Source organism: Ktedonobacterales bacterium, assembly GCA_036557285.1.
Classification (GTDB): domain Bacteria; phylum Chloroflexota; class Ktedonobacteria; order Ktedonobacterales; family DATBGS01; genus DATBHW01.
Genome location: DATBHW010000025.1, coordinates 1 through 49,187 on the forward strand (window position 1 = coordinate 1; position 49,187 = coordinate 49,187).

47 protein-coding genes and 4 tRNA genes are annotated in these 49,187 nt (G+C 59.3%); 32 read left to right on the forward strand and 19 right to left on the reverse strand.

Annotated features, from left to right (window positions below):
- Nucleotides 1–36: 36 nt before the first annotated feature.
- The 3 genes from VH599_08215 to VH599_08225 form a co-directional block, all read right to left on the reverse strand.
- Nucleotides 37–834: a DUF6081 family protein gene (locus VH599_08215; GenBank protein HEY7348290.1), complete on the reverse strand. Its 798-nt coding sequence runs from the start codon at nucleotides 832–834 to the stop codon at nucleotides 37–39.
- A gap of 104 nt (nucleotides 835–938) precedes the next feature.
- Nucleotides 939–1,889: a prenyltransferase gene (locus VH599_08220; GenBank protein ID HEY7348291.1), complete on the reverse strand. Its 951-nt coding sequence runs from the start codon at nucleotides 1,887–1,889 to the stop codon at nucleotides 939–941.
- On the reverse strand, nucleotides 1,886–2,350 hold the full coding sequence (locus VH599_08225; protein HEY7348292.1) for a pyridoxamine 5'-phosphate oxidase family protein: 465 nt from the start codon (nucleotides 2,348–2,350) through the stop codon (nucleotides 1,886–1,888). Before VH599_08225 ends, VH599_08220 begins: the two co-directional genes overlap by 4 nt.
- A gap of 489 nt (nucleotides 2,351–2,839) precedes the next feature.
- Here VH599_08225 and VH599_08230 point away from each other — a divergent pair, with 489 nt between their 5' ends.
- From VH599_08230 to VH599_08255, 6 genes are all read left to right on the forward strand, one after another.
- The gene (locus VH599_08230; GenBank protein ID HEY7348293.1) at nucleotides 2,840–4,039 is read left to right on the forward strand and encodes a transposase; all 1,200 of its coding nucleotides are present in this window, start codon (nucleotides 2,840–2,842) and stop codon (nucleotides 4,037–4,039) included.
- Between the two features lie 213 nt (nucleotides 4,040–4,252).
- The gene (locus VH599_08235; GenBank protein HEY7348294.1) at nucleotides 4,253–5,374 is read left to right on the forward strand and encodes a Gfo/Idh/MocA family oxidoreductase; all 1,122 of its coding nucleotides are present in this window, start codon (nucleotides 4,253–4,255) and stop codon (nucleotides 5,372–5,374) included.
- Nucleotides 5,349–6,068 (forward strand): hypothetical protein, encoded by a 720-nt coding sequence (locus tag VH599_08240; GenBank protein ID HEY7348295.1) that lies wholly within the window; start codon nucleotides 5,349–5,351, stop codon nucleotides 6,066–6,068. The genes VH599_08235 and VH599_08240 overlap by 26 nt, the downstream gene beginning before the upstream one ends.
- Before the next feature lie 114 nt (nucleotides 6,069–6,182).
- On the forward strand, nucleotides 6,183–7,319 hold the full coding sequence (locus VH599_08245) for a DegT/DnrJ/EryC1/StrS family aminotransferase (GenBank protein HEY7348296.1): 1,137 nt from the start codon (nucleotides 6,183–6,185) through the stop codon (nucleotides 7,317–7,319).
- Between the two features lie 46 nt (nucleotides 7,320–7,365).
- Nucleotides 7,366–8,166, forward strand: coding sequence for a glycosyltransferase family 2 protein (locus VH599_08250; protein ID HEY7348297.1), 801 nt, complete (start codon nucleotides 7,366–7,368; stop codon nucleotides 8,164–8,166).
- Nucleotides 8,167–8,313: 147 nt separating this feature from the next.
- Nucleotides 8,314–9,453 (forward strand): lysylphosphatidylglycerol synthase transmembrane domain-containing protein, encoded by a 1,140-nt coding sequence (locus VH599_08255; GenBank protein ID HEY7348298.1) that lies wholly within the window; start codon nucleotides 8,314–8,316, stop codon nucleotides 9,451–9,453.
- A 30-nt stretch (nucleotides 9,454–9,483) separates the two neighbouring features.
- Here the strand turns inward: VH599_08255 and VH599_08260 are convergent, their stop codons facing one another.
- On the reverse strand, nucleotides 9,484–10,596 hold the full coding sequence (locus tag VH599_08260; GenBank protein ID HEY7348299.1) for a hypothetical protein: 1,113 nt from the start codon (nucleotides 10,594–10,596) through the stop codon (nucleotides 9,484–9,486).
- A gap of 105 nt (nucleotides 10,597–10,701) precedes the next feature.
- Between VH599_08260 and VH599_08265 the strand changes: the two genes are divergently transcribed.
- Entirely contained in the window at nucleotides 10,702–11,037 is a 336-nt protein-coding gene (locus tag VH599_08265; protein HEY7348300.1) for a BrnT family toxin, read from the forward strand.
- The gene (locus tag VH599_08270) at nucleotides 11,018–11,311 is read left to right on the forward strand and encodes a BrnA antitoxin family protein (GenBank protein HEY7348301.1); all 294 of its coding nucleotides are present in this window, start codon (nucleotides 11,018–11,020) and stop codon (nucleotides 11,309–11,311) included. The genes VH599_08265 and VH599_08270 overlap by 20 nt, the downstream gene beginning before the upstream one ends.
- Nucleotides 11,312–11,317: 6 nt before the next feature.
- Here VH599_08270 and VH599_08275 read toward each other — a convergent pair whose 3' ends face one another.
- A complete protein-coding gene (locus VH599_08275; protein ID HEY7348302.1) occupies nucleotides 11,318–12,466 on the reverse strand; it encodes a hypothetical protein in 1,149 nt (382 codons plus the stop codon).
- 298 nt (nucleotides 12,467–12,764) lie between these two features.
- Here VH599_08275 and VH599_08280 point away from each other — a divergent pair, with 298 nt between their 5' ends.
- The 7 genes from VH599_08280 (at nucleotide 12,765) to VH599_08310 (ending at nucleotide 19,504) form a co-directional block, all read left to right on the forward strand.
- Nucleotides 12,765–12,980, forward strand: a complete 216-nt coding sequence (locus VH599_08280) for a hypothetical protein (GenBank protein ID HEY7348303.1) — start codon at nucleotides 12,765–12,767, stop codon at nucleotides 12,978–12,980.
- Between the two features lie 117 nt (nucleotides 12,981–13,097).
- A complete protein-coding gene (locus VH599_08285) occupies nucleotides 13,098–13,268 on the forward strand; it encodes a hypothetical protein (GenBank protein ID HEY7348304.1) in 171 nt (56 codons plus the stop codon).
- Nucleotides 13,258–14,433, forward strand: coding sequence for a transposase (locus VH599_08290; GenBank protein HEY7348305.1), 1,176 nt, complete (start codon nucleotides 13,258–13,260; stop codon nucleotides 14,431–14,433). The genes VH599_08285 and VH599_08290 overlap by 11 nt, the downstream gene beginning before the upstream one ends.
- A gap of 129 nt (nucleotides 14,434–14,562) precedes the next feature.
- Nucleotides 14,563–15,435 carry a pantoate--beta-alanine ligase gene (panC, locus tag VH599_08295; GenBank protein HEY7348306.1) on the forward strand — a complete coding sequence of 291 codons (873 nt, stop codon included), beginning with the start codon at nucleotides 14,563–14,565 and terminating at the stop codon, nucleotides 15,433–15,435.
- Nucleotides 15,420–15,920, forward strand: coding sequence for an HIT family protein (locus VH599_08300; protein HEY7348307.1), 501 nt, complete (start codon nucleotides 15,420–15,422; stop codon nucleotides 15,918–15,920). Before panC ends, VH599_08300 begins: the two co-directional genes overlap by 16 nt.
- Before the next feature lie 273 nt (nucleotides 15,921–16,193).
- Nucleotides 16,194–18,596 carry a UvrD-helicase domain-containing protein gene (locus VH599_08305; GenBank protein ID HEY7348308.1) on the forward strand — a complete coding sequence of 801 codons (2,403 nt, stop codon included), beginning with the start codon at nucleotides 16,194–16,196 and terminating at the stop codon, nucleotides 18,594–18,596.
- Nucleotides 18,596–19,504, forward strand: coding sequence for an alpha/beta hydrolase (locus tag VH599_08310; GenBank protein HEY7348309.1), 909 nt, complete (start codon nucleotides 18,596–18,598; stop codon nucleotides 19,502–19,504). The genes VH599_08305 and VH599_08310 overlap by 1 nt, the downstream gene beginning before the upstream one ends.
- 190 nt (nucleotides 19,505–19,694) lie before the next feature.
- On the opposite strand, the gene VH599_08315 is transcribed toward VH599_08310, so the two are convergent.
- Entirely contained in the window at nucleotides 19,695–20,834 is a 1,140-nt protein-coding gene (locus VH599_08315) for a glycosyltransferase (GenBank protein ID HEY7348310.1), read from the reverse strand.
- Between the two features lie 300 nt (nucleotides 20,835–21,134).
- Between VH599_08315 and VH599_08320 the strand changes: the two genes are divergently transcribed.
- Nucleotides 21,135–21,935, forward strand: a complete 801-nt coding sequence (locus VH599_08320; protein HEY7348311.1) for a hypothetical protein — start codon at nucleotides 21,135–21,137, stop codon at nucleotides 21,933–21,935.
- A gap of 70 nt (nucleotides 21,936–22,005) precedes the next feature.
- Here VH599_08320 and VH599_08325 read toward each other — a convergent pair whose 3' ends face one another.
- The 8 genes from VH599_08325 to VH599_08360 form a co-directional block, all read right to left on the reverse strand.
- Complete coding sequence (locus tag VH599_08325; protein ID HEY7348312.1) at nucleotides 22,006–22,728, reverse strand: SDR family oxidoreductase; 723 nt, start codon at nucleotides 22,726–22,728, stop codon at nucleotides 22,006–22,008.
- Between the two features lie 111 nt (nucleotides 22,729–22,839).
- Nucleotides 22,840–23,436, reverse strand: a complete 597-nt coding sequence (locus VH599_08330) for a DUF4870 domain-containing protein (GenBank protein ID HEY7348313.1) — start codon at nucleotides 23,434–23,436, stop codon at nucleotides 22,840–22,842.
- Nucleotides 23,437–23,538: 102 nt separating this feature from the next.
- Nucleotides 23,539–24,174 (reverse strand): DUF4870 domain-containing protein, encoded by a 636-nt coding sequence (locus tag VH599_08335; GenBank protein ID HEY7348314.1) that lies wholly within the window; start codon nucleotides 24,172–24,174, stop codon nucleotides 23,539–23,541.
- A 197-nt stretch (nucleotides 24,175–24,371) separates the two neighbouring features.
- A complete protein-coding gene (gene lon / locus VH599_08340) occupies nucleotides 24,372–27,041 on the reverse strand; it encodes an endopeptidase La (protein ID HEY7348315.1) in 2,670 nt (889 codons plus the stop codon).
- Nucleotides 27,042–27,345: 304 nt separating this feature from the next.
- The gene (gene clpX / locus VH599_08345; protein ID HEY7348316.1) at nucleotides 27,346–28,605 is read right to left on the reverse strand and encodes an ATP-dependent Clp protease ATP-binding subunit ClpX; all 1,260 of its coding nucleotides are present in this window, start codon (nucleotides 28,603–28,605) and stop codon (nucleotides 27,346–27,348) included.
- A 40-nt stretch (nucleotides 28,606–28,645) separates the two neighbouring features.
- Entirely contained in the window at nucleotides 28,646–30,028 is a 1,383-nt protein-coding gene (tig, locus tag VH599_08350) for a trigger factor (GenBank protein HEY7348317.1), read from the reverse strand.
- Between the two features lie 253 nt (nucleotides 30,029–30,281).
- Nucleotides 30,282–30,353, reverse strand: a tRNA-Gly gene (locus tag VH599_08355).
- A gap of 61 nt (nucleotides 30,354–30,414) precedes the next feature.
- Nucleotides 30,415–30,496 (reverse strand) — tRNA-Leu (locus tag VH599_08360).
- Between the two features lie 271 nt (nucleotides 30,497–30,767).
- On the opposite strand from VH599_08360, the gene VH599_08365 reads away from it, so the two are divergent.
- Entirely contained in the window at nucleotides 30,768–31,163 is a 396-nt protein-coding gene (locus VH599_08365; protein HEY7348318.1) for a hypothetical protein, read from the forward strand.
- A 112-nt stretch (nucleotides 31,164–31,275) separates the two neighbouring features.
- Here VH599_08365 and VH599_08370 read toward each other — a convergent pair whose 3' ends face one another.
- Nucleotides 31,276–32,325 (reverse strand): M42 family metallopeptidase, encoded by a 1,050-nt coding sequence (locus VH599_08370; GenBank protein HEY7348319.1) that lies wholly within the window; start codon nucleotides 32,323–32,325, stop codon nucleotides 31,276–31,278.
- A gap of 267 nt (nucleotides 32,326–32,592) precedes the next feature.
- Here VH599_08370 and VH599_08375 point away from each other — a divergent pair, with 267 nt between their 5' ends.
- The 3 genes from VH599_08375 to VH599_08385 all read left to right on the forward strand — a co-directional run bounded on the left by VH599_08375 (nucleotide 32,593) and on the right by VH599_08385 (nucleotide 34,253).
- A complete protein-coding gene (locus tag VH599_08375) occupies nucleotides 32,593–33,060 on the forward strand; it encodes a cupredoxin domain-containing protein (GenBank protein ID HEY7348320.1) in 468 nt (155 codons plus the stop codon).
- Nucleotides 33,061–33,170: 110 nt separating this feature from the next.
- Entirely contained in the window at nucleotides 33,171–33,485 is a 315-nt protein-coding gene (locus tag VH599_08380; protein HEY7348321.1) for a hypothetical protein, read from the forward strand.
- A gap of 327 nt (nucleotides 33,486–33,812) precedes the next feature.
- The gene (locus VH599_08385; protein HEY7348322.1) at nucleotides 33,813–34,253 is read left to right on the forward strand and encodes a hypothetical protein; all 441 of its coding nucleotides are present in this window, start codon (nucleotides 33,813–33,815) and stop codon (nucleotides 34,251–34,253) included.
- Nucleotides 34,254–34,318: 65 nt separating this feature from the next.
- Here the strand turns inward: VH599_08385 and VH599_08390 are convergent, their stop codons facing one another.
- Nucleotides 34,319–34,834, reverse strand: a complete 516-nt coding sequence (locus tag VH599_08390) for a spore germination protein GerW family protein (protein ID HEY7348323.1) — start codon at nucleotides 34,832–34,834, stop codon at nucleotides 34,319–34,321.
- Complete coding sequence (locus VH599_08395; protein HEY7348324.1) at nucleotides 34,834–35,244, reverse strand: hypothetical protein; 411 nt, start codon at nucleotides 35,242–35,244, stop codon at nucleotides 34,834–34,836. Before VH599_08395 ends, VH599_08390 begins: the two co-directional genes overlap by 1 nt.
- A 446-nt stretch (nucleotides 35,245–35,690) precedes the next feature.
- Between VH599_08395 and VH599_08400 the strand changes: the two genes are divergently transcribed.
- The 6 genes from VH599_08400 (at nucleotide 35,691) to VH599_08425 (ending at nucleotide 42,285) form a co-directional block, all read left to right on the forward strand.
- Nucleotides 35,691–35,764, forward strand: a tRNA-Val gene (locus VH599_08400).
- Between the two features lie 41 nt (nucleotides 35,765–35,805).
- Nucleotides 35,806–35,882 (forward strand) — tRNA-Pro (locus VH599_08405).
- Nucleotides 35,883–36,136: 254 nt separating this feature from the next.
- Nucleotides 36,137–36,967 (forward strand): hypothetical protein, encoded by an 831-nt coding sequence (locus tag VH599_08410; GenBank protein ID HEY7348325.1) that lies wholly within the window; start codon nucleotides 36,137–36,139, stop codon nucleotides 36,965–36,967.
- A 309-nt stretch (nucleotides 36,968–37,276) separates the two neighbouring features.
- Nucleotides 37,277–39,928: a Mu transposase C-terminal domain-containing protein gene (locus VH599_08415; GenBank protein HEY7348326.1), complete on the forward strand. Its 2,652-nt coding sequence runs from the start codon at nucleotides 37,277–37,279 to the stop codon at nucleotides 39,926–39,928.
- Nucleotides 39,921–40,919 carry an ATP-binding protein gene (locus tag VH599_08420; GenBank protein HEY7348327.1) on the forward strand — a complete coding sequence of 333 codons (999 nt, stop codon included), beginning with the start codon at nucleotides 39,921–39,923 and terminating at the stop codon, nucleotides 40,917–40,919. Before VH599_08415 ends, VH599_08420 begins: the two co-directional genes overlap by 8 nt.
- Nucleotides 40,894–42,285, forward strand: coding sequence for a TniQ family protein (locus VH599_08425; protein HEY7348328.1), 1,392 nt, complete (start codon nucleotides 40,894–40,896; stop codon nucleotides 42,283–42,285). Before VH599_08420 ends, VH599_08425 begins: the two co-directional genes overlap by 26 nt.
- 33 nt (nucleotides 42,286–42,318) lie before the next feature.
- On the opposite strand, the gene VH599_08430 is transcribed toward VH599_08425, so the two are convergent.
- A complete protein-coding gene (locus tag VH599_08430) occupies nucleotides 42,319–42,606 on the reverse strand; it encodes a helix-turn-helix transcriptional regulator (protein HEY7348329.1) in 288 nt (95 codons plus the stop codon).
- Between the two features lie 1,122 nt (nucleotides 42,607–43,728).
- Between VH599_08430 and VH599_08435 the strand changes: the two genes are divergently transcribed.
- The 6 genes from VH599_08435 (at nucleotide 43,729) to VH599_08460 (ending at nucleotide 48,329) form a co-directional block, all read left to right on the forward strand.
- Complete coding sequence (locus tag VH599_08435; GenBank protein ID HEY7348330.1) at nucleotides 43,729–45,183, forward strand: ParB/RepB/Spo0J family partition protein; 1,455 nt, start codon at nucleotides 43,729–43,731, stop codon at nucleotides 45,181–45,183.
- Nucleotides 45,184–45,321: 138 nt separating this feature from the next.
- Nucleotides 45,322–45,936, forward strand: a complete 615-nt coding sequence (locus VH599_08440; protein ID HEY7348331.1) for a type IV toxin-antitoxin system AbiEi family antitoxin domain-containing protein — start codon at nucleotides 45,322–45,324, stop codon at nucleotides 45,934–45,936.
- Between the two features lie 197 nt (nucleotides 45,937–46,133).
- Nucleotides 46,134–46,727: a hypothetical protein gene (locus VH599_08445; GenBank protein HEY7348332.1), complete on the forward strand. Its 594-nt coding sequence runs from the start codon at nucleotides 46,134–46,136 to the stop codon at nucleotides 46,725–46,727.
- 280 nt (nucleotides 46,728–47,007) lie between these two features.
- Nucleotides 47,008–47,151, forward strand: coding sequence for a hypothetical protein (locus VH599_08450; protein ID HEY7348333.1), 144 nt, complete (start codon nucleotides 47,008–47,010; stop codon nucleotides 47,149–47,151).
- Nucleotides 47,152–47,196: 45 nt separating this feature from the next.
- Complete coding sequence (locus tag VH599_08455; protein ID HEY7348334.1) at nucleotides 47,197–47,715, forward strand: helix-turn-helix domain-containing protein; 519 nt, start codon at nucleotides 47,197–47,199, stop codon at nucleotides 47,713–47,715.
- On the forward strand, nucleotides 47,712–48,329 hold the full coding sequence (locus VH599_08460) for a transposase (GenBank protein HEY7348335.1): 618 nt from the start codon (nucleotides 47,712–47,714) through the stop codon (nucleotides 48,327–48,329). The genes VH599_08455 and VH599_08460 overlap by 4 nt, the downstream gene beginning before the upstream one ends.
- A 330-nt stretch (nucleotides 48,330–48,659) precedes the next feature.
- Here VH599_08460 and VH599_08465 read toward each other — a convergent pair whose 3' ends face one another.
- Nucleotides 48,660–48,890, reverse strand: coding sequence for a helix-turn-helix domain-containing protein (locus VH599_08465; protein HEY7348336.1), 231 nt, complete (start codon nucleotides 48,888–48,890; stop codon nucleotides 48,660–48,662).
- Nucleotides 48,891–49,187: the final 297 nt, after the last annotated feature.

The following is a 49,187-nucleotide window of genomic DNA, read 5'->3' on the forward strand; positions in this document are numbered from 1 at the left end:
CTCCACTCGGTCAGGAGCGCGCTTCTTGAAGGAGCTTTAACGGTTCTTTGTGATGGTAAACGGTCCCCACTCGCCAATCAGCCCCTGTCCATGCAGCGAGATGCTCTTGCCCTGATGCTGAGCCTTCTCGGTCATCAGACCCAGCGCGATCAGGAACGAGTTCATCTTGGCCGGAACTTCGGTATAGTGGCTGGCTTCCACGCCGTCAATCCAGAAGATCAACTCGTTTGCGCTTTTCGTATAGGCAATCTTGCAATCGTGTCTCGTTCCTGGCTTCGTCGCGGTGTCTAATTCGTGGAAATAACAGAAATATTTGGGCCGATCAGTCTGGCTCTCTTCCGGCACAGGCACGCCCGGAAAGGGCAGCCGGGCGTAGACGGTGGCGATCACGTCGTTGGACATGAACACATCCAGCGCCAGGCCGGTAGCGAAGTCCAGCAGATTGATCGAGACAAACCCGTCATAGAGGTCGTGGGGCGCGGTATCTATGCCGCGCGCGCTCATCCACCATTCCAGGGTAATCGTCCCTTGCTCCGGCGGCTCGAACATCTGCGTGGAGAAATACATGTTCTTGGCGTTGTCGAGAATCTGCACCTGATCATTGCTGCGCGTCAGAGGTACAGCAGCTACGCGCAGCCGATCACCTTCGACGACGACCACCGCGTTTGGCTCACGATACTGCCAGAACGAGCCATCTGGCAGCGGGAAGCCGCCATATTGCCAGGTCGGGTTCTTCCCGGTAATGATCGAGCCATAGTTTCCGTAGATAATCCGCGAGTCTTTCTCTTTGGCAGGCGAAATCTCGGTTGCCTGCTCAGTCTGGGCCTTGCTCATTGCTCCCCCTTTTTTTCGCCGCCAGGGACGGCGGCGCTACACGCGGGTTGCCGCCAGGGACGGCGGCGCTACACGCGGCAGCCGCCCTGGCGAGCGTTCCCAATTTAGCGCAGAATGCCCTGGACGATGCTGGCCGCCAGCATGATCAGGGCCGCCAGCAGGTTGCCATTCATCAGATTCGCCATCACGCGCAGATAGCCCGGCAGCGAGCCATCGGCCTGCCGCAGCGCGTTGAGCGGCAGCAGAATGGTCAGCGCCGCGAACGCCGCGTACCAGGGCAGCGCGCCGATAAAGCTATCGGCCAGAATCACCAGCCCCACCAGCGCCAGCAGCGCGTAGCCGACGATACGCCCGCGCGCTTCGCCCAGCGCGGCTACGGGCGACATTTTGCCTACGGCTCGATCAGCCCGCCAGTGCAGGAAGTGATGGAAGTATAACACGGTCATGGTGTACAGGCCCACTGCCAGCGATACGGCCACTGCCTGCCAGGTCACTGTTCCGGCCTGGACATAGAACGCCCCTACCAGCGGCAAGACACCAAAGGCCAGCACAATATCTATTTCGCCCGCGCCGCGCCCCACGTAGGCCAGGCGCACCGGCGGCGCAACATAGAAGAAGGCCAGCAAGAAGCCGCCAACAGCAAACGCCAGCGTCCAGGGCCGCCAGATGGTCAGGACCAGCCCGCAGGCCAGGGCCACACCAAAGAGCGCGCCCGCCAGCGTCCAGTATTGGCGCAGCGTTAGCTTGCCCGTCAGCAAGTTGACCGAGCCGGTGGGGATCGTCTGCTTCGTGTCGCCGGTATCCAGCGTCGCCGCCTTCTGGTCCGCGCCGCTGCGAAAATCGAAAACATCGTTGATGACGTTTGCCCCCAGGTGAGCCACCAGCGCGCCCACAAAGGCCAGTAAGAAGAAGCCGATGTTGAAGACCTGGAGTTGATCCCAGGCCAGTGCTGTGCCGAGCAGCACCGGGGCCATCATCACCGGCAGCACCTGGGCGCGCGTCGTCTGCGCAAAAAAGGCTATGCGCCCTGGTTGGGCGCTTACCGCCGCGTTCATGCGATCATTTCCTTTTCGGATTGCACTTCAGTGACTTTGTAGCCCGCGCGCAGGTCGGTGATGCGCGCCCAGGTGACGGCCACGCGCACCGGCACAATCGGTACCTGCGCCATGAACTTGCCCGCCAGTTCGGATTTGTTCATCACCAGGCTCTTGACGCGCTCGGCTTCCTGCGCCTCCTCCACCACCTGCGCCGCGCCTGTTCCTTCCAGCCATTCGGTTGGCTGGCGCGGCCCGATGAAAATGCCGACTTTGGGGTTGTCGCGCAGGTTCGCCAGCTTGCGCGAGGTGACAATGAAGGTAAAATAGAGGGTGATGTCGCCGTTTTCGCTGATCTCTTCGGCGAAGAAAGCGCCCGTTGTAAAGGGCTGGTGATCGCGCTCGGTGGCAATCAACAAGGTATCGTACTGCGCCAGAAAGGTTTGCATGGTCTGGCGGGTTTCAGCGTCCATTTTTAGCATGCTTTTGCTCTCCTGCATCCGGCCAGGATCGCTTCGAGTGCGCCACTGGCCTCTGCTCACTCGTATCAAAGCTGTTCGCGCTGCGCACAAACCGACGCGCCGGTCTGTTCTCTTCCATTAGTAGTTATAGGCCGCCTGGGAGCGGAAAATCAAGGGTGGGCCGGGCAGCGCGCTGGCCCTGGGCTGTCGAATGTCGCGTTACCCCGTCAACTGCCTTGCGTTCTACTTCTAGATGTTCTTTTAGATGTTCTTTACCGAGGGCGAGCGCGAAAGCTCCTGACTTTAGTCATGGGGAGGAAGCGCCGCCGTCTCGCTGTTTGACAACGTTTCGCGTTTTGTGCTACAATATTGATATGAAGCAATCAACAGGATTCCGCTTAACACCAGAGGCCAGAGCGTTGCTGGACGCCATGAGTAAGGCCACAGGCATCTCACATACGGCCATGCTCGAAATCCTGATCCGTGAAGGGGCCAAGAAGCGAGGCGTGCGTGCTGATTCTGGAGTACAAACTTAGGACCAATCAACGCCAGCAAAGCGCGATTGAGGCAGCCATCCGTACCACGCAGTTTGTGCGCAACAAGGCGCTCCGGTTGTGGATGGATACGCGGGGTACGGGCAAAAATGACCTGCAAGCCTACTGCGCGCAACTGGCGAAAGACTACCCGTTTGCCGCGCGGCTCAATGCGATGGCCCGCCAGGCGGCGGCTGATCGTGCCTGGTTTGCAATTGCACGCTTCTACGAGAACTGCCGGAACCACAAGCCAGGGAAGAAGGGCTATCCCCGCTTCCAGAAAGAGAACCGGTCTGTCGAGTACAAGACCTCTGGCTGGCGGTTGGAACCGGATGGGCGTTCGCTCACCTTCACGGACGGACACAGCATTGGGACGCTGCGCCTCATTGGCACACGCTCCATTGAAACGTTTCCCATGCAGCAGATCAAGCGGGTCCGTCTCCTCAAGCGCGCCGACGGGTACTATGTGCAGTTGGCCGTCCAGGCAGATCGACAGATAGACCACTCGCCGACGGGGAAACAGGTGGGCATTGATGTCGGCTTGAAAGCCTTCTACACCGATTCTGCGGGCCAACAGGTAGACAATCCTCGCTATCTCAGGAAGGCCGAGGCCAAACTGAAACGCTTGCATCGGCGCGTCTCCCGCAAGCAGAAACGCGGGAAGAACCGCAAGAAAGCCAGCAAACGCCTGGCAAAAGGCTATCTGAAAGTCAGTAGGCAGCGTAAAGACTTCGCCGCGAAGGCGGCAAGTGCGCTCGTCTCGTCTCACGACCTGATCGCCTACGAAGACCTCAAGATAGCCAGCCTGGTCAAGAATCATCATCTTGCCAAGAGTATCAGCGATGCCAGTTGGGGGCTGTTCCTGGGCTGGCTCAGATACTATGGCTCCCTGCATGGCATTTCCGTGGTGGCCGTCTCCCCACGCTTCACCACGCAGGATTGCTCTGGCTGTGGGTTCCGGGTCAAGAAGACGCTCAGCATGCGGACGCACGTTTGCCCGGAATGCGGTTTGGTGCTTGATCGAGATCATAATGCGGCTCTCAACATCTTAGAACTGGCCCTCAACCGTACCGCCGGGCAGGCGGGAACGGGTGCTGCCTCGGCAGTACGTAACGCTTCTGGACAGGGAACCTCTGGTAGCCGCAAGCGATTGCGGTCTGCTAAGCTCGCTGGATGAAGGAAGAATCCCCTGGCTTGAGCCATGGGGAGTGTCAATAATCCTCTACTAAGAATGCCTCACACAACCGACGGTTGGCCCCACCCCTGCCGCCTGGGAGGACGGCGCTACACCCCCGCCCCTGCTGTGCGGAGGTTGTGTGAGGCGCTCTAAGCCTCCAGAAACAATCGGGCGACATTAGAAGGCGCTGCCAGCCCTGGAGTAATCGCATTGGTGACTCAAAGCAACGTGAACCAGCAAGCGCACATTGATGAGCATGCGCCCCAGGAACGCTCTGATGGGTCGTCCGGTCATCTGCGCGTGGGTGTGATCGGGTGTGGGCAGTGGGGGCAGAATTACCTGCGCGTCTTATCGGAATTGGAGCAGACAAAACTTGTTGTCGCGTGTGACACGCGGCCCGACATACGGCAGCGTGTGGCCGCGCGCTATCCGGGTGTGCGTGTGGTGGCCTCGGTGGATGAACTCTTGAGCGCCGAGGACATCCAGGCGGTCGTCGTAGCGACTGATGCTCGCTCCCATTTTGCCCTTGCCTCAGCCGCCTTGCGCGCGGGCAAGCATACCCTCTGTGAGAAGCCGCTGACTACGCAGGTAGAGGAGGCGGTTGCCCTGGCGCAGTGCGCCGATGCGTGTCAGCGGACGTTGATGGTCGGCCATATTTTCCGCTATAACGCGGGCGTGAACGCGCTCCGGCAGGAAATACTCGATCCTGGCTTTGGAGAGGTGTGTTACCTTTGTCTGGTGCGCACCAACCTTGGGCCAATTCGCCCGGATGTGAATGCCGCCTGGGATCTTGCCCCGCATGATATATCTATTGTGTTGCATCTGCTTGATCATATGCCGCTCCGCGTCACCGCGCAGGGCTTTTCGTACCTGCAAGCGGGGCGCGAGGATGTTGTCTTCATCACCCTCGAAATGCCAGGCGGCGTGGCGGCGCACCTGCGGGTGAGCTGGCTTGATCCCCGCAAAGTACGTGAGGTCACGGTGGTTGGTCGGCAGAGAATGGCGGTGCTGGATGATGTGCAGCCGATGGAAGGGCTGCGCATTTACGATAAAGGCGCGAGGGAGGAGCCTTCGCCTTACGCTTCTTACGGCGAGTTTCAGTATGTGGTACGCAGCGGCGAGGTGCGTATCCCTCCGGTGCGCGGCGATGAGCCGCTGCGCGAGCAGGCGCGCCATTTTGTTCAGGCGGCGCTGGCTGGCCGCCGCCCGTTGAGCGATGGATGGGATGGAGTGCGCGTTGTCGCTATCATGGATGCGATCCAGCGATCTCTCAAGGCGGGCGGCGTGCCGGTGGAAATGGAACAACGTTATGTCCTCTTTTCCTCTGGAGCATGATCCGGTTGTCCAGATTGGCGAAGGGCTTGAGGCCGATGCGTGGGTGATGATTGGCGCCCGGACGGGCCGAGCCGGTGTGGAACTGGCAGGGTCGCTTGGCCCCCATGCCCGCCTGCGGAGCGGAACCGTTCTGTACGCGGGCAGCCGGATAGGCGCGCATTTTGAGACCGGGCATTTTGTCATCGTGCGGGAAGAGTGCGCCATTGGGGATCATGTGTCTATCAACAGCCACAGTGTCGTTGATTATGGGGTCACGATTGGCAACGCTGTCCATATTCATACGGGGGTCTATATTGCCCAGTACAGTACAATTGAGGATGAGGTGTTTCTGGCCCCCGGCGTCAAGTTTGCCAATGACCCGCATCCGGTGTGTACCAAGTGTATGCAGGGGCCGGTGATTCAACGCGGCGCGCGCCTGGGGGTCGGGGTGGTGGTTGGGGCGGGAGTGGTGATCGGCGCGGGCGCGCTGGTTGGTTCAGGGAGCGTGATCACGCGGGATGTGCCTGCCGGAATGGTGGTTGCTGGCAACCCCGCGCGCATCTTGCGCCCGGTGACGAGTCTGGAATGCCCCTATGGACTGACCCCTTATGATGTGGTGGATGGCCGCTATCGGGATGTGCTTGCCCAGGGATTGGGCCGGGAGCGCATTGATCAGGGAGGGGGGCCGCCCCGGCGGGCCGCCAAGAATCCCTAACAAAACCGGCGTTTGGCCCCGCCCCGGCCAGCGGGACGCTGGCGCTACGGTCCGGCCCCGGCCCGGCCAGCGGGGCGCTGGCGCTACGGCCCCGCCCTATGAGGGAGGAAAGGTATGTCTGTTCCGTTTGTGGACCTCAAAGCGCAGCTCGCTCCGATTCGATCTGATATTGACGCTGCCGTTGCGCGGGTGCTGGATAGCTGCCACTTCATCCTGGGAGAAGAGGTGGCGGCCTTCGAGGAGGAGTTTGCCGCGTTTTGCGGGACGCGCGCCTGTGTGGGCATGGACTCAGGTATCAGCGCGCTTGAATTGGGGCTGCGCGCGGCGGGGGTTGGTCCGGGCGACGAGGTGATTACGGTCAGCCATACGTTTATCGCCACCGTCTCGGCGATTTCGTTCACAGGGGCCACGCCTGTTCTGGTGGAAGTGCGGCCCGATACCTATCTGATGGACCCGGCTTCGATAGAAGCGGCGATTACGCCGCGCACCAGAGCGATTGTGCCGGTGCATCTCTATGGTCAGACGGTGGATATGGACCCGCTGATGGAGCTTGCGGCGCGTCATCAGTTGTTTGTGTTGGAGGACGCCTGCCAGGCACATGGCGCGCGCTATAAGGGCCGCCGCGCGGGGAGCCTGGGCCACGCCGCCGCCTTCAGTTTCTATCCGGGGAAAAACCTGGGGGCGGCTGGCGACGCCGGGGCGCTGACGACGAATGATCCGGCATTGGCGCAGCGGGTGCGGATGCTGCGCAACTATGGGCAGAAGGTCAAATATCATCATGAGATGCTGGCCTTCAATCGGCGGCTCGATAGCATGCAGGCGGCGATACTGCGGGTGAAGCTGCGCGCTCTCGACGCCTGGAACGCTGCCCGTCGCCAGGTTGCGCACGCCTACACGACACGGCTGGCCGGGCTGCCCATCGGGCTGCCGCAGGCGGCGGAAGCCAATGAGCCGGTCTGGCATCTGTATGTCATTCGCGCAGCGGATCGAGCGGCGTTGCAGAACAGCCTGGCGGCGGCTGGCATTGAGACGGGGCTGCATTATCCGGTTCCTATCCATCACCAGAGGGCGTACCCTGAACTGGCGGGCCTGCGCTTCCCGGTCAGCGAGTGGATTGCCGCGCAGTGCCTTTCGCTTCCGGTGTTTGCGGAGATGACCGAAACACAGATTACGGCTGTCCTGGAAGCTGTGGCCCAGGCGACCAGGAGCGCGGAAGCGCCTGCGGGCGCGCCGATCACCGTAACGCGGTGAAAATCTGATTGGCCCGGGGAGATGAGCTAACGAGAGGATGCCAGGCATGAGTAGGGATGAAAAGATGCGGGCGGCGCTGGATACTGTGCCTGAAACCGCTGCGATGGGCGCTCAGGCAGCGGCGGCTCCCAAACGGACCAGGATTCAGCGGGTGCTGCTGGTGCTGCCCGCCTTGAACGAGGCGGGCAAAATAGGGGCAACCATCTCCAAGACGCCTGCGGGGGTGGTGCATACGATTCTGGTCGTTGATGACTGTTCGACGGACGGCACCGGGGCAGAAGCCGCCGCGTTGGGCGCGGTGGTGATCCGCCACGCGCAGAATATGGGCGTCGGCGCGGCCATACGCACAGGCATCTATTATGCGCGCGATCATGGCTATGATGTCGTGGTCGTGGCGGCCAGCGACGACCAGGATATTCCCGCTGAGATCCCGCGCCTGCTGGAGCCAATCGAACAGGGGCGAGCCGAGTTTGTGCAGGGTTCCCGCTATCTGCGCGGCGGCAGGCGCGTGCATCATCCCTTGAGCCGTACTTTCATGACCTGGGGGTATTCGGCGCTGTTCACGCTGATCGCTTTTCGCCGCGTGACCGATGGGACCAACGGCTTTCGCGCCTTCCTGACCGACACTGCGCTCTCGTTTCCGCTGGGTCAGGAGTGGCTGAATCGCTACGAACTGGAGCCATATCTGTATTTTCGCTGCCTCCAGAAAGGCGTTGCCGTTGAGGTACCGGCAACCAAAGTGTATCCCCTTGATCGTAAGATAGGCTATACCAAGATGCGGCCATTCCGCGATTGGTGGCGGATCTTCCGCCCGCTGCTGCTGGTGCGGCTTGGTATTCGCCGGTAAGAGTCCCTGACAAAACCGGCGCTACGGCCCTGCCCCGGCCAGCGAGGACGCTGGCGCTATGGCCCCGCCCCGGCCAGCGGGGACGCTGGCGCTACGGCCCCGCCCCTTGATGGCACGTAGGTTTTGTGAGGCGTTCTAAGTTCTGTTATGCCGCCTATGAAGAAACAAGAAGAACTAGAGCAGCTTTCGCTCCGCAAGAAGCTTGTAAGCTGGCGCACTATCGTTCCGCTCATCGCGGTTATCGTCATCTTTGCGCTGCTGGCGCAGCACTTGAGCCTGGAGTTGAATCCCCAAAGCATCGGCGCTGCGCTGGTCCAGGCCAACATCTGGCTCTTTCTGGCGGCCCTGATAGCTTTTTACGCCTCGCTCATGCTGCGGGTCGTTCGCTGGAAGCTGCTGCTGGAGAATGCTGGCTATCGCAAAGAGTCAGGGGCGCGCCTGCCCGGTTTTATTACCCTGACGAAGATTCTCTATCTCTCCTGGTTTGCCAACGTCGTCGTTCCGGCCAAGCTGGGCGATCTCTACCGCGCCTATCTGCTGCGGCAAGAGGCCAATGTCTCCACGACGCGCTCGTTTGGCACAGTCTTCGCCGAGCGCATCATTGATCTGATCGCGCTGCCCCTGTTCTTTATTGTGGCGATTCTGGTGAGCCTGCATGAGCAATTGCCCGCGCAGGTGGAGCTTGCGTTGCAGGTGTGTTTGGCGCTGGTGGTTGCTCTGGTCGGTGGGCTGGTGGCGCTGCGCCTGTGGCGTCAGCAGATTGGGCGGCTGGTTCCGGCGCGCTTGCGCCCCCACTACGTTCATTTTCAAGAGGGAACCCTTGGTTCGTTCAAGCGGCTTCACCTGCTGGCCCCCCTGACGGCCAGCATCTGGCTGGTGGAATCGCTGCGTTTTCTGCTGGTGGCTCTGGCTACCGGACTTCTCAGCGGCGATCCGGCGCATGTTTTCGCAGCGGCGTTTTTGATCGCGCTGGGAGAATCGCTGCTGACCACTGTACCGCTGACAAGCGGCGGGGTGGGATTTGTCGAAGCAGGGATGTTTGCCATGATCTTGCTCTTTGTGCCGCATACCGGCGCGGCGCAAAACCTGGCGGGCGCAACCATCCTGCTGGATCGGCTGATCAGTCTGGTCAGCATCCTGGTGTTTGGGGGTCTGCTTTTCTTCTTTGTGGTGACGCTTGGCAAGCGCGCCCGCAGCGGCGCAGCGTTTTGGGGGCTGGCTCGCGTCTGGCAGGGCAGAAAGGCGCGGCGCGTGGCCTGGCAAGAGACAGAAGTGCGCACGAATTGAGGGGCGCTGACCAGGCGGCCTGAATGGGGATCAGTGCAGGCCCAGCAGCGCGACCACCAGTTCCACCGCGATCAGGACGATAATCATAATCTCCAGCAGCGTACCCCAGGCGGCCTGCGTTTCTTCATGCAGGAGAGAAGCCGTTTGCCGGAGAACGCTCAGGGCTTCGTCAATGCCGGTTTGCCAGACCTGGACGCGCAGGATGGTCAGCGCCGCTGCATAGACGCGGTTCCAATAGACATCTTCGGTGACTTTAAGAGCGTTTTCGATGCGCGCGCGGGTTTCGGTGATGTCGGCGATCAGGCTATGAATCTCACGCAGAAAGCCGCCAGTTGAACGCAGCGCCGCCCACTGCGGGCGTCGGGGGCGGGCGATGCGCGGCGTCAGGCGCTGCATATCGCGTTCCACCTCGGCGTCATAGGAGCGTAGAGAGAGTAGCTGCGCGTTGGCAAACTCCAGCAGCAGTTCGGCGTCCTCGCGCGCGGCAGCGTCTGGCTCGATGACTACCGCCGCGCTCCAGGTGAGAAAGATCAGGTCGTCTTCGTAGTAGCTCAGGCTGGTCGCCAGCGAAGACGCGGCGGCGCTCAGCGTTTTGCGCTCGCCCAACGCGACCTGAAGCAGCATGGGATGACGGCCCAATGTCGCGGCTGGTGGGCCTGCGTCGAGCCGTTCGATGAAGAAGATGGTATAGTCTTCGCCGCGCACGTTCTTGTTGGGGCGTTCGATGGCCGGTTCCAGGCGTTTGCGCAGACCCTCCAGATTTTCAGCAAAGATGGCGGCGACCTGGGCGGGGAACGCCTGGGCATCGGCGAGCAGTTCGATGGCCTCGTTCCAGCGGAGCGGCATCGGCAGGGCGATGACCAGGGAGAGCGCCACAATGCCCAGGTCATAGACGCGCGCCTGCATGTGGCCGAGCAGTTGTCTGCCGCCGAGCGTCACGGGGTAATCGTTCAGGCGCGTTTCCAGGGGAAGCTGGGGAATATCAATCCGCGCGCCCCGGCTCACCACCGGACGGGCGCGGGCGCTTGGTGTCAGCAAGAAGCGGCGCGCGTGCTCCAGATCAATACTGTAGCTGATGTCATAGAGTTGATAGAGGCGCAGGTGCGCGCTGGTGATCGTCGGTAAGCCATCGGGGGATGTCACAATGGAACAGCCTTCTCTCTGGTGAGCCTCGGTTTGCCCCTATTATGCGCCGTTACCAGCATGCGTCGCAAACTGATGAACACGACTTGCAGCGCCCCTCTCTACATGCTAAAATGTAGTTACAATTGTGTAGTTACTGTGGGGCAAACCGTGCGCTGGATCTGGGATGAGCAGAAGAATGTGAGCAATAAGCGGAAGCATCATCTGAGCTTTGAGACAGCAGCCCTTGTGTTCGATGACCCGCTCGCGCTCAGCCGCCGTGACCCGTATCCCGATGAGGAACGCTGGCAAACGATTGGCAGGATCGGGCCAGTGACGGTATTCGTGGTGCATACCCCTCCCAAGTTGGACCCTGCGACCAGCCAGGAAACCGGGCGTATCATCAGCGCGAGACGTGCGACTGCCCACGAAAGGAAAGCTTATGAAGAAGGGAACTTCTAACCAACTCACCCCAGAGCAGCAAGCGGAACTAGAAGCGCTGGCTGCCATGTCTGAGGAAGAGATTGATACGTCAGACGCCCCGGAGGTACTCGACTGGAGCGAGGCCAGGCGCGGCGTCTTTTACCGCCCGGTGAAGCAGCAGATCACGCTGCGCCTTGACGCTGACCTTATTGCCTGGTTCAAGGCCAGGGCGAGTCGGGGCAAGGGGTATCAAACGCAGATGAATCGCGCTCTCCGCGAGTATGTCACGCGGCATCGGGCGGTAAAAAGTTGAACTGGTTCAGGCCGCGCCAGTCCATGTGCCGTCGAAGCGCCTGACGGGGATAGACCCCAGCGCGGCTTCGACGTGGCTGCGGATGCCCTCTAGCTCCGAGGGTGGCAGGGCGGTGACGTAGCTTTCCGCAGGAGGCCGTGAGACACTGTAGACCTGCACCAGTTTGATGCGCGCGCCCTGCTCCAGAAAATCACGAAGCCGCCCGATATACGCGGCAATCTCTTCATCGCTCGGTCCGACGCCATGCACGCGCATAAAGCAGCTCTGAATGACCAGCGGCTGTGCGCGCCCCAGGTCACGAATGTTGCGCAGGATGCGTTCATAGGGAATGGTCGTATCGTCAATCAGCTTGAAGTAGTCAGCCGTACCCGCGTCCAGCTTGGCCCATACCTCGCCGCCAGCGCGGTCCACCAGCGCCAGCGCCTCGCGCACCTGGGGCCGGTGAAAAAGCGAGGCATTGGTAATCACGACGATCTTGATGTTGGGCAGCCCGGCCTCCGGCCCGGAGTGCTGGACGGCTCCGGGCGCCGCCCCTCTCGCTCCCGCTGGTCGCTCGCGCGCTCCGGCCTCCGGCCCGGAGTGCTGGACGGCCCCTCCGGGGGGCAGCCCTTGCGGGAACTGGGTTCCCGCACTCTCGCCTGCGGCTCGCGGGCTGCCACCGGGCGCCGCCCCTCTCGCTCCCGTTGGTCGCTCGCGCGCTCCGGCCTCATCACGCAGGGCAATCGTGCGCTCCACGACAGCCTTGAAGTTGCGGAACGAGGTTGGTTCGCCATCGCCCGAAAAGGCAATGTCGGTGACGCGCAGCGCCCCGCCGTCCGGCGCGGCCCGCCCGGCAAAGCGGGCATCGAGCAGCAGTTCGCCGCTCTGCGCCATTGCCAGCGCCGCGCGCATTTCGGTGGTCAGCGCCTCCAGGTCCACATCCTTGATGAGCGGGGCCATGCGGCGATTGACTTCGCAGTAGATGCAGCCGAAGTTGCAAATCTTATCAACGTTGAGGTTGACGCCAATCGAGACGCCGCCGGTGCGCCGCGCCAGTACCGGATAGATATAGCGATTCTGTCGCCAGAGCCGCGACGAATCCATGACCACTACCGGACCCTGCGGCGCACTTTTGGCCTGATCCGATGATGGTTGCTTTCCACGCTGGCTGTCCATGCGTAATTGGCCCTCTTTCTGCTAGATGCCTGGAAGCACCTGGAAGTACCTGGAAGCGCCTGTCGCTTTCATCATACCATGCGCGACAAGGCAGCGTCAGAAGGGCTGCGTGATGGTCTGCGGCGGCTTCGCGCGCGGCGGCGATTTTGGCGAACGCCCAGGCATGTTACTTACCACAGAGATTGCTCGTTTTCTATCTCAGACCGATTGTATGACAGCATCGAGAGAGGCTATTGTCCGGGGTCGTCAGAGCATGGTCGCAGGCTAATCGGCCCAGACAGATGAAAAGGGGCCAGCTATGGATCCGACAATCGAAGGGTTTGAGCAGATCGCCAACGCGCTGCTGGAGATGCGCCAGCGGATGCAGGCGCTCGTTGCGGAAAACCGCCAGCTTCAAGAAGAATTGGCGGCGCTCCGGCGGGGCGTCGGCGTCCTGGTGGTGGTGGAGGGCCAGTCGTTTCCACTCCTCACCGGGACGCCAACGCCAGCCGACCCTATTCGCACGCCCTTCTAGCGCCCTGTCCTTTTCTTCTTTCTTCTTGATGAAAGGGCCGCCGCATACCCCCGTCTTCAGGCGGGGTCAGGAGGCCCACCGCTTGGCAAGATTACAAAGCGATGATATACTATCATCATGAACAACGATGCCAAACTGAAACGCACGACCATCTATATCTCACCGGAACTTCAAGCAGCCTTACGAGCCTTGGGCAAGGCCCATAAGCGCTCCTTTACCGGCGAAGTGTTGTGGGCGTTAGAGCAGTATGTGCTGGCCCACCAGAAGGGACCAGCGCGTGCCGAGTAGGAAGACGTTCAAATACCGTATCTCCCCAACAGCCAGGCAAGAACAGACGCTGCTGTTCTTTCTGCGGCGCTGTCGTGACCTGTACAACGCGGGGCTGGAACAACGCCGCACCTACTATCAGATGCGCCACGCCTCGCTTTCCTGCTATGCCCAAATCAACGAGTTGCCCGACCTGAAGCAGACGTACCCCGCCTATCAAGACGTTCCCTCGCATGTCCTGCAAGACGTGCTGCGCCGCCTGGACAAAGCCTTTGCCGCCTTCTTCCGCCGCATCAGGAATGGGGACACCCCTGGCTACCCGCGTTTCAAGAGTGCCACCCGCTATCAGAGTTTCACCTATCCTGACGTGGCTGGCTGGAAGCTGCACGGGGACCGCCTGGCGCTGGCTGGTGTGGGCGACGTGAAAGTCAGGCTGCATCGGGAGATGCAGCGTACAATCAAAACTGTCACCATCCGGCGCGATATAGACCAATGGTACGTCACGTTCTCCTGTGAGGTGGCCGAGGAACCTCCCTTGCCGCCCACTACTGCCGCCGTTGGGCTGGACCTGGGTGTGCTGCATTTTGCCACGTTGTCTACAGGCGAGCAGATCGAGAACCCCCGGCAGTATCGCAAAGGCTTGAAGCGTCTCAAGCGGCTGAGCCAGGTCAAGGACCGGCGGAAATATGGCAGTCATCGCAGAAAACGAGCGGCTATCGCGCTGGCAAAGGCACATCGCAAGGTCCGCAACCAACGGCACAACTTTCATCATCAGCTTTCCCGCCGCCTGGTGGATGAGTACGGGCTACTGGCGATGGAAGACCTGTCTATCCTCAATATGACCGCCACGCCGGAAGCCAAACCGGACCCAGACCACGAGGGCGCGTATCTGCCCAATGGGGCGGCGGCCAAGGCGGGCTTAAATCAATCCATCCTAGATGCTGGTTGGGGTCAGTTCCAACAGTTCTGCATCGTCAAGGCTGAGAGGGCCGGGCGGCGCGTGGTGTTGGTAGACCCCAAGTACACCAGCCAGCTTTGCAGCGGGTGTGGAACCATCGTGAAAAAGGAACTCTCCGAACGCTGGCACTCCTGCGCATGCGGCGCAGAGCTAGACCGGGACCACAACGCGGCACTCAACATGTTGTTCCGGGGCCAGGAAGTGGCCCACGATGCTACGGCGTCGTAGAAGCCCACTGCTTTAACTGTGGGTACTTCACATGATGGGCATCGAGTTGCTGGCGTCGTTTGCCACCGCCCGCGAAAAGGGCTTGCAGCGCCGGGAAGCGGCCACCTGGAAGAAGAGAAGGAGGCGCGGATGCAGATCATCAACACGGTTGCCGAGATGCAGGCTCTGGCGCGGCGCTGGGCGACGGACGAAAGCGTTGGCCTTGTCCCGACGATGGGCTATCTCCACGATGGGCATCTCTCTCTGGCACGCGCTGCCCGCCAGGAATGCGCGCGGGTCGTCGTCAGCATTTTCGTCAATCCCACGCAGTTTGGCCCACGCGAAGACCTTTCGCGCTACCCGCGCGACCTGCCGCGCGATCTGGCGCTGCTGGAACAGGCGGGCGCTGACTACATCTTCACGCCTGCCGCTGATGATGTCTACGCGCCTGGGTTCGCGTGCTATGTAGACCCCGTTGGGCCGCTGGTTGAGCGCCTGGAGGGCGCGAGCCGCCCCGGCCACTTTCGCGGTGTTGCCACTGTCGTTGCCAAGCTCTTTCAGGTTGTCTGCCCTCAGCGCGCCTATTTCGGCCAGAAAGACGCCCAGCAGGTGGCGGTGATCCGTCAGCTTATTGTCGATCTGCATTTTGCCCTGACGCTGCGTGTCCTGCCGACGGTGCGCGAAGCTGATGGCCTTGCTATGAGCAGCCGCAACGCGTATCTCTCGCCTGAAGAACGCCAGGCCGCCACGATTCTCTACCAGGCTCTTCAAGAGGCGCGGCGGCTGGTTGACGCTGGCGAACAGAATACCGACATCCTGCGCGCCGCGCTTGCCCGCGTCATCGCCCGCGAGCCGCGCGCCCACCTGGATTACGCCGATGTGTGCGACCCCAACACGATGCTGGCCTTGCCACGCATCGCGCCAGACCAGCCAGTCTTGCTGGCGCTGGCGGCGAGGGTTGGCCCGGCGCGGCTGATTGATAACTTCCTGCGCCACTCTGATGGGGCGTGGGATGGCGATTGAGGGCTGTTACTGCTAGCGCCGCCAGAGACGGTGGCGCTAGCAGTAATTGGAAAAGAGAAAGGAACCCTATGGACGATTGTGTCTTTTGCAAAATTATTGCGGGCCAGATTCCTGCTGCGGTAGTCTATCGAGACGAGACGGTCATGGCTTTTATGAGCCTGCAACAATTGACAGAGGGGCATACGCTGGTAATCCCCATTCGGCATTTCAGAAACATTTATGAATTGCCTGATGACCTGGCCGGGCCGCTGCTCAGCGCGGCGGCGCGCATTGCGCGGGCGATCAAGCGCGAGTTTAAGCCAGATGGGATGTGGGTGTCGCAGTTCAACGAGCCAGCCGCAGGCCAGAGCGTCTTTCACTTCCATATTCATGTCATCCCGCGCTACCTCAACGACGCGGCGCTGAAGGGCTTCAGATTGCCTGAGCCGTCTGATATGGCGACGCTGCAAGCTCTCGCGGCGCGTGTACAGGCGGGGCTGGCCTGATCGAGACCGGATCAGAGCAGCAGGGGCGCGGACCTGTTCGATGGGGCTGTGCCCCTGCTGCTATCCGGCGGTGAAACGTGTTTACACGCTTTGAAACCCTCGACGCTCTGCAACGCGCATGTTACAATACCTATATTGGGCTGTTTCTCTCCTTCTCCGAGAGGGAGTATTGCTGTGCTGACGCGCGTGTGACGCCCTGGGGCGCGCAGACCCAAAAAACGCTGGAATGCCTGTTGTGAAGAGCATGGACCTTGCTTGCTAAGGAGTTGGCTTATGACCATACCAAGGGAGGGAACGAAGTTGGACCTGCTGACGGGATTGAACGCGCCGCAGCAGGAAGCAGTGACACACGGCGAAGGGCCGCTGCTGATTCTGGCGGGGCCGGGCAGCGGGAAGACGCGGGTGATTACGCATCGAATCGCCTATCTCTTGCGCGAGCAGGACGTGCCGCCCTGGGGCTTGCTGGCCGTGACTTTTACCAACAAGGCCGCCCGCGAGATGCGCGAGCGATTGGATAAGCTGGTGGGCGCGCGGGCGCGCGATCTGACGATTGGCACCTTCCACGCCATCTGTGCGCGTATCTTACGGCGCGAGGGCAACCAGACCGGAGTCATCCCCTCCAACTTTGCGATCTTCGATGATGACGACCAGACCACGCTGGCAAAGCAGGCGGTTCTGAATCTCGATCTGAATGATAAACAATATCAGCCCCGCAGCATGCTCAGCGCCATTTCGCGGGCGAAAAATGAACTGATGGGGCCGCTGCAATTCGCCGAGCAAGCGCGCAAATACTATGATGAAATCGTGGCGCGCGTCTATAAAGAATACCAACGCTTGCTGCAACACAATAACGCCGTTGATTTCGATGATCTGATCCTGCTGACCCATACCCTCTGGCGGCAGCATCCCGATGTGCTGGAGCGTTATCAGGCGCGCTATCGCTTTTTGCATATTGATGAGTTTCAAGATACGAATATCGCGCAGTATAAGCTGGTAATGCTGCTGGGCAAAGGCACGCCGGAGAACCCCGGCCATCGCAATGTCTGTGTCGTGGGCGATGAGGACCAGGGCATCTATTCCTGGCGCGGCGCAGATGTGCGCAATATCCTGGCTTTCGAGCAAGACTTCCCTGAAGCGCGGGTCATTCTGCTGGAGCAGAACTATCGCTCCACCCAGCCGATCCTCGACGCGGCGCGCCAGGTGGTGCAGCATAACCTTTCGCGCAAGGATAAGCGGCTCTGGACCGAGACCAGGGGCGGCGAACGCATATTGGTCCACGAGGCATATAACGAGGAGGAAGAGGGCCAGTGGGTGGCGAACGAAATCCGCCGCCTGGTGGCGCGGGGTGAGGTGAAGCTGAAGGATTGCGCGGTGATGTACCGGACCAACGCGCAATCGCGGGCCTTGGAAGAGCAGTTTATCCGGGCGGGCGTCCCCTATAAGGTGATCGGATCCAAACGCTTCTATGAGCGCAAAGAAATCAAAGACGTGCTTTCCTATCTGCGGCTGCTGTTGAATCCGTCAGATACCTTTAGCCTGAAGCGCATCATCAACGTTCCCAACCGCAAAATTGGCCCAAAGACGCTGGATGAACTGCTCAAGTGGGCCGATATGCAAAAGCTGCCGGTCTGCGAGGCGCTGCGCACGATTCAAGATCATCCGACGCTGAACACGGCGGGGAAGCGGGCGCTTGTCAATTTCTGCGCGATTCTGGATAATCTGCTGGCTGCGGCAGCCACGGAGCGCCTGCCCGATCTGATCGAGCAGATTCTCAATCAGACCGGCTATCGCTCGGAGTTGAGCGGGGGCAGCGAAGAGGGCGAAGAGCGTCTGCGCAATGTGCGCGAATTGCAGCGGGTGGCAATGGATTATTCCGAGATTGAGCCGGGGACGGCGCTGCAACTGTTTCTGGAGCAGGTGGCGCTGGTCGGCGGGGCCGATGTGGTTCAGACCAGCGGCGATGAGCGGGCCAGACTGGCCCAGGAAGACGCCGACGCCGCCACACTGATTACGCTGCACGCGGCCAAGGGGCTGGAGTTTCCGGCGGTGTTTATCGTCGGGATGGAAGAGGGGTTGCTGCCGCATGGGCGCTCGTTGATGGACATCAAGCAGCTTGAAGAGGAGCGGCGCCTGGCCTATGTGGGCATCACCCGCGCTATGAAGCGGCTCTATCTGGTGCGCGCCTTCCGGCGCACGTTCTATGGCAGCTTTGGCGAGGCGGGCGGTAGTGTGATGGAACCCTCGCGCTTCCTGATGGATATTCCTGAGCATCTGGTGGATGGCCGCCAGAGCATGCCGCGCAGCAGAGCCTCTGGCAGCGTGAGCCTGCCGCGCAGCGTGCCAGGGGGCGCGACGATGGACGCCCCCCCCAGCAATCGCAGCCGGGGCGGCTGGGCTGCCCGCGCCTCTGGCCCAGGTGGCTGGGGCTATTCCAGCCAGATCGCGCGCGAGCTAGCAGAGGATGAGACGCCTTCGGCCACACCAGACCGCCCGCCCGCCGAGCCAAGCGGGCCACAATTTCACGCGGGGGACCGCGTGAAGCATCGCGTCTATGGCGTTGGGACCGTCGTCAGCAGTATGCAGGAACACGATAACGAACTGGTCGAAGTTGATTTTGGCGAGCGTTTTGGCAAAAAGACGCTGGATGTCAGCTTTGCGCGTCTGGAGAAGATGTAATGCAGGAACAGGCAGCAGATGTGACTCTGGAGGATGCGACGGTTGAGGCGCGCGGGCTGCGCTTTCATTATCGGGCATGGCAGCCAGCGGCGGGAGCGGCTTCGGGCCTCCCGCCGCTCTTATTGATTCACGGGCTGGCTTCGGCGGCGCGCATCTGGGACTTGACCGCCCCTCTGCTGGCGCGGCGCGGCTTCCGTGTGGTGGCGCTCGATCAGCGCGGTCATGGCGAGAGCGACAAGCCAGATCACGGCTACACCTTTGAGGAGATTCTGGCCGACGATCACGCCGTTGCTGCCGCTCTGGGGCTGGAGCGCCCTGTCGTCGTGGGGCATTCCTGGGGTGGAGGCGTCGTGCTGAACTACGCGGCGACCTATCCGCAGGACACCCACGCGATTGTGCTGGTGGATGGCGGCTTTACGCAGATGGGCCAGCGGGCAGGCTGGACTAAAGAGCGCATGCTGAAAGAACTGGCCCCGCCGCAGTTTGCCGGAACGCCCGCCGGAACGTTCCTGACGTTTCCGCAGCGCGGGCCGCTGGCGGAGGTCTGGAGTCCACAGCTTGAAGACATCTTCTTGCATATCGTCGAACTGCGCGCCGATGGGACGGTTGCCCCGCGCCTTTCGCTGGCAAACCATCTCCAGATTCTGGAAGCGATGTGGGAGCAGCCCACGCTGGCGCTGTATGACCACGTGACCTGTCCGATTCTGCTGGTCTGCCCGGAGCAGCAGGCGGCAGATGATCGTCAGCGCCAGTTTCAGGCCGCCAAGCGCGAGGGCATTGCGCGCATCCTGGCGGCGCATCCTGCGGTTCGCGTCGAGTATCTGGCCGATACCGTCCATGACGCGCCACTTCAGCGGCCAGCGGTTCTCGCGGGATTGATCGCGCAGATGGCCGGGGCGCCGCAGTAGGCTTGCCGCCTGTAGCGCCGCCGTCCTGTAGCGCCGCCTTCCAGGCGGCAGGAGGGGCTGCGGGGCGCCTGTAGCGCCGCCGTCCCGGCGGCCACCGCTGCGCCAGGGCGAACGCTCGCCTTCAGGGGCGGCGGACCAGCAAGCCAGCGTCTAGCCGCCGGGACGGCGGCGGTACACGGGAAGCGTTCTGCTAACCGCCTGCGTGTCCATGCAGTAATTGCTGGTAGAACCGCTCATAGTCGTCGAGCATGCGGGTCAGGCTGAAATATCGCTGGGCGCGGGCGCGGCAGGCGGAGCGTGAAAGCGAAGAGGCCGAGACGACGGCGCGCGCGGCAGCGTCAATGTCACCAGGGGAAATAAGGAAACCCGTTTCGCCATCCTTGATGATCTCTGGCAGCGCGCCGCGCGCGTAGGCGATGACGGGGCAGCCAGCCGCCATTGCTTCGGCGGCAACCAGGCCGAAGGGTTCTTCCCAGTCAATAGGCAGCAGCACCGCGGTGGCATGGCCCATCAACGCCCAGAGGTCGGGGCGCGGAAGCTGCCCCACATATTCCAGGTCGTGCTTGTGCGCGTGAAGCTGGGGCTGAATGGCTTGCTCGAAATAGGTTGAGTCGTAGATGCCACCGGCCAGGCTCAGACGGCGGCCCGCCCGGCGGGCGATCTTGATGGCGTCGGCGACGCCTTTCTCTGGCGAGAGGCGTCCGGCAAATAAAACGCAGCCATCCGCGTCGGGTTCCGGGCCAAAGGGGATAGCATCGGTATCAATGCCGTTAGGAATGATGGTATCCAGCGGGACAAAGGGGCGATACGTCTCCGCGCACGCCTGGGAAACGGTGATAAATCTGGTCGGGTTGCCTGTTTCGTGCAGTTCGCGCAGGAGCGCGTTGATTTCTGGATTGACGGCGGGCAGATGCAGCGTGTGGACAACGGGGCGCTGCCGCGCCAGCAGCGCGCCAAAAGCAAAAGAGGGCCAGTCGAAGGCATGGGCGTGAATCAGATCATACGCGCTTAGCTCCTGCTGAAGCAGGGTGAAGACGCGCAGAAAGCCATCGGCGCTGCGAAAGAAGGCGCCGTCGGGCGGCTCGCTTTCGCCTTCAGCGTCGGCGGCAGTTTCATGGAAGCTGGCCGGGCGTAACTGGCGCCAGTCAATTCCTGGGTCGCGCACCGTGACGCCGGGGTCTGGAATGGACGAGCCAGAGGCGGCAAAAAGGGTGATCTGATGGCCGCGCGCGGCCATGCCGGCGGCCAGATCGGCCAGCAGCGCCTGCGCTCCCCCCATAAACGGCGGCGCGATGGGTGAGATGAGCGGGGCTACAAGAGCGATACGCAACGTTCTTCTCTCCTCTCCCTTCCCTGGCTGAACCTTCGCGGGCCAGCCTGCTGAACGAAAGTCCTACTGCTTACAAACCCTACACAAATCCTACTCCTTACCATATGCTTGAAACATTGAACGTTATTTGACGATGTGCTTGATGCGGTGAGAGCTATGGGCCTTCTCTATCAGAAGACGCCTGCTGCCCCCGGACTTGTTGTGCCTGCCAATGGCTGTGTTATAATCTGCCTGGCCTTTTTAATAGGTAGTCTAGGAAACCAGTGAGTCACGGTGTATCGTAGCAGAAAGGATTCCTGTATGGCAATGGCAGCATGTTGGAAATGTGGCGCGCAGGTGGCCGGGCCGACGTGCCAGACGTGCGGCGCGGCACAGCAGGCGAGCGGAACGCAAGCCCCGCCTGCTTACGCCCCTGGAGGGCAGCCAGTGGTGAGCCAGGCTTCAGTGTCGGTCCGTTCGCACCAGCCGATGGCGGGCGCCCCCGGCGGCCCATATCCGCCAGCCGGTCAGGCGAGTGGCTGGCAGGGCTATCAGCCGCCAGGCTATCAGCAGCAGGGGTATCAACAGCCAGGGTATCAGCCGCCGTCGGCCTACCAGCAGCAGCAGGCGTATCTTGGAACGCCGCCTGCTTCGCCAGCCATCGGCCAGCAAGGCGGCCTGGACCCAATGGGCCTGGTCCTGGGGTTGGCTGGTGGCCTGGTCGGAGGTATTGTTGGCGCAATCATCTGGGCTTTTTTCTTGCAGCTCACGAAGACCAATTTCACCTTTCTCGCGCTGGGGCTTGGCTTTCTGGTGGGGCTTGGCGTGCTGCTGGGCGCGCGCGGGCAGCGACATATTGTGCTGGCGGTCCTGGCGGGCGTGCTGGGTCTGCTGTCGTTCTTCCTGGCGCTGTATTTCCGCTTGAGCCTGGCGCTGGCTGATATTCTCGGCGAGGGGAACAGCCTGTTTGCGCTCCCTTTTGGTGATTTCTTCGATGTACTCAAACTCTACCTGCAAGATAACGCTATTAACTATCTCTATTTCGTCCTGGTGCCTTTGATCGCGGCGGGGACTGCGTTCGGGGGCCTTAATCAGCGACGTTCGGCTCGCCGCCGCCGCTAGCCCTTGATAAGCTGGCAGAACAGGCCGCAGGCCAGGTGAGTATCGCCTGGCCTGCGGCCTGTTCTATCCATCAGGCGTTGCTGAAGATGGGCAGGTTGATGCCGCTGAGGTGGCGGGCGTCGTCGCTGGCAAGGAAAAAGAGGATGCGCGCCAGATCGTCGGGGGTCATGCCAGCTTTCAGGCCCGGCGCGGCCTGGCGCAGCATCTCGGTATCCACCGCGCCGGGGCTGACGGCCAGCACGCGGATATGATGGGGCTGGCCTTCTACTGCCAGAATCTCGCTCAGCCCGGCCACCGCGTATTTCGAGACGTTATAGGCGCTCAGGCCGGGGAACTTCTCGACGTTGGGGAAGCCGGAGAGCGAGGAGATGTTGATGATAACGCCGCTACCCTGCGGAATCATGACATCGAAGGCGCGCCGACAGCAGAGGACCGCGCCGCGCAGATTGACTTCCATGACCTTATCCCAGGTTTTTATCGTCATTTCGGCGAAGGGCTGCTTCACCAGCATGGCCGCCGCGTTGATGAGGACATCAATCCGGCCAAAGTGTTCCAGGGCGGCAGCGAAGAGCGCGCCGACATCCGAGGCGCTGCTGACATCGCAGCGCATGCCCAGGACGCTGCCGCCCGCCGCGCTGATGCTCTGAGCCGTTGCTTGAATCTGGCTGATGGTGCGGGCGCAGATAACGACGTGATAGCCCTGCGCGGCAAAATGCTGGGCGGTGGCGCGCCCAACGCCGCGCCCGGCTCCGGTGATGAGCGCAACAGGCTGGGGAGTCTTTGCTGTATTCATAGCGGATATTATAGCACGCGGCGCTTGCTAGCAAGCGCCCACCAGACACCAACGGGTCTGTATCGCGCAAACAGGCGATACAGACCCGTTGTCTGGCAGCGGTTTAAGGTGTTACTGCTGCGGCCACTGGCCCGGAGGCTGCTGGCCTGGGCCGGACTGTGGGTAATTGCCGGGCTGCTGCGGTGGGTAGCCCTGCGGCGGGTACTGGGTGTTTTGCGGGCCGCCCATCGGGCCAGGCATGCCCGGGTTCCAGTTCATGGCGTTGTTGTAGGCCATGTCGCCAACCACCGGCAGCTTGAACCATTTGCCATTGTACGCCTGAACGGCAGCGTAGATCGCGCCGATGATCCAGGCGATCCAGAACAGGTCGCCCAAAACCCACACGTAAGGGAGATAACCCAGGATGAAGGCAAGGATAGCAAAACCGACCCCATAGAGCAATCCTTGCAGCGCGTGGAAGCGCACGAACTTGTTCTGCTTCTCGATCAGGAAAAAGATCAGGCCGATGATCCAGAAGTAGCTGAGCGCGCCCGCAATGTTGGCGTCAATGCCAATCGAACTGGGGCCGAGCTGCTGCGCGATCATGCTCTTGACGACGGGCTGCTGGTAGCCTGGAGGGGGATAGCCGGAAGACTGATCATAGTTCTGCGGTCCCGGCGGCGGATATTGGGGTGGCTGCTGATATTGCTGGTTGGGATCGTAAGCCATGTGATTCTTCCTCTCATTCTTCAAGGGCTGCTGCCCCTGATAGTAGTATCCCCGCGTTAAGAGCGATGCAGATTCTAGACGCTCTCTCGCGGGGAATACCCCTTACTGCTGCGGCCACTGGCCCGGAGGCTGCTGGGGAGGATACTGACCGGGGCCGGACTGTGGATAGTTGCCGGGCTGCTGCGGCGGGTAGCCGCCCTGCGGCGGGTACTGGGTGTTTGCCATTGGTGGAACGCCCGCCATCCCGCCATCCGGCGGAACCCAGGCCATAGCGTTGTTGTAGGCCATGTCGCCAACCACCGGCAGCTTGAACCATTTGCCGTTGTATGCCTGAACGGCAGCGTAGATCGCGCCGACCAGCCAGGCAACATGGATCAGCCCGCCAAGGCAGCTAAAGCCAAAGAAGAAATAGGAGCCAAGGTAGTCGAAGATGACCCCGACGATGACAAGGCCCACGCCATAGAAGAGCGACTGGAGCGCGTGGAAGCGCACAAACCGATTCTTCTTCTCGATCAGGAAAAAGATCAGGCCGATGATCCAGAAGTAGCTCAGCGCGGCGGCAATATTGGCGTCAATGCCAATCGAACTGGGGCCGAGCTGCTGCGCAACCGGATTCTGTACTACCATTGGCTGCTGGTAGCCCGGTGGGGGATAGCCTCCGGGCTGCTGATAGCCCTGCTGGCCGGGCGGCGGATATTGGGGTGGCTGCTGATATTGTTGGTTGGGATCGTAAGCCATGTAATTGTTCCTCTCACTCTTCTTAAAAATGGTAGCGTCCCGACGTGCCAGATTTGCCCTTCTTCAGCATACATGAATAGAAACGTTCTGTCCAGCCTGGATTTGTGTTATTATAGTACATCACAGTATGAGCCACACTTCTTTCAGTACGAAAGTGGTGTGGCTCACGTTGCAACCGTTCTGGCGCCTGGCCTTACCTACCCTTGCAGCGAAGAGTATGGGTCGGGAGGCTCCTGCCCCTGGAACTTGACCGCCGATTCCTCCGGGAGAATATTGACCTCATTGGGCAGGGGCAGGTTCTCCTCTTCTCGTTCTATTTCCGTCAGGTCGGGGCCACGCGGCGCTTCCGGCTGCGGAGGCTGTAGAGCGCGGTCCGTCGGGGCATGGGCCGCCGGGACTGGCGGCTTTTCGGTGTCTTTGGGCGCGCCGCCTTCGGGCGTCTCCGCCTGGGGCAGCAGTGCTTCGCGTACTACTTCATCCATTGATTTGACGAAGGTGAAGCGCAGGTCGTTGCGAATCTTGGCCGGAATCTCTGGAACGTCCTTGCGGTTCTCCTCCGGCACCAGGATGTCGTGGATGCCCACGCGGTGCGCCGCCAATACCTTCTCTTTCAGCCCGCCAATCGGCAGGACGCGCCCGCGTAGGGTGATCTCGCCGGTCATCGCCACATCGTTGCGCACAGGTCTGCGGGTGAGCGCCGAGATGATCGCTGTCGCAATAGTGATGCCCGCCGATGGCCCATCTTTGGGGATGGCTCCTTCGGGCAGGTGGATGTGCAGGTCCATTTGCTCGGCAAAATCGTATGGCAGGCTCAGTTCTTCGGCCCGCGAGCGAATGTAGGAGAGCGCGGCGCGCGCCGATTCCTGCATGACCTCGCCAAGCTGCCCCGTGACCTGGAGCGCGCCCTTGCCAGGCATCGTCACGACCTCAACGGGCAGGAGCGTGCCGCCATGCTCTGTCCAGGCCAGGCCCGTTGCCACGCCCACCTGGCCGCGATCAACGGCGTGGTCGGGCGTGTAGCGCGGGATGCCCAGGTATTGCTCGATGTTCTGCGTCGTCAGGCGCAGGTGACTCTCCGGCTTGAGCAGGATGCGCCGCGCCGCCTTGCGGCTGATCGTCGCAAGCTGGCGCTCCAGGCTGCGCACGCCGGCCTCGCGGGTGTAGCGCGAGAGGATATAGCGCATGACTTTGGGGCTGATCTGCACCTGATCTTCGGCCAGCCCATGCTCGCGCAAGACCTTGGGCAGCAGGAAGGTGCGGCCAATTGACGCTTTTTCCTCTTCGGTGTAGCCGGGAATCTCGACAATATCCATGCGGTCGGCCAGCGGGCGCGGAATCTGATAGCGCAGGTTGCCGGTACAGATAAAGAAGACCTCCGAGAGATCATAGGCCAATTCAAGATAATGATCGGTGAAGCTGTTGTTTTGTTCGGGGTCCAGCACTTCCAGCAGCGCCGCCGCCGGATCGCCGCGATAGTCTGCGGCCATCTTGTCGATCTCGTCGAGCAAGAAGACCGGATTGCGCACGCCAACCGTCTTCATGGCCTGGATGATGCGTCCGGGGAGCGCGCCAACATAGGTGCGGCGGTGGCCGCGAATCTCGGCCTCATCATGCACGCCGCCCAGCGAGATGCGGGCGAACTTGCGGCCCAGCGCGCGGGCAATCGAATGGCCCAGCGAGGTCTTGCCGACGCCTGGCGGGCCAATCAGGCACAGGATCGGGCCTTTATGCCCGTTGGCTTTCGCAGCGGAGCCGTTTTCGCGCTTTTCGCGCATCATGCGTAGCTGGCGCACTGCCAGAAACTCGATGATGCGCTCTTTAACTTTATCCAGACCGTAATGGTCTTCATCCAGCACCACCTGGGCATAGGCAATATCCAGCCGGTCCTCGGTGCGTTCGTTCCAGGGGAGAGCTAAGACCCAATCAATATAATTGCGTAAGACGACGAGTTCGGCGGAATGCTGGGGCATGCGCTCCAGCCGATCAATTTCTTTGCGCACCTTGGTTTCGGCTTCAGGCGGCAGGCCCTTCTGCGCCATGCGGTCGCGCAGTTCCTGCACTTCGCTGGCGGTGTCGTGGCCCAGTTCTTCCTGAATGGCCCGTAGCTGCTCTTTGAGATAGTACTCTTTCTGATTCTTGTCAACTTGCTGGCGCACCCGCTGGCGAATCTTGGCTTCCAGTTCCAGCACTTCAATTTCGTTGCCCAGCACAACACAGATTTTTTCCAGCCGGTCCAGCGGGTCCAGCGTTTCGAGCAAGTCCAGTTGGGTGGTATGCTCGCTGACGACATGGGCCGAAAGCACATCGGCCAGGCGGGCCGGGCTTTTCAGGCTGATGACCGAGGTGATGTCTTCGTTGGAGAAACGCCGGTTCAACTGGGCATATTTCTCGAAGAGGCTGATAGCGTGGCGCACCAGCGCCTCTGCCTGCGCTCCGGTGGGCGCTGGCTCGACGGGCTTGTGAACCTCTGCCTTGAGGAATGGATCGGTTTCGCCATACTGCACGATCTTGACCCGTCGAGCGCCTTCGACGACAAGCTGAATGGTGTTTTCCTGGGCCTGACGCTGGAAGCTGATGATGTCAACCAGTGTCGCGCTGGAATAGATGTCGTCAGGCTGCGGGTCGTCCAGTTCCGCCTTTGTTTGGGTGGCGGCGATGAACTGGCGATCATTGGCAAGCGCTTCTTCGACGGCGCGTATTGACTTCTCCCGCCCGATGGTCAGGGTGACACGGGTGCGGGGGAAAACGACCGTGTTTTTGAGCGGCACCAGCGGATAGCTCCGTGAGTTCCTGGGTTCTTCTGCTGGTTCTGGCTTCCGTGGTTCCTCAGCCGCTTCTGGCTGAGGAAGCTGCTCTTGTTCGGCCATTATGGCATCCTCGCTAGCCTGTGGATAAGGTCATGGTCGCTGAAGTCTCCGTCTGCGGCTGCGCAAAGGGGTCTCCTCTGCTGGCTTAGACGGCTGGCTCCACGGTTCTTCACTCCTCGCTCACTTCATCGGACTGGTGGTCCGGTGAAGCACTGTTATTCTTTGTAACGAGCATATCGGCAATCGGAATCTTCGGTAGCCCAAAAAGATGAACCCAGGTTCTCAGGTAGCATATATCCCCCTTTACCGAGCGCCTGAGTCCTGGCGCCATCGCCATAGACGCCTTGCCTTGCCCCGCGCCAGCTTATGCCGATTCGTCTTCTAACAATTCGGCCTGACGCTGTTCGCTGCGCGTGAGCATCGCTGGTTTGTGGCTCTGGTTGATGACATCCCCGTTGATGACGACTTTTTTCACGTCGGAGCGCGAAGGAATCTCATACATTACATCAAGCAAGACTTCTTCGATGATGCTGCGTAGACCACGCGCCCCGGTTTTGTGCTTCAGCGCACTTTCGGCAGCGGCGTCGAGCGCGTCGGCAGTGAAGACCAATTCCACGCGATCAAGCTGGAAGGATTTCTGATACTGCTTGATCACGGCGTTTTTCGGCTCGGTCAGAATACGGATAAGCGCCGATTTGTCCAGGTTCTCCAGGTTCACGACCACCGGCAGGCGGCCTACAAACTCCGGTATCAGTCCGAACTTCAGCAAGTCCTCTGGAATGAGCCGTGCAAGGGCGGCGTTGGCGGCGGCAGGCGATTCGTCGAGGGTGGCCTTGAAGCCCATCGTTTTGTTACTGCCCAGGCGCTGCTCGACAATCTTGTCCAGCCCCTCAAAGGCGCCGCCACAAATAAAGAGGATGTTCGCGGTATTAATCTGTATGAAGTCCTGATGCGGGTGCTTGCGTCCGCCCTGCGGCGGAACGTTGGCAACGGTCCCCTCGATAATCTTGAGGAGCGCCTGCTGTACGCCTTCGCCGGAGACATCGCGTGTGATTGATGGATTATCGGCTTTGCGCGCGATCTTGTCAATCTCGTCAATATAGACGATGCCGCGCTCGGCGCGCGCAATATCGAAGTCGGCCATCTGAATCAGGCGCAGCAAAATGTTTTCCACGTCTTCGCCCACGTAGCCCGCTTCGGTGAGGGCGGTGGCGTCGGCAATGCAGAAGGGGACATCCAGAATCTTGGCGAGCGTCTGAGCCAGCAGGGTCTTGCCGCAGCCGGTGGGGCCGATCAAGAGGATGTTGCTCTTGCCTAACTCCACGTCGTCAATCTGCATCCCCGCGTTGATGCGCTTGTAATGGTTGTAGACCGCGACGGCCAGCGTCTTTTTGGCTTTCTCCTGCCCGATGACATAGCTGTTGAGCTGCTCGTAAATCTTCTTGGGGGTGGGTACTTTGCCAACGGGGGTGCGCGTCTTCGTCGGGATGCTGGTATGCTCTTCTTCGATGATCTCACGACAGAGGTCAATGCACTCGTCGCAGATGTACACGCCCCCCGGCCCCGCAATCAGGCGCTGCACCTGATCCTGGCTTTTGCCACAAAACGAGCAGCGATAAGTCATGCGGCTTCCTTTAGTAGTACTTGGCATATGCTCCTCTGCTTTAGATACTGGCTCCGCTCTCCTCAGCCGCTTGAGCCGGACTTTCGCTGGCCGACTCGGTCGCTGCTTCAGGAGCAGTGGCGGAGGCTTCCCCGGTTTCCGTTTGTGGCGTCGTGGCGTGTTCGATCAAGAAATTACGCGCTTTGTCCCGCTTGATGCTGGCTTCCAATCGCCGCCGCGCTGTGGCCGAAAGCTGGCCTGCCCGCTGCGGGCGCGTGGCCCCCAACCGGGCATAGAGATCAAGCAGGGATTGCAGTTCGCGTTCACTGACGGTCAGACCCTCTTTGTCGGCGATGGCCTCCAATACCAGGTCCGTCTTGGCGTTCTTTTGTGCTTCTGGCTCCAGTTCCTTCTTGTATTCATCAACCGTTTTCTGACTGAGCATCAGAAACTGGTCCATGCTCATCTGCTGCTGTTGCAGCAGGTGTTCCATCTGGTGATAGAGCGAGTCGGCCTCTTCTTCAATCAGAAGATGGTGCATCTCGACGCTCGCCTGATCGGTAGCGGCCTCCAGAATCTTCGACTCCAGATCGCGCTGCGCCTGCGTGGTGCGGTTCTGGAGTAATTGCTGGCGGACGGACTGGCGCAGTTCGTCGAGCGTCTGATACTTTCCGGCGCTTCTGGCGAGTTCATCGTCCAGCGGTGGCAGGTCTTTCTCTTTGACGGCTTTAATGGTGACGCTGTAGAGGGCTTCTTTGCCCGCGATGTCTTTATTCGTATAGTCTTCAGCGATGGTGGTCGTGAACTCTTTGCTTTCGCCCTCCGACATCCCCGCGACGTGGGCGTCCATTCCGGCAAATAATCCAGGGCGCTCGTCGGTCAGCTCGAATTCGTTATCTTTCAGATCGCTGATGGTGCGATCCTCCACCTTCAGGTGGAGGTTGACGGTCACATGGTCGCCGATCTGCGCCGGGCGCTCGACTGGCGCCCAGATGGCCTGCTGGTTCTGGTAGTCGGCCAGCACCTTGTCAACATCCTCATCGGCCACGCTGACCTCGGCCTTGTCGAAGTGAATGGAGTGGTAATCACCAAGTTCGACGGGGGAAAGGATGGGGACGGTGGCTTTGAAGCGGTAGGGCTGCCCTGGTTCCAGCGGTTCGGCATCTACATCAGCCTGGCCGATGGGTGTCAGTTGATGGTCGGCCACCGCCTGCTTATAACTCTGGTTAATCAGGTCATCCAGCCCCTCTTGATAAATGGCGTCTTTGCCGATCATGCGCTCCAGCATGGTGCGTGGCGCGTGGCCGCGCCTGAAGCCGGGGACCGTATATTTTTGCGCCAGTTTGCGATAGGCTCGGTCGGAGGCTTTTTCTACTTCGTCCCAGTCGAGTTCAACGTCCAGAACGGCCTCGCTTTGGGGAGTCTTTTCGACGGTGATCTTCACTCGTTTCTCCAGCCGTGAGGGCTATCTTCCACAACAACCAACAATGGTATCCATATCCTGTATTATAACATTGAACTGATACTACCCAACGCAAAACAGCGGTTTCCTGGTATAAGGCGCGCGACGTGCGTGTCTCCTGCGTGGCCTGGACATCTTGGGAACACAGGACACACGCCAGACATTCCGCCCGGCGCGGGCATACTGAGGAAAGGCACACCCAAACGACGCCTGAGCACCCGTCCAGGTGGACCGGAGCGGGAGACGGGATTTGAACCCGCGACCTTCTCCTTGGCAAGGAGACGCTCTACCCCTGAGCTACTCCCGCGAGATACGCTTCCAAAACTCTCTGGGGGGTCGGACCTCCCAAAGCCACGCCGACCGCCAGGTGGGCGGTGAGGGACTCGAACCCTCACGTCTCTCGACAGCAGATCCTAAGTCTGCCCTGTCTGCCAATTTCAGCAACCGCCCTCGATGGGCCGCCAGAAACATGAAGGTTGCTCGGAGGCCCACTAAAAATGATACATCGCTCTGAGGGCAGGTGTCAAGCCTTGTGGAACAGAACTGGATGAATGCCGATTGCCAGGCTGTGCCAGGAGCATAGCTATGCTACAATAAACGAGAACGCTTGAGGTCTGGCAGGCGGATGACCGGCCCAGGCGCAAGGCACACAAACTGATCTGGACTTCTTTCCTATATCTGGCAGGGCGCGGGCGCATGCTGCACCGAGGAGGATGTTACGATGGCTGATAGCTCCTATGGCGAGGGTCTTGGCTTTGAGGTGGTGGCGTCTTCGCTGCGCGCGGACGTGGGCGACAACAAAACGTTTCTGGAGGTGTTGGCGGGCAAACTTGGCGGCGCGCTCCCCACGCGCACGATGATTGAGCGCGAGTCGCACCTGTTTTCACGGGAAAAGCCGGTGAAAGCCATCAGCATTGAGCTTGGGGAGTTTCGCTATCAGATCGGCCACGCGTATGGGACGCTGGCGGCCCAGCGCACGCGCGTGGTGCGCGGCATCGCGCTCAAGACGGAGGCGCTGGGGGTGGATGACTGGCTGGACGCGCTCTCCCAGGGTCTGATGGAACTGGCGCAGCAGAGCGCCCAGGACCGCGCCGCGCTTCAGCGCATGCTGATGTAGCGCCTCAGCCGACGGCGCGCCCAGTCACGGAAAAAGAGGGAGATTACCGCCCTACCCTGATGCCTGCTCAGGCGTCGGGGTAGGGCTGTCGTGTGCGCGAGAAGGCCGCTGTTTACAGGCTGTAGTCGCCGTTGTGCGCGTCTTCAAGATAGCGCGCCAGCAGGGTGATGCCTGCTTCCAGGTCGGCCTGGTGGATCATTTCGTTGACGGTATGGACGTAGCGCGAAGGGGTTGAGAGGGTGATGGAGGGCGAGCCTTCGCGCGACCGCTGCATCGCGCCGCCATCGGTGCCGCCGCGCGGCAGTACCTCAAGCTGATATTTGATGCTGTGCCGCTCGGCCAGATCGCGGAAGTGGCGCACCAGCCTGGGGTTGGAGATTTGCGACGAATCCATAATTTTGATGGCTGTGCCGTTGCCCAGGCGCGTCACGGCGTCCTGGTCAGCGCCGCCGGGGATGTCCACTGCCAGCGTCGTATCCAGCGCCACGCTGACATCGGGCTGGACATGATAGGCCGCTGTGGTCGCGCCGCGCAGCCCCACCTCTTCCTGCACCGTTGCGACGGCCAGAATGTTGACCTCGTGATGCTTCAGGGCGCGTAACGCTTCGATCATCAGGAAGAGGCTGGCGCGGTCATCCAGCGACTTGCTGATGACGGTATCGCCGATCACTTCCAGCGTGCGGTCCATCGTCACCATGTCACCGACCTCGGCTTTGGCGCGCACCTGTTCGCCGGGCATGCCCAGATCAATAAAGAGGTCATCGAGCTTGGGCGCGGCAGGCTTTTCGTCGCCCAGGAGGTGAATGGGCTTGCTGGATGGCATCAGGACGCCGCGCAGGCTTTCGCCCGCGAAGCCATGCACCCAGACGCGCTGGGCAAAGAGGACGCGCGCATCAAAGCCGCCGACGGGCTGAATGCGTATGAAGCCGTCTTTGTCAATGTGCTTGACGATGAAGCCAATCTCGTCCATGTGCGCCGCCAGCATGACGCGGCGATCATTTTTGCCGCGCTTCCAGGCGACGACGTTGCCCAGGCGGTCTACGCTGACATCATCGGCCAGCGGGCGCAGTTCATCCACCACGATAGCCCGGACGCGCTCTTCGCGCCCGGAGATGCCCGGCGTTTCGGTCAATCGCTTGAGCAGGGGAATGTTGAGAGCCATGAAAACCTCCAGGTAAGGCGCTATAGGGTCTTAATGTGATGCGGCCCGGCTCCATTGCCGTACTGAGTGAAGGAGGCAGGTCTGCCGGTGTTGGGATGGATAGCCTTCTGGAGATTATAGCACGTTTTTCTGCCTCTCCTGATGCTCAGGCAGGATGCGCCGGGATGTGCGCGTGTAGGCCCAGCCGTCCCACGCCATTGGTCCATGATTTGCAGCTATGGGTGGGCCAGGCTTCCTATTATGTTGACATAAAGAAAGGCTTCAGGTATGGTCAAACAGGTGGTTCTCTCTAAAAAAATCGCTTGTATGTGTCTGGCGCTGGTGGCGTTTGGTGTCGTGCTGAATGCGTGTGGAAGCACGACGACCACAACTCCTTCAACCAGCGCCCCCAAAGCTGGAGTGACAACTGTATCGTCTGGATTAACGGCTACAGCGGGGCCGCTCACGCCTACGGCTACGGTAGCCCATGCGCCAGTGAGCAGCGCCACGATCATTCTTTCAGAAACCAGTGGGCAATATGCCTTCAACCCGAAGACAGTCACTATCAAGGCGGGTGAGACGGTTGCCTGGAAGAATACGACTTCCAGTAACCAGGGAGTCACAGGTGTGGGCTTTCCTTCCAGCCCGCCGCTGCCGCCAGGGGCAACCTATACCTACACGTTTCATAAGGCAGGCAGTTATGAGTTTTCCAACCCGTTCCATCCGTCGGTGAAGGGGACGGTTATCGTGAAATAAGCGGGGTCGGCGGCCAGGAGTGCTTTGCCAGGCATGGATGGGTTGGCATCTGACGCGCTGCCACATGGGATGCCCTGATGGGGGTATCCTCCAGCGCAGAGGAGGCGCCAATGAGCGAACCCTGCCCGAATTGTGGAAGCTATCGGACGCGCGCTGCGCGCCGTGGCACACTCTACTACAGCCGACATGGGCCTGTCGTCCCTCCTGGCTGTCTCTCGCTGATTCTGGTCGCTGTCGGCTTCGCCCTGTTTGTGGTGGGGGAATGGCTGCTCCCCGCTTTCCGGCTGGGGCTGTTTCTTTTCGGCGCGGTGGTCTTGCTGATGCCGCTGGTGCTCCCCTTTCACTATCTGAGGTATAAGCGCGCCTATCGCTATGAGTGGAAGTGCAAGACCTGCGGGCATCGCTGGCGCGGGCAGGCCAGTTAGCCCCGCCCGATCCCCCAAAAGTCCTGGCGCGGCAAAAAATAATCGGGCGTCTGCTCAGGTATACTTGACGCATCTTCTCTGATGGAGGCGCACCCGCACAGTAGATCGTTGTTGTATTTGATCGAAGGCTGGCGCGGACGGTGAAACAAACACCAACCGCGCCAATGACCCCCACACTGCACAGGTCAGATGGGGGCTGGGGCGCATTGTACCATCGAGACCCCTCAGCCGCCATCGCTGACGACCTTCCGGCCACTTCTGGCCTGGTGTGCAGAAGTGGCCGTCGTTTTTGTCGCCTGTGGGCGACATACACAGGAGGTTGTCTCGATGGCCTTACCGTTTCGTCGTCACCTGCATCCCTGCCCCTGGAACCCTGCTGCCCTGGCCGGTCCCCATCCGGCGCTCACCCTGCGCGAGTGGCAGGTCGGCGTCCTGCTCTCGCGGCTCTCCCCCGTCGTGCGCGCGGCGCTCTGCGCCTGGCTGCTCGCTCCCACCGACCTGAACCGCTGGCCGCCACCGGAGCATTTTCACCACCAGCGCCTGCCCATCCGTCCCGAAGAGCAGCGCGGTCAGCCGCGCTCCACCGCCTGCCATCTGTTGTACCAGGAACTGAAAGTGATTCGCCAGACGCTGGACATGCCGCCGCAGGTCTTGAGCGTCATGACGCACAACGGGCTGCTGGCGGTGCATGCCATCCGGCTCCAGCAGTTGGAGCGGTGGCTCTGGCCGCCCTATGCCGCCCGACAGATCCAACGCCTGATCGCGTAAGGAGAAAAAGGTCGAGGGCATCTCCCTGGATAGGGGATACCCTCGACCAGAACAAGAAGCGGCGATCAGAAGGAGCCAGGTTTGCGCATCGCTGCGAGGGCGAGCATTCCAGCGCGCTTGCGCTGCTTGCGCCCCATCTGCTGGAACATGAGCCACCTGCCCAGGCGCGCGCGGGTCAGTTCCTTGCTGAGCAGAGCGGCGCTGGCTTTCTGGTTGCGGCGGGCCAGCCACAGGAAGGACAGGCCAAGGGCGCTAAAGACCGAGGCGGCTATGCGGTTCAGGTTGAGGATGGGTTTGACATGGACGCCATCCTGGGCCATTACAATGACGGCAACGGGGCGTTCGCGCACGCCGCCGCCGCCGCCAAGGCCCTCGCCTGTCTCCGACCGCTGTTCTTCGGTATTCTGGCGAGGGGCGCCCCCGCCCAGACCCAGGCCCAGGGCTATTTCGGAACAGGGGATAACGGTGACGCCATCGCGCTGGACCGGCTGGCCGAAGACCGCATCGGTTCTGGCGACGTTCACCAGCCGATTCATGGTCTGTTCGAGGGTCTGAGCGTGCGACTTCGGTTGTGTCATCATCAGGCTTTTCTCCTTCTCCTTTTCTTTTCTCTGAGGGGTTTACGTTTTGTTTGTGTCCACGACAGCAGCAGGCTCGTTATCGCCAGGCCAATCAGTGACGAGGCAATGATGCGCCGTGTCATGTTTCGGATGGGAAGGCGAGTTTGTTGCGCTCCCTGGCGCACTTCAACGGCCACCGGGCGATTCCAGAGCAGCCCGCCACCCGGCCAGATGATCTGGGCGACTCGCCCAATGGGGGTGATCTCGTATCCGTGTGCCTGAACTGGCTGGCCGCGCGTCTCATAGGTGCGCCAGCCGGTGCGTGGTTGTCCTTGTTGCATCTGTGGTTCACCAGGGGCGAGCGCGGAAGCCCCCTGCTTGAGCAGTGGGGAGGAAGCGCCGCCCGTTTCGCTTGTTTCCTGGTTGCTCATGTGCTATACTGTCCTGGCTTAGACACTCAGGGTGAATGGCCCAGAGCAACGGTTTGCACGTTTTCAATCAAACATTCGGCTGGTTCTGCCACATATGACTTCCGGTGGCAGGTAAAATGTTTGCGGTCTCCATTCCAGGGCGACCGTCAAGACGCCTATCGTAGCAACGGCTGTTTCGTTAGCTGCAAGCCCCTCGCTTTAGCGATGGGGTACTTGACTTACCTCCAGAACGTCTGCTATGAGCAGAGATGTGGCGCTCACTCCCGCAGACCATAGGGGGGTGTCGCACGATGCGTGCCGGGAGGCGCTCAGGCGGAGGGGCGCTGTGATCGGTTGCCTGGGATTGCTGGCATGACCTGTGATGAAAGCCCACCCTGCATGGCTCTATATAGAGCGCGATGCGAGTTGACAATCGGGGGGTAGAGATGGTATAGTGTGTGTGCTGAGGGCAGTTAGCTCAGTTGGTTAGAGCGCCACGTTGACATCGTGGAGGTCACAAGTTCGAGTCTTGTACTGCCCACCCGAAACGTCGCCATTGCGAGCGGCGTTTTTTGGGATGAGCGGGGTGTAGCGCAGTTGGTCAGCGCGCCTGGTTTGGGACCAGGAGGTCCCCGGTTCGAGTCCGGGCACCCCGACCACTTTTCCCCTTTGGTAATTGACACGAATTTTAGACCATTCATTACATGAATCTTAGACCATTTACATAAATCTTAGACCACTTACACCACATATCACTTCTCGAAATTTTAAAACCCTCTGTTTAAGCGGCCTCATACCTTGCATACAGCATTAGGTATCCCCCTGTTTTGTCGAAATTCGAATTTAAATGCCAGGCCGTTATTTTCCCAATTTTTCTTTTCAATGGGTTGCCGAAGGAGAAAAGCATCAAGTAATGCAAGCAGTGTCACTCGGTGACTCAGCTTGGACCGCTACCTTTCCTCATCGTGTGACTCCCCTTTATGATGAATGGTTCGCTGGGCTGTTACTGCGCTGTGATGAAGTTAATCATTGGCCAAGTGGAACCACTTTGACCATGCTCAGACAGGCCAGTAGTCCAACGAAACTCATCCAACTCCCCAATCTCAGTGTGCCCACTCAATATCAAATTGAGTGCATGGCAGTGTGGCTGGCTTTGCCGGTACAAACCGTGCGTGATACCACCTATCTCCAGGAACTGACCAAGCTCTATGGTGTGCTCCATCCGGTTCCGAAGGATTTATGGCCTTCTCTCACCTTTCGCATCTGCCCCGAATGCTTGAGAAAAAATCGCCTCCTCAAACGAACCCTGGCGTTGCCCCATGTGTGGTGTTGTCCCTGGCATGAAGTCACATTATTGACCCGCTGTCAATGTGGATCCCCTTTACGCCTCTTCAATCAACAAGCACTGCCATTTACCTGTCACGTCTGCAGGCGAGACTGGGCTGATCTTCCCACGGTTTCTCCTACCCCTGAGCGAATTGCGATCACACGCCAACTCTTATCTTGCTACGAGAAGTTCCTTATTTGGGGCAATCCGGCGATGGTGGAGCAAGCCTTTTACGCTATTGTCCAAACCTGGGCAAACGAAATCAAACCCGGCTGGCGGCTGCCACCAGAATGGTTTCTTTGGGAGAACCGCCCGAGGCCAAGCCCTGCGTCATCAAATGGCGTTCCTTCACTTAGCCGCCTCGTATTCAACTTGATCAAATACCACCTCTACTTTGATCCGCGAGTCGTCTTCTGAGGCAAGGACAAGTGGGGATAATCGAAATATGCAAGCAGATTTTACTCAATAGTTGTGAGGAGGATTTTTTTGTTGACAGCCCGAAGTTAATGCTTGCAACCTTTGAAAAGATATGCTATCCTGCTGGCAACCGAATGGTAGGAACGTTGTAGAAGCTGAAGTACAACGTCCTCTACCAGCAAGTACCTCCCTGTATTACCCCTTTGTAGTGCTGAACTCATTCGTCAACTGTTGCTCGCCTCTTGACTTATGGAACCCTTTTGCGCCTCCTTGGTTTAATTTGAGATTCGTTCTATAAATGGAGGCCTTATGGTTAAAACAGCTTCCAGTCCAACCAACACACGACGCGGAACCCCTGGAGTCGACATCTTCAAACTTCCCGGAGCTTCTTATTCGGGCTATTTCAACAGTTATAAGACAGGGGATAAACAGCTTATTCGTATGCCGTACGCCTCAACACTAGAATTTAAACTCGGCTTGCTATATATGGAATATCATCCCCATGTTGTTCGCTTCCAACGAGGTGATATCAGTCCCGAGTTCGCCCATGCTCATCGCCATGCAACCCCTCTTTCTGTATCATTACCCTATCGGATTAATTATCCCTTTGAAGGGAAATCCCACGAGTACTGGCCAGATTACATCGGTATCTTGTCTGACGGCGGCCTTCTCATCGCCGAAGCAGGACTCACCAAGGAAAAATTAAAGGGGCAGGCGCTGGCGAAAGCCGATGCAGCACGCCGAGTTGCTCAATTGAAGGGTGGGGAGTATTGGATTGCCACGGAGCAGCACCTTTCTGATCGCCGCTTCAAAAACTTGCTGTTTCTTCACCGTTGCCGGGACGCTTTTGGAACCTTCGATGAAATTGCTGCTGCGCTTCGTGCTGACTGGCCTTGGGGAGAGGAACGCTGTGTTCGAGAGATCATCGAGCATTGGGGGAGCAGGTGGTCTGATGACGAAGTAGAAGCTGCCGTGTGGAAAATCGTTGGAGACGCTGCTGCTGCTGGGAAGCTTGTTGTTGATCTGAGTGAGGTCTTATTAGATTTAGACACGCCGCTCAACTTGTTGGACCCGGAGGCTCCACCGATCCTCCCCGATCCTCTTCCCGATTCGCTTGAGGGGATGCTCGCAGCTGAGCAGTCTCCTTCAGAAGAGCTGGCAGATGATGAGGAAGCCGAAGCCACTGTGCTTTCCGACGATGGGCTGATTCCTGGTCCAGCCTATGATCCCGAAGAGCTTGATAAGGAAAGTCGCGAAACGTTCAATCGCAATCGTGACGCTGTAATGGCTGTCCTTTCTGGGCAGGGAGTGCGCCAGGTAGCTGAGGCGAACGGCATGGTCCATTCTGCTTTGCTCTACCTCATCAAGCGGGTCAATGAATATGGTCAAATTGCTCTGGTGCCTTACGGGGTCTATCATCGTGATCCAGCGCTGCGCCCAGCATTTCAGGAGAAGATTCGCAAGCTCTACAAGAGTCGCATGCGCCCGACTGTCAGGGCGGTAGAAAGAGACCCTGAACTGAGGGCGCTAGCCGAAGAGTTGACTAAACTTGAAGGCAAGTTGGTGAAGCCTCCAACGTATCGGCAAGTTTGGTGGTTTATCAGACGCATCGAGAACGAGCGCGATATCGTGGAGGCGCGATCAGGCTTGAAACACCCCCCCAAGCCGCGCATGTCGCCTACCTCCTTTGTTCGCTCGATTACCGCCCCAGGACTTATCTGTCAAACTGATGAGCATGACCTGGACATCTTGGTGGTGACCCGGGATGGAACGGTCGTCACCCACCGTGTTCATGGTGCTGTGCTGATCTGTGTCAAAACAGCAGCCATCCTGGCGGCAGTTCTCTCCCTCGATAGCCTGAAAGAAGAAGACTACATGCGTCTGATCAAGCAGGCAATTGAGCGAAAAGACAAGCTGGTGCGGCTGTATGAATGCAAAAATTCCTGGCCCTGTCATGGAAAACCAGCCCTGGTTTTCCATGATCGTGGGAATATCTTCACCTCGGAGCGGGCGCAGCAAGTTTTGGTTGAACGGTTCCATATTACGACAGAGCGTGCGCCTGCGTTTTGTCCACAGGCAAAAGGAACAGTAGAAGCATTGTTTGTGTGGGTCATGGAGGAAGTGACGCATCGCTTACCTGGCACGACGAAAGCCAATCCACGAGACCGCGGAGCCTATCCGAGCGCCCAAGAGGCTGCGAAAGCAGGCATTACGCTTGATGTTCTGGAAATGTATTTCATTCGAGCTATCACCGATAGATACATGCTCAAGTGGAACGACCTCCGAAATCAGACACCTCAGAATTTGTGGAACGATGCGGTGCGCCAGTATGGCATCCCCAAATGGTTGGGGTCTCAAGATGATCTCAAACTGATGCTCATGAAAGCCCACAACCGCAAGAATCCAGCAACAGGGCGCTATGCCATCCAGGATGACCGCATTTCGTTCTTGGGACGCTGGTATGTCAGCCCAGGAGTGCTCAATCAGTTACGTGGCAAAGAGATCGACATTTACTATGACCGAAACGACATCTCGGTTATCTATCTCTTTTTAGAGGGTCTGCATGTGGGTGAGGCATATTGTGCTGAGTTCATGGGCCAAAGAGTCAGTCTGTGGGAGGCAAATGCTATACGTCGAGCCTCTGCGCCCCTGAAGAAAGCAGCTGAGGCCGAAAGTCTCGCAAATCACCAGGAGATTTTGGTGAAGGCCCGGTCTGGAAAACGCCACCAATACGAGGAATCGATCCGCATGGAAAGGCAACGCTTGCTCGATTTGCGGGATGGAGAAATCCATACAGATCAGGTGAATGCTACAGTGCGCGCGCTCAGACAGCATCAGCATCTCCAAAGTCAGGAGGAATCACCAGCGCCGGTATCAGGCGGTTTCACTTTCGAAGAGGATGAAAAAGACCAGCCAGCACGCCCGCTGGCCATTCGCCCACGGAGGAAACCTAATGGGTAATGAGTCTTCTCATCTGCCACCAGGTCGCTCATTCATAGAACGTACCGACTTTATCGACACTCCTTTTGAGCAACGCTTTCAGTGGCTTTTGCGTCTGGGATGGAAACAGCGAACGTGGCACGTGATTGGCGCGGTCCCCCGAAGCGGGAAGTCGTTTGGTATTGATGATCTACTTGAGCGCAGCGGAGCCAGCAAAGAAGCCACAGGACGAACCTATTTGCCCCTCCTGGTGATTCGTTCTCCGAAGAATCGGACGACAGAACGAGCCTTATGTGTTGCTTTGGCTGGCGCCTTTGGGGTGATCCCGAAAATGACAGCGGATACGCTTCACTCATGGTTGGTAGCAGAATGTGTTCGTGCCCAGGTGGAGTGCATTATCATTGATGATGCTCAAGATCTGTCGGTAGCTCACTTGCGCTATCTGAAAGAACTCACTGATGATTTGGCCGCGCTTCCACATCGTCGCCAGGTCGGACTCTGCCTGGTTTCTGCCACGTACGGCGAGGCGTTTCCCCTCCAGAAAGAACTAAACCAAACCGGCACGCTCTGGGCACAGTTTCGGGAGCGATTGGATAGAGAGCGACCATACTGTCGAGTCCCAGGGCATACGGAAGCAGAAGTACATGACATTCTGGGGGCCTATGAAGAGTTGTACCGCGATCAATTTCCCGACTTGCACCTGCGTAAGTGGACCAAATCTATCTATACATGCCTGACAGACCCGGCTCTAGATCCTCGATCAAGCAGGCGTGTCGTTATGTATCATCTCTCGACATTTGTGAGGCTTTCCTTAAAGAGGGCGGCTGAAGCTAGGTTGACCAATGTGGATAAATCCATCATGGAAACGGTAGCCAACCTGATGACATTAAGACGCGATGAAGTGATCGATATCGATGAGGTACCGCTCGAGGATGAGGAGTTACCTGGTAATGAAGTAACTGACATTGATGGATTGCCACCTGAGGATGAAGAGCCACCTGGTGAGGAATAGACCAGTGGATTCCATAGGGATACATGACCCCCACTGGCGCACAACCTTTCCTGATCGTGTCCTCCCTCAGGAAGGAGAGTGGCTGCTCGGTCTCTTGCTACGTTGTGATGAAGCCAATGGGTGGTTCAGCGGAACGACGGCGTTATACATCGCACGGTTCGCTACAGGGCCCCAAACACTGAGCAGATCAGCGCTCTTTGTGATGGGCTCGATTTTTGAGCTTCCATTGCTTGCTGAGAGGCTGGTTGTCACTCCCAAGGAGATTTTCGCTACTACTTTCACCGCGCCACTCCAGCGCCTCTATGCCCCTGCTTCTCCCAATGTAGCCCAGATTGGGCCATCCCCACCGTTTCGTGTCTGCCCAAAGTGCCTGGCCCAGAATAAACTCCTCCCCCTTTCTCTCGCCTTGCCCGCTATTCAAAACTGCCCTACGCATCACCTGGTCTTGCAAACCGTATGCTGTTGTGGCGTCCCGCTCCGTCCATTCTCTAGGCATATCAAACCGTTTACCTGTGAGAAGTGTGGCCTGTATTGGTCCAATTTGCCCCAATTGCCTGCTGAACCAGCTGCCCTCAAAATCGAAGCCAAGTTGTACTCCCTCTATGGGTTCTTTTTGACAAAGGGAACACCAGAGATCATTGCATATGCGCTTCGTCTGATTCGTACCTCGGAAGCAAAGAACACAAAGCGAGAAACCACGGAGCCTGGAGGCAGCTCCCTCTTCAAGAATTCGTACTATTCTGGAACCGTCTCACTGGCATTTCTGGTGACCAATCTGGTTGGCCAGGGAATCACGATGGAAGATATTGCGTGGCCTGCCCGCCCTTTCTCAAAGGAAGAACGGTACTGTCTCAATCGCGCCTGTCCCTTGTTTAGTGTCGTGGATGCAGGTAATGTGCATCGCTATGGTCACCGCGATGGGGTGCAAGAGTGGTATTGCAACATGTGTGGCAGCCGGTTCATCGGCGACCATCTCTGTATGTCCTTTGACGTGGGGTGTCACGGCCAAGGAAACGATGATGTTTATCTTTCGTCTAGCGCCATTGAGCGCGCCCAGAAGCGCCTGGCACGGTGGAAACAAAAGCTTGAGGCTACCTGCGAAGCCATGCTGGTACGTGGAGAACCCATTGCAGTCGAAAATGCCTTTGCACACGCGGGGATTCCAGGAACAGCGAATCTGCGAGCAACCCGCCTGGGGTTAGTGCGCCTGGTGGCCGAGTATGCTGCAAGACAGGAACAAGCACTACCTCCAGAAGGACGAGAACGGTGGGTGGTGCGTACACATATGCACCGACGAAAGAAGCTTCTCGCAAAGCAGAAAACAGAGGGTGCTGGTAGTGGTCCTGACTCGCAGGAAACTGCCTGAGCGCTTCCAGATTTGCATACTCTGGCAGCGATGTTAGATGTAATCTCCATCTGTCTCGTTTGCTAGAGGGTTTCGATGCTGCTCCTGGCTGCTCCGAAAAACCCATTGTTCGGGAGGAGTGGTCAGTCGTTTCCGTGAGGTCTTGAGCGCTTTGGCAAGCTTGTCGATGGTCGCATAGTGGGCATTCGCCCCGCGTTCGAGACGACTAATCGTGGCAATTCCCACGCCAGAGCGCGCCGCCAATTCTTCCTGGGAAAGTGTCGCACGTTTTCGCATTGCCGCCAATCCGGGTACTGGCACGCCCCTGGTGTCCTCTGCCACGCTGTTGTGTGCATTCCTCCTGTCTGGTTGCACACAACATAGCACACCTTATTAATAGTAGATTGCTTATTTTAATCAATACTTTATCTTTACCTAATCATCAAGTAATCACTATATGATTTATTGTATGGAGTCTGGCTTTTAATGCACTGGCTTCTTTCCAGACTTATAATGAGAAGATTTGCAACAATATCGAAGTTTGTAGTACATTGAGAGGTAAAGACGTAGCCTTCGGCCTGTGCTGCGGGACCATGCGCGTGAAAATGCAGGGAGCGGGCGCGATTTCCACCTGCATCAAAACGCTCTTCCCAGTCAGGTCTGCTTCGTTCGTTTAAGCGTTTCTGCCAGGAGATCCCCGGCTTTCCCTGTTCGGTGCTGTTCCGGCATCTGGCTACAGCTCCTTTACATACAGGCGTCTACGAGAGACAAGCACCACCGAAGCTGTCGTGAACACCATGTGTCAATGGCATTGGTTTCTACTTCTTCAGATAAGATGATTGACCTTACGGTTGCCCAATATCATATGGTCTTCCTCTGCGGCACCTTCTCATTGCGCAAACGATTGCCTCCTCCGGCTTGTCTCTCTCTGCTCTGACAGCTCTCAAACAGCGTCAAAACTGGTGAATAGGTGAGCACTCAGTAGGAAATTAATGATGCAAACGAGGAAACAACCCAAGAACGTCTGTGTTATCGTGAAAGAAAAGCGTGTAAGGGAGCAGACACACCAACGTGGGAGGCAACACCAGAGGAGTGCCAGTGCCATCTTTAGCACTCTTCCGAAAACGAGCAGCCCTCTCTCAGGGAGAGTTGGCGGCGCGCGCAGGTGTGGGGAGGGCTACGATTAGCCGACTTGAGCGGGGCGGAAGCGCAAGCTTTGAGACCATTGAGCGGCTCGCAAAGGCGTTGAGGAAAGAACGCACCCAGTTGACCCAAAAACCACGTCTGGCGACCAGTAGGAAACACTCCAGAGCGATCTCACAAGGCTGAGAGTTCTGGAATGCCCTCCTTGAGAATGCTTGAATCTCCTGGTTCGAGCAGCATCCTTCTGCTCTCGAATGAATATGGGAGACACCAGATTCGAGCTTCATGAGAACTCCGGTGTTGTTGATGAAGGAGATTTGCATGGCGACAGCCCTCACCATTGGGACAGTGCCTTTGGAGGAGATTCACGACCTGCGCTGGCCGACGGATCGCCATCTCGTGCAGTCGTTTCGGAAGACGCTGCAGCATAGCGGGCACTTTGCCCCCATGCATTTGAATCGTGTCTGGCAACCAGAGGTTTCCTGGCGCTATGAGGTCATTGATGGGTTCCACCGCTACGAGGCGGCCAAAGCCGAAGGGGTGGCTTCGCTGCTCTGCCAGGTCGTGGAAATCGAGGCCCAGCAGGCGCGCTATGCCCGCATTCAAGCCTGCGTGGGTAAGCCCGCAGAGGTCACGCGAGAGCGGGCCTTGCGCGAACTGCGGTTGGCTTTTATCAGCGATATGCGCGGCGTCATTGGCAGTCCAGCGCTCCTCTATGAACCCATTCTGAGCGAAGAGGGACAGGTGCAGGCGCGGCTGCGCGCTCTGCCACTGCCTGAGGAGCCGCTGGCCGCCCTGGAGGCGCTGACCGACCATCTGCTGGCGACGCAGCAAGACGTGCTTCCATCCTTCCTCCCGTCTGGGGTACAAGGAGGGGGTCGCACGCCCTTTGGGCAGCGCACTGGTTGGGAACAGCATCTCACGGACTGGCTTGCTGACCTGGGCGAGCGCTTCGGCTATGATTCCAGCTGGCTCCTCCAAGAGCTGCATCTGCATGTTCTCCAGGAACAGGGGCTGGGCCAGGGCTGGGCCACCCGCGAGCGCGATGCCTTCCAGCGTCAGGGAGGCTACGCCTTTCATGCCCTCTGGCTCTGGAACGTGCCTGATGTGGAACTGCGCGCCTGGCTGCGTCGGCAGATCCAGGCGCATCCCGAGCAGAGCGAGTGGCTGTGGAAAGCGCTCATGCTTTTAGGGTTCACCACGGCCCCGCAGCCTGGCAATCCGTTCCAAACGCTGCCCAAAAGCGCTCTGCTGGCCTTGTTCAATCGCCATCCTAGTCCCCGCGACCTGTATCTGGCGCTGCGGGATCGGCAGGCCGGGCCGCCGCGCGACTCAGCCTCAGCGCCGCCTCCTCCACCAGCTGCACCGCCTCCTCCACCTGCCGCCCCAGTCCGTGAAGTGCCCGCCTCCGCTCCTCAAGAGCTGCCGCTTGTTGTTCCTGATAAGCCGGAACAGGTGTCCAGTGTCTTTACTGTCGTCTCGCCAACCTTTGGGCAGCCCCCACCTCGGCCTACTGCTCCGGTAATGCCCCCGGCTGCGCCGCCAGCCAAGCCGCCCGCCCCACGGAGTGCCGCAGTCCCACCGCGAGCGCCTCAACAGCCGGATCCTACCGCGGCCTATCAGCCGGTGCATAACGCCTGTGTTGCCTTGCTGCAAGCCATCGAGCAGCTCAACGCGCAGTATGGGCGAGCATGGATGCAGTGGGAGCAGGCCCAGGCTGATTTGGCCCACCTGCGCGCCATTCTTGCGCCAGGTGATGAGAGCTCCAACCAGTGAAACGGCACTAGGCGGCGGAGACGCCTGTGTGCCAGATGATGGTATGAGGAGTGGACGTGGGTCGTCCCAAGTATGGGTCCCATACCGATGTGACGAATACGCTATAGATAACCAGGAAATGTGGAGGAATTGTCACCAATGTCCGTGTCTTCCCCTTCTCCTCGATGTGAGGAAGTCCTCACCTTGGCACGCCAGTTGGGGGTACTCCGTTCTCGTGATCTAGCCGCGCATGGCCTGGCCCGCGAACATCTGCGTCGGCTTGTCCAGGCCGGGCATCTCCAGCAGATTGAGCGGGGCTTCTATCACCTTCCTGCTGTTGATCAGTCCGAGCACTCCCCGCTCGTCGAAGTGGCCGGGCGCGTCCCGGCAGGAGTGGTCTGTTTGCATTCGGCTTTGGCTTTTCATCATCTCACGACTCAGGCGCCGAGAGAAGTGTGGCTGGCTCTGGAGCGGGATACCTACCAGCCCCGCGTCACATGGTGGCCGCTCCACATCGTTCGCTTCTCTGGATTGGCCTGGACTTTCGGGATGCAAGCGCATCAGGTGGAAGGGATACCAATCCAGGTGTATTCCCCCGCCAAAACCGTGGCGGATTGCTTCAAGTTTCGCTATAAACTTGGGTGGCATGTTGCGGTAGAGGCTTTGCGCGAGACGTGGCGCGCTCGGCGAGCGACACTAAGCGAGCTCTGGGAGGCTGCCCAGGTGTGCCGGGTCACCAGTGTGATGGGCCCGTATCTCGAAATCCTGGGGTGAGCCACTCGCCCCAGGAATAAGCTGATACAGGGTTGTTCATGAGCAAGCCTCTGGATCAATTATTATTCAGCCTGCCTTCACCTATGTCGTGTTCAGACCTGCCCTCCTGCTGGGCTGAACGAGCGAGAAGCCATATGCCGTTTCGGTTCTGCTATACTAAAAGCTAAAGCGTCAGCCACCAGGTAAAAGGGGAGCTTATGACCACCCTTGAGCAAGCTATTCAGACGTTGCTCGATACCAGAGCTGCCGACCTCGTGCGCTTCGCCTGGGGCCAGAAGGGCACGACCTTTCAGAAAGCGCTTCCTCCCCTGCCCGTCTTTGATGCGCAGGTGGTCGTTTCCCATCTCTGCCGGGTGCAGCATGGACACAACATTGGTCTGGTGCATCTGCAGATGCAGGCAACGCCCAATCCACTGCTCTCTGAGTCGATCTTTGAACAGGGAAGCGGAGTCTGGTGTGAAACCCATCTGCCCGTCCTCTCGACACTCTACTGGCTCGCCAAGGGGCATGCCCCGCCCTCTTCACCTTATCAGTGGATGGTCGATGGCCGTCCAATGCTGCAATGGTTCTTTCGCATCATCGACATTACCAGCTTGTCGGCTGCGACCCTCCTGCACTCGGAACTCCCAGGCTTACTCCCACTGATCCCTTTCACACAGGATGCAGATAGCAAGACCATTGAACGCGCCAGGCAACAACTGCCAACGGCCTTACCAAGAAAGCAAATTGAGCAACTGGAAACCTTACTCCTGTTCTTCTGGGAGTATGTTCAAAGGAGCTCCACAGATTAATATTGGCTGCTAAGTAGGGAGAGGTGGTGTAAAGCTTCCTCAGACATGAATGCCTGGTCATCTACGACTAGGGCTTTCCTTGCCAGCTTCCTTCATGGCCTCGCTAGTGTGTCGTGCCGTCTTATTATTCCTGTTACATCTTACATTCAATTGCCCCTGTTTTTGCTGGATGCTTCAGCCTGCTTCAGCTATGCTTTGGATAGCTGAAACGCACCGTGCATTGGCGAGTGCTCGCCAATGCACGGTATCCAGCAGATTCCTTAATAGAAAGGAGGGGGCAATGATGAGGAATCGATACAACCGCACTGCCGGCCACCATTCCAGCGGGTCGGGAGAGGCCGCTCTCAAGCTGATACTCTTCCTGGCGTTGTCCATCGGGGTACAAGTGCTGGTCAGTGCTCTGAATCGGCGCCTATCGTCCTAGTGCATTTCCACCAAAGGTGATGGCGAATGTGGTATACTACAGGGCATGAGACCCCCCATTTTTACCCGACCTTTCACCCCAGACGAGCAGCATCAGATCCAGGCTGGGTTGCGTTCGTCCGATGCGTTTGTGCTGCGTCGCAGCCAGATTTTGCTGGCCTCGGCCCGTGGCGAGCGCGCTCCGGTCATCGCTCGCCAACTCAGCTGCGACGACCAGACCGTGCGCAATGTGATCCACGAGTTCAATACGACGGGCCTGACGGTCTTCCAGGAAGGCTCCTCTCGCCCGCACCGCCTGCGCACGACCTTCTCCGAGGAAGCCGCACAGCAGGTAAGAGCTCTGGTGCATCGCAGTCCCCACGACTTCGACAAAGCGAGCGGGCTGTGGACCTTAGACCTGGTGGCCCAGGTCAGTTTCGAGCAGGGACTGACGAGCACGCTCGTGTCCGACGAGAGTATCCGCCGTCTGATCAAACGCTTAGGCCTCAACTGGAAGCGGGCCAAACACTGGATCACCAGCCCCGACCCGCAGTACCTGGTAAAAAAAACGCCCGAGACCGTTTGATTGCTTGGGCCAGTCACCAGCCCACCTGGGCGATCGGCTTTGGTGATGAAGTCTGGTGGAGCCGCTTTGCGCTGCCTCAGGCGCATGCCTGGCAAAGTCCGGACCACCCCGTGCGGTTGGTCGAACAAGCCTGGCGCAAGGATGACCCTGACCCCAAAGCGCTGGCCTGCTACGGGGTCCTGTGGCAGCAGGGAACCCCCGAAGACCCCGACCGCTCGCAGATCTGGCTGCGCTTCGTGACCGGACGGCCGGTCAGCGCGATCACCAGTCAGTTCTTGGACTGGTGCTGCCAGCGACTGCACCAGCAAGGGAAGACCCATTGGCTCTTGATCTGGGACAATGCCTCCTGGCATAAGAGCCAGGCGGTGCGGAGGTGGATACGGGCGCACCATCAGCAGGTCAAGCAAGCGGGCAAAGGGGTACGCATCCTGCCCTTCCTGTTGCCGACGCAAAGCCCCTGGCTCAATCCGATTGAACCCAAGTGGGTGCATGCCAAGCGCAACGTGGTGGAGCTTGACGGCCTGCTGTCGGCTCGCCAATTGGCGGAACGCATCTGTGCTTACTTTGACTGCTCGTATGAACCCCATCTCATCATCTCCGAACAGGTCGCGTGATTATGCACTAGTGACACTGGCTTGCGGGAGGCAGCGAAAGCTGCCTCCCGCAACCTTGATAACGCGAAAGGGGATGCATGTTGCAGGAATGTATGAAATATAGGGAGCAGAAGGAGGTCGGAAGAGTTTCTCTGCTCTCAACACGAGGATACGATGATAGCATCTACGAGCTTGCCCAGGTGCTATACTAAAGCTCAATTGTTGGAAGAAGCGCGAGCACGACACTATCCAGTGACGGAACGCTTGCTCACTGATTGGGTTGAACGAGGTTTGCTGGGGAGGCCAGAACGGCATGGTCAGGGGCGGAAAAAGGGCATAGGCGCCTGGTGGTCACGCCAGTACGCTTCCAGCCAGTAGCGGTGCGCGCAGTTTGGTGGCATGTCCATGTCGCCCATCGATCAGGGCCGCCTCGCCCTCGGTACGCACCCGCTTGAGGAAGTGGTAGGCCGTGGAACGGCTGATCCGCAGGCCCGCAGCGGCCACCGCTTCGTGCCAGGGCTGCCCCTGGAGCATGTGTTTCACCGCCTGCATCTTAGCTGACCGGTATGCTGCTGCCTGCATCGCGGCGCTCCCTTCATTGGGTTAGACGGTTCTCTTGCCTCGCGCAGGATACCAGATTGGTGCGTCCGAGTCTAGCTGCACACTTTAGCAGATGGGCAGACTCCCTGAGACACCTTTGACAAATTGGAGTTCTTGAAAGCGTTGGTGCATATGGACCTAAGTGGTCCATCCGGTAAGTATCTGCTATAATACGGGCATCTGCTTGCTGGAGGTGCCCGATGCCCCGTCCCCTGCCCACACGTGACCTGACGCCCGAGGAACGCGCTGACCTCGAACACCTGACCCGCTCCCGAACAG

Bases quoted from the DNA above. Each gene is read 5' to 3' on its own strand.
- lon (HEY7348315.1), bottom strand. From the start codon at position 27,041: ATGGCCGAACAAGAGCAGCTTCCTCAGCCAGAAGCGGCTGAGGAACCA.
- VH599_08275 (HEY7348302.1), bottom strand. From the start codon at position 12,466: ATGGACAGCCAGCGTGGAAAGCAACCATCATCGGATCAGGCCAAAAGT.
- VH599_08450 (HEY7348333.1), top strand. From the start codon at position 47,008: ATGATGAGGAATCGATACAACCGCACTGCCGGCCACCATTCCAGCGGG.
- panC (HEY7348306.1), top strand. From the start codon at position 14,563: ATGCAGATCATCAACACGGTTGCCGAGATGCAGGCTCTGGCGCGGCGC.
- VH599_08215 (HEY7348290.1), bottom strand. From the start codon at position 834: ATGAGCAAGGCCCAGACTGAGCAGGCAACCGAGATTTCGCCTGCCAAA.
- VH599_08385 (HEY7348322.1), top strand. From the start codon at position 33,813: ATGGCCTTACCGTTTCGTCGTCACCTGCATCCCTGCCCCTGGAACCCT.
- VH599_08425 (HEY7348328.1), top strand. From the start codon at position 40,894: ATGAAGAGCCACCTGGTGAGGAATAGACCAGTGGATTCCATAGGGATA.
- clpX (HEY7348316.1), bottom strand. From the start codon at position 28,605: ATGACTTATCGCTGCTCGTTTTGTGGCAAAAGCCAGGATCAGGTGCAG.
- VH599_08375 (HEY7348320.1), top strand. From the start codon at position 32,593: ATGGTCAAACAGGTGGTTCTCTCTAAAAAAATCGCTTGTATGTGTCTG.
- VH599_08390 (HEY7348323.1), bottom strand. From the start codon at position 34,834: ATGATGACACAACCGAAGTCGCACGCTCAGACCCTCGAACAGACCATG.
- VH599_08285 (HEY7348304.1), top strand. From the start codon at position 13,098: ATGAACAACGATGCCAAACTGAAACGCACGACCATCTATATCTCACCG.
- VH599_08310 (HEY7348309.1), top strand. From the start codon at position 18,596: ATGCAGGAACAGGCAGCAGATGTGACTCTGGAGGATGCGACGGTTGAG.
- VH599_08270 (HEY7348301.1), top strand. From the start codon at position 11,018: ATGAAGAAGGGAACTTCTAACCAACTCACCCCAGAGCAGCAAGCGGAA.
- VH599_08245 (HEY7348296.1), top strand. From the start codon at position 6,183: ATGTCTGTTCCGTTTGTGGACCTCAAAGCGCAGCTCGCTCCGATTCGA.
- VH599_08220 (HEY7348291.1), bottom strand. From the start codon at position 1,889: ATGAACGCGGCGGTAAGCGCCCAACCAGGGCGCATAGCCTTTTTTGCG.
- VH599_08465 (HEY7348336.1), bottom strand. From the start codon at position 48,890: ATGCAGGCAGCAGCATACCGGTCAGCTAAGATGCAGGCGGTGAAACAC.
- VH599_08325 (HEY7348312.1), bottom strand. From the start codon at position 22,728: ATGAATACAGCAAAGACTCCCCAGCCTGTTGCGCTCATCACCGGAGCC.
- VH599_08410 (HEY7348325.1), top strand. From the start codon at position 36,137: ATGCAAGCAGTGTCACTCGGTGACTCAGCTTGGACCGCTACCTTTCCT.
- VH599_08255 (HEY7348298.1), top strand. From the start codon at position 8,314: ATGCCGCCTATGAAGAAACAAGAAGAACTAGAGCAGCTTTCGCTCCGC.
- VH599_08305 (HEY7348308.1), top strand. From the start codon at position 16,194: ATGACCATACCAAGGGAGGGAACGAAGTTGGACCTGCTGACGGGATTG.
- VH599_08380 (HEY7348321.1), top strand. From the start codon at position 33,171: ATGAGCGAACCCTGCCCGAATTGTGGAAGCTATCGGACGCGCGCTGCG.
- VH599_08265 (HEY7348300.1), top strand. From the start codon at position 10,702: ATGCTAAAATGTAGTTACAATTGTGTAGTTACTGTGGGGCAAACCGTG.
- VH599_08330 (HEY7348313.1), bottom strand. From the start codon at position 23,436: ATGGCTTACGATCCCAACCAGCAATATCAGCAGCCACCCCAATATCCG.
- VH599_08395 (HEY7348324.1), bottom strand. From the start codon at position 35,244: ATGAGCAACCAGGAAACAAGCGAAACGGGCGGCGCTTCCTCCCCACTG.
- VH599_08250 (HEY7348297.1), top strand. From the start codon at position 7,366: ATGAGTAGGGATGAAAAGATGCGGGCGGCGCTGGATACTGTGCCTGAA.
- VH599_08320 (HEY7348311.1), top strand. From the start codon at position 21,135: ATGGCAATGGCAGCATGTTGGAAATGTGGCGCGCAGGTGGCCGGGCCG.
- VH599_08280 (HEY7348303.1), top strand. From the start codon at position 12,765: ATGGATCCGACAATCGAAGGGTTTGAGCAGATCGCCAACGCGCTGCTG.
- VH599_08455 (HEY7348334.1), top strand. From the start codon at position 47,197: ATGAGACCCCCCATTTTTACCCGACCTTTCACCCCAGACGAGCAGCAT.
- VH599_08415 (HEY7348326.1), top strand. From the start codon at position 37,277: ATGGTTAAAACAGCTTCCAGTCCAACCAACACACGACGCGGAACCCCT.
- VH599_08225 (HEY7348292.1), bottom strand. From the start codon at position 2,350: ATGCTAAAAATGGACGCTGAAACCCGCCAGACCATGCAAACCTTTCTG.
- VH599_08435 (HEY7348330.1), top strand. From the start codon at position 43,729: ATGGCGACAGCCCTCACCATTGGGACAGTGCCTTTGGAGGAGATTCAC.
- VH599_08445 (HEY7348332.1), top strand. From the start codon at position 46,134: ATGACCACCCTTGAGCAAGCTATTCAGACGTTGCTCGATACCAGAGCT.
- VH599_08335 (HEY7348314.1), bottom strand. From the start codon at position 24,174: ATGGCTTACGATCCCAACCAACAATATCAGCAGCCACCCCAATATCCG.
- VH599_08440 (HEY7348331.1), top strand. From the start codon at position 45,322: ATGTCCGTGTCTTCCCCTTCTCCTCGATGTGAGGAAGTCCTCACCTTG.
- VH599_08420 (HEY7348327.1), top strand. From the start codon at position 39,921: ATGGGTAATGAGTCTTCTCATCTGCCACCAGGTCGCTCATTCATAGAA.
- VH599_08240 (HEY7348295.1), top strand. From the start codon at position 5,349: ATGTCCTCTTTTCCTCTGGAGCATGATCCGGTTGTCCAGATTGGCGAA.
- VH599_08370 (HEY7348319.1), bottom strand. From the start codon at position 32,325: ATGGCTCTCAACATTCCCCTGCTCAAGCGATTGACCGAAACGCCGGGC.
- VH599_08365 (HEY7348318.1), top strand. From the start codon at position 30,768: ATGGCTGATAGCTCCTATGGCGAGGGTCTTGGCTTTGAGGTGGTGGCG.